Annotated in this window: 51 protein-coding genes; 30 read left to right on the forward strand and 21 right to left on the reverse strand. The window is 71.4% G+C overall.

Going from position 1 to position 55395, the window contains the following annotated elements; genetic code table 11:
- Positions 1 to 398 precede the first annotated feature (398 nt).
- Entirely contained in the window at positions 399 to 980 is a 582-nt protein-coding gene (locus ACWD5Q_RS02115; RefSeq protein ID WP_451425062.1) for an SMI1/KNR4 family protein, read from the forward strand.
- A 40-nt stretch (positions 981 to 1020) separates the two neighbouring features.
- Here the strand turns inward: ACWD5Q_RS02115 and ACWD5Q_RS02120 are convergent, their stop codons facing one another.
- The gene (locus ACWD5Q_RS02120) at positions 1021 to 2865 is read right to left on the reverse strand and encodes a TPM domain-containing protein (protein WP_451425063.1); all 1845 of its coding nucleotides are present in this window, start codon (positions 2863 to 2865) and stop codon (positions 1021 to 1023) included.
- Between the two features lie 120 nt (positions 2866 to 2985).
- Between ACWD5Q_RS02120 and ACWD5Q_RS02125 the strand changes: the two genes are divergently transcribed.
- Positions 2986 to 3288, forward strand: coding sequence for a hypothetical protein (locus ACWD5Q_RS02125; protein WP_451425064.1), 303 nt, complete (start codon positions 2986 to 2988; stop codon positions 3286 to 3288).
- Between the two features lie 36 nt (positions 3289 to 3324).
- On the opposite strand, the gene ACWD5Q_RS02130 is transcribed toward ACWD5Q_RS02125, so the two are convergent.
- Genes ACWD5Q_RS02130 through ACWD5Q_RS02145 form a run of 4 tightly spaced genes read right to left on the reverse strand, consistent with a single transcriptional unit; the run spans position 3325 to position 7241 of the window.
- Complete coding sequence (locus ACWD5Q_RS02130; protein WP_451425065.1) at positions 3325 to 4110, reverse strand: succinate dehydrogenase/fumarate reductase iron-sulfur subunit; 786 nt, start codon at positions 4108 to 4110, stop codon at positions 3325 to 3327.
- Positions 4107 to 6047 carry a fumarate reductase/succinate dehydrogenase flavoprotein subunit gene (locus ACWD5Q_RS02135; protein WP_451425066.1) on the reverse strand — a complete coding sequence of 647 codons (1941 nt, stop codon included), beginning with the start codon at positions 6045 to 6047 and terminating at the stop codon, positions 4107 to 4109. The genes ACWD5Q_RS02130 and ACWD5Q_RS02135 overlap by 4 nt, the downstream gene beginning before the upstream one ends.
- 16 nt (positions 6048 to 6063) lie before the next feature.
- Positions 6064 to 6900, reverse strand: a complete 837-nt coding sequence (locus ACWD5Q_RS02140) for a hypothetical protein (protein WP_451425067.1) — start codon at positions 6898 to 6900, stop codon at positions 6064 to 6066.
- A gap of 50 nt (positions 6901 to 6950) precedes the next feature.
- Positions 6951 to 7241: a hypothetical protein gene (locus ACWD5Q_RS02145; RefSeq protein WP_451425068.1), complete on the reverse strand. Its 291-nt coding sequence runs from the start codon at positions 7239 to 7241 to the stop codon at positions 6951 to 6953.
- A 362-nt stretch (positions 7242 to 7603) separates the two neighbouring features.
- On the opposite strand from ACWD5Q_RS02145, the gene ACWD5Q_RS02150 reads away from it, so the two are divergent.
- On the forward strand, positions 7604 to 9727 hold the full coding sequence (locus ACWD5Q_RS02150; RefSeq protein WP_451425069.1) for an ABC transporter family substrate-binding protein: 2124 nt from the start codon (positions 7604 to 7606) through the stop codon (positions 9725 to 9727).
- Between the two features lie 115 nt (positions 9728 to 9842).
- On the opposite strand, the gene typA is transcribed toward ACWD5Q_RS02150, so the two are convergent.
- Complete coding sequence (typA, locus tag ACWD5Q_RS02155; RefSeq protein ID WP_451425070.1) at positions 9843 to 11750, reverse strand: translational GTPase TypA; 1908 nt, start codon at positions 11748 to 11750, stop codon at positions 9843 to 9845.
- Between the two features lie 964 nt (positions 11751 to 12714).
- On the opposite strand from typA, the gene ACWD5Q_RS02160 reads away from it, so the two are divergent.
- The 5 genes from ACWD5Q_RS02160 (at position 12715) to ACWD5Q_RS02180 (ending at position 18561) form a co-directional block, all read left to right on the forward strand.
- Positions 12715 to 14337 carry a peptide ABC transporter substrate-binding protein gene (locus tag ACWD5Q_RS02160; protein WP_451425071.1) on the forward strand — a complete coding sequence of 541 codons (1623 nt, stop codon included), beginning with the start codon at positions 12715 to 12717 and terminating at the stop codon, positions 14335 to 14337.
- Positions 14338 to 14501: 164 nt separating this feature from the next.
- A complete protein-coding gene (locus tag ACWD5Q_RS02165) occupies positions 14502 to 15425 on the forward strand; it encodes an ABC transporter permease (protein ID WP_451425072.1) in 924 nt (307 codons plus the stop codon).
- Positions 15418 to 16353, forward strand: coding sequence for an ABC transporter permease (locus ACWD5Q_RS02170; protein WP_451425073.1), 936 nt, complete (start codon positions 15418 to 15420; stop codon positions 16351 to 16353). Before ACWD5Q_RS02165 ends, ACWD5Q_RS02170 begins: the two co-directional genes overlap by 8 nt.
- A 14-nt stretch (positions 16354 to 16367) precedes the next feature.
- The gene (locus ACWD5Q_RS02175) at positions 16368 to 17420 is read left to right on the forward strand and encodes an ABC transporter ATP-binding protein (RefSeq protein ID WP_451425074.1); all 1053 of its coding nucleotides are present in this window, start codon (positions 16368 to 16370) and stop codon (positions 17418 to 17420) included.
- Entirely contained in the window at positions 17413 to 18561 is a 1149-nt protein-coding gene (locus ACWD5Q_RS02180) for an ABC transporter ATP-binding protein (protein ID WP_451425075.1), read from the forward strand. The genes ACWD5Q_RS02175 and ACWD5Q_RS02180 overlap by 8 nt, the downstream gene beginning before the upstream one ends.
- Positions 18562 to 18650: 89 nt before the next feature.
- Here the strand turns inward: ACWD5Q_RS02180 and ACWD5Q_RS02185 are convergent, their stop codons facing one another.
- Genes ACWD5Q_RS02185 through ACWD5Q_RS02205 form a run of 5 tightly spaced genes read right to left on the reverse strand, consistent with a single transcriptional unit; the run spans position 18651 to position 24517 of the window.
- Positions 18651 to 19640 carry an oligopeptide/dipeptide ABC transporter ATP-binding protein gene (locus ACWD5Q_RS02185; RefSeq protein ID WP_451425076.1) on the reverse strand — a complete coding sequence of 330 codons (990 nt, stop codon included), beginning with the start codon at positions 19638 to 19640 and terminating at the stop codon, positions 18651 to 18653.
- Entirely contained in the window at positions 19637 to 20644 is a 1008-nt protein-coding gene (locus ACWD5Q_RS02190; RefSeq protein WP_451425077.1) for an ABC transporter ATP-binding protein, read from the reverse strand. The genes ACWD5Q_RS02185 and ACWD5Q_RS02190 overlap by 4 nt, the downstream gene beginning before the upstream one ends.
- Complete coding sequence (locus tag ACWD5Q_RS02195; RefSeq protein WP_451425078.1) at positions 20641 to 21564, reverse strand: ABC transporter permease; 924 nt, start codon at positions 21562 to 21564, stop codon at positions 20641 to 20643. The genes ACWD5Q_RS02190 and ACWD5Q_RS02195 overlap by 4 nt, the downstream gene beginning before the upstream one ends.
- Positions 21561 to 22622: an ABC transporter permease gene (locus ACWD5Q_RS02200; protein ID WP_451425079.1), complete on the reverse strand. Its 1062-nt coding sequence runs from the start codon at positions 22620 to 22622 to the stop codon at positions 21561 to 21563. Before ACWD5Q_RS02200 ends, ACWD5Q_RS02195 begins: the two co-directional genes overlap by 4 nt.
- A 47-nt stretch (positions 22623 to 22669) precedes the next feature.
- Complete coding sequence (locus tag ACWD5Q_RS02205) at positions 22670 to 24517, reverse strand: ABC transporter substrate-binding protein (protein ID WP_451425080.1); 1848 nt, start codon at positions 24515 to 24517, stop codon at positions 22670 to 22672.
- A gap of 408 nt (positions 24518 to 24925) precedes the next feature.
- Between ACWD5Q_RS02205 and ACWD5Q_RS02210 the strand changes: the two genes are divergently transcribed.
- Genes ACWD5Q_RS02210 through ACWD5Q_RS02230 form a run of 5 tightly spaced genes read left to right on the forward strand, consistent with a single transcriptional unit; the run spans position 24926 to position 30558 of the window.
- A complete protein-coding gene (locus ACWD5Q_RS02210; RefSeq protein WP_451425081.1) occupies positions 24926 to 26545 on the forward strand; it encodes a peptide ABC transporter substrate-binding protein in 1620 nt (539 codons plus the stop codon).
- Positions 26546 to 26578: 33 nt separating this feature from the next.
- Positions 26579 to 27502, forward strand: coding sequence for an ABC transporter permease (locus tag ACWD5Q_RS02215; RefSeq protein WP_451425082.1), 924 nt, complete (start codon positions 26579 to 26581; stop codon positions 27500 to 27502).
- Positions 27495 to 28478, forward strand: coding sequence for an ABC transporter permease (locus tag ACWD5Q_RS02220; protein ID WP_451425083.1), 984 nt, complete (start codon positions 27495 to 27497; stop codon positions 28476 to 28478). Before ACWD5Q_RS02215 ends, ACWD5Q_RS02220 begins: the two co-directional genes overlap by 8 nt.
- A 9-nt stretch (positions 28479 to 28487) precedes the next feature.
- Positions 28488 to 29468: an ABC transporter ATP-binding protein gene (locus tag ACWD5Q_RS02225; protein WP_451425084.1), complete on the forward strand. Its 981-nt coding sequence runs from the start codon at positions 28488 to 28490 to the stop codon at positions 29466 to 29468.
- Positions 29455 to 30558, forward strand: coding sequence for an ABC transporter ATP-binding protein (locus ACWD5Q_RS02230; RefSeq protein ID WP_451425085.1), 1104 nt, complete (start codon positions 29455 to 29457; stop codon positions 30556 to 30558). The genes ACWD5Q_RS02225 and ACWD5Q_RS02230 overlap by 14 nt, the downstream gene beginning before the upstream one ends.
- Before the next feature lie 172 nt (positions 30559 to 30730).
- Here ACWD5Q_RS02230 and ACWD5Q_RS02235 read toward each other — a convergent pair whose 3' ends face one another.
- Positions 30731 to 32851: a prolyl oligopeptidase family serine peptidase gene (locus ACWD5Q_RS02235; RefSeq protein WP_451425086.1), complete on the reverse strand. Its 2121-nt coding sequence runs from the start codon at positions 32849 to 32851 to the stop codon at positions 30731 to 30733.
- A gap of 209 nt (positions 32852 to 33060) precedes the next feature.
- Between ACWD5Q_RS02235 and ACWD5Q_RS02240 the strand changes: the two genes are divergently transcribed.
- Entirely contained in the window at positions 33061 to 33255 is a 195-nt protein-coding gene (locus ACWD5Q_RS02240; protein ID WP_451425087.1) for a hypothetical protein, read from the forward strand.
- A gap of 61 nt (positions 33256 to 33316) precedes the next feature.
- Here ACWD5Q_RS02240 and ACWD5Q_RS02245 read toward each other — a convergent pair whose 3' ends face one another.
- Genes ACWD5Q_RS02245 through ACWD5Q_RS02255 form a run of 3 tightly spaced genes read right to left on the reverse strand, consistent with a single transcriptional unit; the run spans position 33317 to position 34609 of the window.
- Complete coding sequence (locus tag ACWD5Q_RS02245) at positions 33317 to 33523, reverse strand: DUF397 domain-containing protein (protein ID WP_451425088.1); 207 nt, start codon at positions 33521 to 33523, stop codon at positions 33317 to 33319.
- A 4-nt stretch (positions 33524 to 33527) separates the two neighbouring features.
- Positions 33528 to 33737: a DUF397 domain-containing protein gene (locus tag ACWD5Q_RS02250; RefSeq protein ID WP_451425089.1), complete on the reverse strand. Its 210-nt coding sequence runs from the start codon at positions 33735 to 33737 to the stop codon at positions 33528 to 33530.
- A complete protein-coding gene (locus ACWD5Q_RS02255) occupies positions 33734 to 34609 on the reverse strand; it encodes a helix-turn-helix domain-containing protein (protein WP_451425090.1) in 876 nt (291 codons plus the stop codon). Before ACWD5Q_RS02255 ends, ACWD5Q_RS02250 begins: the two co-directional genes overlap by 4 nt.
- Positions 34610 to 34768: 159 nt before the next feature.
- Between ACWD5Q_RS02255 and ACWD5Q_RS02260 the strand changes: the two genes are divergently transcribed.
- The 10 genes from ACWD5Q_RS02260 (at position 34769) to ACWD5Q_RS02305 (ending at position 44622) form a co-directional block, all read left to right on the forward strand.
- On the forward strand, positions 34769 to 35212 hold the full coding sequence (locus tag ACWD5Q_RS02260; RefSeq protein WP_451425091.1) for an ATP-binding protein: 444 nt from the start codon (positions 34769 to 34771) through the stop codon (positions 35210 to 35212).
- A 422-nt stretch (positions 35213 to 35634) separates the two neighbouring features.
- Positions 35635 to 36522, forward strand: coding sequence for a helix-turn-helix domain-containing protein (locus tag ACWD5Q_RS02265; RefSeq protein WP_451425092.1), 888 nt, complete (start codon positions 35635 to 35637; stop codon positions 36520 to 36522).
- The gene (locus ACWD5Q_RS02270; protein ID WP_451425093.1) at positions 36519 to 37124 is read left to right on the forward strand and encodes a Uma2 family endonuclease; all 606 of its coding nucleotides are present in this window, start codon (positions 36519 to 36521) and stop codon (positions 37122 to 37124) included. Before ACWD5Q_RS02265 ends, ACWD5Q_RS02270 begins: the two co-directional genes overlap by 4 nt.
- Before the next feature lie 59 nt (positions 37125 to 37183).
- Positions 37184 to 38068 (forward strand): N-acetyl-1-D-myo-inositol-2-amino-2-deoxy-alpha-D-glucopyranoside deacetylase, encoded by an 885-nt coding sequence (mshB, locus tag ACWD5Q_RS02275; RefSeq protein ID WP_451425094.1) that lies wholly within the window; start codon positions 37184 to 37186, stop codon positions 38066 to 38068.
- Complete coding sequence (locus tag ACWD5Q_RS02280; protein ID WP_451425095.1) at positions 38065 to 38484, forward strand: DUF6113 family protein; 420 nt, start codon at positions 38065 to 38067, stop codon at positions 38482 to 38484. The genes mshB and ACWD5Q_RS02280 overlap by 4 nt, the downstream gene beginning before the upstream one ends.
- Before the next feature lie 224 nt (positions 38485 to 38708).
- Positions 38709 to 40997: a hypothetical protein gene (locus tag ACWD5Q_RS02285; RefSeq protein ID WP_451425096.1), complete on the forward strand. Its 2289-nt coding sequence runs from the start codon at positions 38709 to 38711 to the stop codon at positions 40995 to 40997.
- 148 nt (positions 40998 to 41145) lie between these two features.
- Positions 41146 to 42069, forward strand: coding sequence for an ABC transporter ATP-binding protein (locus ACWD5Q_RS02290; RefSeq protein WP_451425097.1), 924 nt, complete (start codon positions 41146 to 41148; stop codon positions 42067 to 42069).
- Positions 42066 to 42809, forward strand: a complete 744-nt coding sequence (locus tag ACWD5Q_RS02295) for an ABC transporter permease (RefSeq protein ID WP_451425098.1) — start codon at positions 42066 to 42068, stop codon at positions 42807 to 42809. Before ACWD5Q_RS02290 ends, ACWD5Q_RS02295 begins: the two co-directional genes overlap by 4 nt.
- Positions 42810 to 42814: 5 nt before the next feature.
- Entirely contained in the window at positions 42815 to 44011 is a 1197-nt protein-coding gene (locus ACWD5Q_RS02300) for a sensor histidine kinase (protein ID WP_451425186.1), read from the forward strand.
- A complete protein-coding gene (locus tag ACWD5Q_RS02305; RefSeq protein ID WP_451425099.1) occupies positions 44008 to 44622 on the forward strand; it encodes a response regulator in 615 nt (204 codons plus the stop codon). Before ACWD5Q_RS02300 ends, ACWD5Q_RS02305 begins: the two co-directional genes overlap by 4 nt.
- Positions 44623 to 44637: 15 nt before the next feature.
- Here the strand turns inward: ACWD5Q_RS02305 and ACWD5Q_RS02310 are convergent, their stop codons facing one another.
- Both ACWD5Q_RS02310 and ACWD5Q_RS02315 read right to left on the reverse strand, forming a co-directional pair.
- On the reverse strand, positions 44638 to 45489 hold the full coding sequence (locus ACWD5Q_RS02310) for a transglutaminase family protein (RefSeq protein WP_451425100.1): 852 nt from the start codon (positions 45487 to 45489) through the stop codon (positions 44638 to 44640).
- A 17-nt stretch (positions 45490 to 45506) separates the two neighbouring features.
- The gene (locus ACWD5Q_RS02315; protein ID WP_451425101.1) at positions 45507 to 46556 is read right to left on the reverse strand and encodes a GNAT family N-acetyltransferase; all 1050 of its coding nucleotides are present in this window, start codon (positions 46554 to 46556) and stop codon (positions 45507 to 45509) included.
- A 140-nt stretch (positions 46557 to 46696) separates the two neighbouring features.
- On the opposite strand from ACWD5Q_RS02315, the gene fdxA reads away from it, so the two are divergent.
- Both fdxA and ACWD5Q_RS02325 read left to right on the forward strand, forming a co-directional pair.
- A complete protein-coding gene (gene fdxA, locus ACWD5Q_RS02320) occupies positions 46697 to 47017 on the forward strand; it encodes a ferredoxin (protein WP_043443616.1) in 321 nt (106 codons plus the stop codon).
- A 136-nt stretch (positions 47018 to 47153) separates the two neighbouring features.
- Positions 47154 to 48284 (forward strand): bifunctional succinyldiaminopimelate transaminase/glutamate-prephenate aminotransferase, encoded by a 1131-nt coding sequence (locus tag ACWD5Q_RS02325; protein ID WP_451425187.1) that lies wholly within the window; start codon positions 47154 to 47156, stop codon positions 48282 to 48284.
- A gap of 136 nt (positions 48285 to 48420) precedes the next feature.
- Here the strand turns inward: ACWD5Q_RS02325 and ACWD5Q_RS02330 are convergent, their stop codons facing one another.
- Together ACWD5Q_RS02330 and ACWD5Q_RS02335 are read right to left on the reverse strand one after the other, a co-directional pair.
- On the reverse strand, positions 48421 to 48888 hold the full coding sequence (locus tag ACWD5Q_RS02330) for an ATP-binding protein (RefSeq protein WP_451425102.1): 468 nt from the start codon (positions 48886 to 48888) through the stop codon (positions 48421 to 48423).
- Positions 48889 to 49211: 323 nt separating this feature from the next.
- A complete protein-coding gene (locus tag ACWD5Q_RS02335; protein ID WP_451425103.1) occupies positions 49212 to 50201 on the reverse strand; it encodes a heavy metal transporter in 990 nt (329 codons plus the stop codon).
- A 96-nt stretch (positions 50202 to 50297) separates the two neighbouring features.
- Here ACWD5Q_RS02335 and dapE point away from each other — a divergent pair, with 96 nt between their 5' ends.
- Both dapE and ACWD5Q_RS02345 read left to right on the forward strand, forming a co-directional pair.
- The gene (gene dapE / locus ACWD5Q_RS02340; protein ID WP_451425104.1) at positions 50298 to 51377 is read left to right on the forward strand and encodes a succinyl-diaminopimelate desuccinylase; all 1080 of its coding nucleotides are present in this window, start codon (positions 50298 to 50300) and stop codon (positions 51375 to 51377) included.
- A 187-nt stretch (positions 51378 to 51564) separates the two neighbouring features.
- Positions 51565 to 52323 carry an LOG family protein gene (locus ACWD5Q_RS02345; protein ID WP_451425105.1) on the forward strand — a complete coding sequence of 253 codons (759 nt, stop codon included), beginning with the start codon at positions 51565 to 51567 and terminating at the stop codon, positions 52321 to 52323.
- 112 nt (positions 52324 to 52435) lie between these two features.
- On the opposite strand, the gene folP is transcribed toward ACWD5Q_RS02345, so the two are convergent.
- Entirely contained in the window at positions 52436 to 53296 is an 861-nt protein-coding gene (gene folP, locus ACWD5Q_RS02350; protein ID WP_451425106.1) for a dihydropteroate synthase, read from the reverse strand.
- Between the two features lie 151 nt (positions 53297 to 53447).
- Between folP and ACWD5Q_RS02355 the strand changes: the two genes are divergently transcribed.
- Both ACWD5Q_RS02355 and ACWD5Q_RS02360 read left to right on the forward strand, forming a co-directional pair.
- Positions 53448 to 53789, forward strand: coding sequence for a DivIVA domain-containing protein (locus tag ACWD5Q_RS02355; protein ID WP_451425107.1), 342 nt, complete (start codon positions 53448 to 53450; stop codon positions 53787 to 53789).
- Positions 53786 to 54367, forward strand: a complete 582-nt coding sequence (locus ACWD5Q_RS02360) for a DNA-3-methyladenine glycosylase I (RefSeq protein WP_451425108.1) — start codon at positions 53786 to 53788, stop codon at positions 54365 to 54367. Before ACWD5Q_RS02355 ends, ACWD5Q_RS02360 begins: the two co-directional genes overlap by 4 nt.
- 159 nt (positions 54368 to 54526) lie before the next feature.
- Here the strand turns inward: ACWD5Q_RS02360 and chcB are convergent, their stop codons facing one another.
- The gene (gene chcB, locus ACWD5Q_RS02365) at positions 54527 to 55330 is read right to left on the reverse strand and encodes a 2-cyclohexenylcarbonyl CoA isomerase (RefSeq protein WP_451425109.1); all 804 of its coding nucleotides are present in this window, start codon (positions 55328 to 55330) and stop codon (positions 54527 to 54529) included.
- Between the last annotated feature and the right edge of the window lie 65 nt (positions 55331 to 55395).

The raw sequence follows: 55395 nt of genomic DNA on the forward strand, positions 1-55395 counted from the left end.
GCCGGAAAAGCCTTTCGGAAGCCGTGGCGGGCGTCGGCCTGCGGAGAACTCCCCTGGCGAAGCGGTGCGTGTGGTGGCCGCACCTTCGACTTGCTCACCGGCTCGAAGAGGGCGCCTCACTGTACCGCCGCCCGCGCATCTCACCGAACAAACTTTTGGTTATGTTGCACCAGTGCACTCAAGTCCCGGGGGACTGGCCGCGGTTGCGTTCAAGCCCGGGGAGGAGGCCCGTCCGGTGGCACTGCGGGAATACGCGACGCGTACCTTCTTGGCCGTAGCCGCGAGCGATCAACGTCGTGAGATGACTCGGTGGCGGTGGCTGCCGATCCCGCTTGATCCCCGCAGTCGCGTCTGCCTAGGTTTGCCGCCGACAACCGACGATCAAGCTGGTGGGGCGTATGGCGGGTTTGGACGACCTGGTGCAACTGTTCGGCCCGACACCGGTCCGAGACTCATCCCCCGACGACTGGGCCGAGGTCGAGGACTATGTCGGCTCGGCGCTGCCGGGCGACTTCAAGGCGTTCCTTGACGCCTATGGCACGGGCGCGATCTGCGGAGAGCTCGTGGTCTTCCATCCTCGAGGGTCCAGCCCGCTGCTGGATCGGATGCGGAGGATCCACGAATTGTTCGGCCAGTCGTGGCGACATGACTCGGACGAGTACCCATTCCGGTTCCACCCCGCCTCGGGCGGCCTTATCTCCTGGGGATACGACCACTCCGGTGACGAGCACTTCTTCTGGCCATGCGACGCGGACCCGGACCTCTGGAAGATCGTCACGAACACCAACGGAACGGATCCCGAGGTCTTCGACGGATCGTTCACCGACTTCTTGCTTGCGTTCGTCGAGAGCCTGTGCGACGTGGACCCGCACTATGGGATCGACCCAGATGCCTTGGAGTTCCTTGAGCCGGAAGACCTGAACGAACTGGCAGAGCGCGGCGAGATCGGTCCGGTCGAACCGGGCTTCAAACCGTTCTGATCCGGCTGCTTTCAGAACACCTAGCGCCCCGGCGGTGCCGCTACGGGGAGCCCGGCGGGGCCGGTGCCTCACCTTCGGCCGGGGGTGGGGAGGGGCCGTCGCCTTGCTCCTGTGCGGGCCGCCGCCGTGGGCGTTCCGGCCGGAACAGCGTCCCGCCGTTCTCGCGTGCCCGCGTGCCCGGCCCGCCGTAGCCCGCGGGACCGCCGTCGCCCGGGTGGCCCGCCGGGGCGCCGGGACGGCGCGGGGCGTCGAGCAGGATGCCGCCGAGTACGGCGCCGCCCGTCCACAGGCCTTCGCCGTACGGCGTCCCGTACGCGCGCACGTCCCGCTCCGCGAGCTGCCGGGCCTGCCGCCCGAGCGCGTCCGCCTCCCGAGCGTCGGTGAGGGCGGCGGCGGCGGGGGCCGGGGCGGCGGTGGAGGCGGACTGCGGGGCCTGGCCCGGGGCAGTGGCGGGGACGGGGGCGCCCGCGTGCTCCGCCGCGTGCAGCCGCCGCCGCGCCTCCGCGAGCCGGGTGCGGGCTTCGCAGCCGACGGCTCCGCGGCGCGTGGTCACGTAGTCCGACGCGGCATCGACGCTGCCGCGGGCGACGAGCAGGGCACGTTCCAGCCGGTCGAGGGCCCGCGCTCCCTCCGGCCGTCGGCGCAATGCCCGGTCCAGTCCGGCGGCCACCTCCTCGACCCGCCGCAGCGCCCCGGCCGGATCGAGCACCCTCCGGCCGTCCGGCCCGCTCCCCGTCCCCGGTCCGCCGTTCTCCGCTCCCTGCCCTGTGCGGCCTCCGCTCGCCGCCTCGTCGGCGGATGCGCCCTCCCCCGCGGCCGGGCTTCCGGCGGAGGCCGCGGCCTGGCCCCGCCCGCCCAGTTCCCGCCGGAGTCCGGCCACCACTGCCTCCCCGTGGGCGATCCGCGCCCGCAGCTCCGGGCGGGCGGGTTCCGCGGCGGCCTCCGCGAGGTCTCTCTCCGTCGCCGTCAGGGCGGCGGGCAGGGCGTCCGCCGCCGTGGCCAGGGCCGAGGCCAGTCGTGTGACGCCGGCCGTCAGCAGGGCCGCCTGGTCGACGGCGGCCTCGGCCGCGCGCAGCAGGACCACCGCGTTCCCGGTCTCCCCCCGCGCCACGGCTCGGCGGCCCCGGCGGAGGCAGGCTCCGGCGAAGGCCAGCCGGTCCTTGGCCGCTTCCTGATGGCCCGCCACCGGCAAGGACGCGGACAGCGCGTACCGCCCGCGCAACCCGGCGAGCGTGCCGTCCGCCTCCGCGACCCGCGCCGCCGATTCCCCCCACCGCGCCCCGGCGCGCTCCAGCGCCTTCGGGGCGGTCTGCTCCAGTGCCCGCGTCCGGTCGAACTCCGGCGCCCGCGCGTCCAGCCGCCGCCCGGCCGCCCCGCACCGCGCGACGATCTCCTCCAGCAGCGCCCGCGCCCCGCCCTCACCGTCGTCGAGCCGCTGCCGTATCCGGAAGGCCGCCGCCAGGTCCGACGCGGCGGCCTCCAGAGCCTCGGCGTGTCCCCGTATCGCCTCGTCCCCGAGCTGCGCGGCGGCCCACCGCAGCTCCTCCCGGCTGGTGCGCACGCAGTCGTCGGTCTCGACGAGCAACCTCTGCGCCCGCCGGTCGAGTTCGTCCAGCGGTACGACGGTGGGCGCGCGTCCGCCGGGCGTCGTGCGCGTCCGCGTACGCCGTCTGCGCCGCACCGACGTGTACAGCGCCACGGCCACGGCGGCGACCGCGGCGATCAGCGGCAGCGCCAGATCAGCGGTGACGGCCGGATCGCGTCCGGTGCCGGCCACCGACCCCGCCGCGATCACCGCCACCGCCCCGAACGCGACGGGAATCCGCCGCACGGCCCGGAACACGGCGGCCCGGCACGGCCGGCGTCGACGGTGGGGCGGCGTCACATTCCGGAGCGTAAGGCCGATGATGCGGCGCCGCGAGCGGAGTGCGCCGGCTACAGGGGGAGGCTGGTCAGCTACCGGCGGCGGTGTCATGATCAGGACAACACACGCCGGAGGGGCCCGATGCTTCACGTCTTATCGCTGATCGCCTTTGCGCTGCTCGTCGTTCTCTACGGCGCCGCGGGCGGCATGGCCCTCACCACTGGCCGGATGCTCCTGCCGTGGCGGCGCGGGCATGTGCTGCGGCCCCGGCTGTGGGGCTCCGGAGCCCTGACCTTCGCCGCGGGGATCGCGATGGTCAGGTTCGCCGTCACCGTGAGCGGCACGATCGCCCCCGACGTCCTGGCCGCCGGTGGGTTCGTTCTGATGGTCGCCGGCGGGGTGCTGCAGTTCTTCGGCCAGCGCGTCGGCCGCGTGCAGGTCTGACGGAAGCCAGGGGCCCGTACGGCCCCGGGCGGACGCTCACCCCGCTGCCGGACGCCTCCTGATCTTCGACCCGAGCCACACCAGCGGGTCGTACTTGCGGTCGGCCGCCCGCTCCTTCAGCGGGATCAGCGCGTTGTCCGTGATCCGGATGCCCTCCGGGCACACCTCCGTGCAGCACTTGGTGATGTTGCAGTAGCCGAGGCCGTGCTCGTCCTGGGCCGTGCGCCTGCGGTCCAGGCCCGTCTCCGCTGCCGCGTCCAGGGGGTGCATGTCCAGCTCCGCCACCCGCATCAGAAAACGCGGGCCCGCGAACACCCGCTTGTTCTCCTCGTGGTCGCGGACCACATGACAGGTGTCCTGGCACAGGAAGCACTCGATGCACTTGCGGAACTCCTGCGGGCGCTCCACGTCCTCCTGCGTCATCCGGTACTCGCCCGGGCCGAGGTCCGGCGGCGGTACGAAGGACGGAATCTCGCGCGCCGTGCGGTAGTTGAAGCCCACGTCCGTCACGAGGTCGCGGATCACGGGGAAGGCGCGCAGCGGGGTCACCGTGACCGTCTCCTCCCGGCCGAACACCGACATCCGTGTCATGCACATCAGCCGGGGCCGCCCGTTGATCTCCGCCGAGCACGAACCGCACTTGCCCGCCTTGCAGTTCCAGCGCACGGCGAGGTCGGGCGCCTGGGTGGCCTGGAGGCGGTGGACGATGTCCAGCACCACCTCGCCGTCGTGGACCTCGACCGTGAAGTCCTTCAGGCCGCCGCCCTGTCGGTCGCCCCGCCACACCTTGAAGTGGGCCGCGTAGCCGCCGTGGTCGCTCATTCGTACAGCTCCTCTTCGGCCAGGTACTTGACCAGTTCGTCCTTCTCGAAGAGGGCGAGCAGATCCGGGCGGATGGGGTCGGTGGTCTCGCGGGACAGGGTGATCTGGCCGCGGGCCGGGTCCGCCGACGCCAGAGAGCCCGTGGGGTCGGCCGGCCGACACAGCAGATTGACGCGGCGCCACGCGCGGTCCATCGCCGGGAAGTCCTCCCGGGTGTGCCCGCCGCGCGACTCCGTCCGCTCCAGGGCGGCCCGTGCCACGCACTCGCTGACCAGCAGCATGTTCCGCAGATCCAGGGCGAGGTGCCAGCCCGGGTTGAACTGGCGGTGCCCCTCGACCCCCACCCGGCGCGCCCGCACCCGCAGCTCTCCCAGCTTCTGCAGCGCCTGCCGCATCTCCGCGTCCCGGCGGATGATCCCGACCAGGTCGTTCATGGTCTGCTGGAGTTCCTGGTGCAGGGTGTACGGGTTCTCCGGCGGGCCCCCGGCCTCCTCGCCGGGCGCCGGCTCCTGTGCCGAGAACGGGCGCAGGGCCTGAGCCGCGGCGGCGTCCACCTGGGCGTCGTCCACCGTGGGGCGCTCGGCGGTCTCGGCCGCGTACCGCGCCGCGTGCAGACCCGCCCGCCGTCCGAAGACCAGCAGATCGGAGAGCGAGTTGCCGCCCAGCCGGTTGGAGCCGTGCATCCCGCCGGCCACCTCTCCGGCCGCGTACAGCCCGGGGACCCCGCGGGCCGCCGCCGTGTCCGAGTCGACCGCGATGCCGCCCATCACATAGTGGCAGGTCGGTCCGACCTCCATCGCCTCGGCGGTGATGTCGACGTCCGCCAGCTCCTTGAACTGGTGGTACATGGACGGCAGCCGGCGCCGGATGACCTCGGCGGGCATCCGGGTGGAGACATCGAGGAAGACACCGCCGTGCGGGGAGCCGCGGCCTGCCTTCACCTCGGCGTTGATCGCGCGCGCGACCTCGTCGCGGGGGAGCAGTTCGGGCGGGCGCCGGTTGGTGTCCGGGTCCTCGTACCAGCGGTCGGCCTCGTCCTCCGTCTGCGCGTACTTCTCCTTGAAGACGTCCGGGATGTAGTCGAACATGAACCGCTTGCCGTCGGAGTTCCTGAGCACCCCGCCGTCGCCGCGCACCGACTCGGTGACGAGGATGCCCTTCACCGACGGCGGCCAGACCATGCCCGTCGGGTGGAACTGCACGAACTCCATGTTCAGCAGCGGCGCCCCGGCGAGCAGGGCCAGCGCGTGCCCGTCGCCCGTGTACTCCCACGAGTTCGACGTCACCTTGAAGGACTTGCCGATGCCGCCCGTCGCGATCACCACGGCGGGCGCCTGAAGGACGAAGAAGCGGCCGGACTCGCGCTCGTAGGCGAAGACACCCGACACCCGGTCCCCGGTCTTGAGGATCCGGGTGACCGTGCACTCCTGGAAGACCTTCAGCCGGGACTCGTAGTCGCCGGTCTCCTTCTTGTCCTCCTGCTGGAGCGCCACGATCTTCTGCTGGAGCGTGCGGATCAGCTCCAGGCCGGTGCGGTCGCCGACGTGCGCGAGGCGCGGGTACTCATGGCCGCCGAAGTTGCGCTGGGAGATGCGGCCGTCCTTCGTACGGTCGAACAGGGCGCCCCAGGTCTCCAGCTCCCAGACGCGGTCGGGGGCCTCGCGCGCGTGCAGCTCGGCCATCCGCCACTGGTTGAGGAACTTCCCGCCGCGCAGGGTGTCGCGGAAGTGCACCTGCCAGGTGTCGTGCGGGTTGGCGTTGCCCATCGCCGCCGCGATGCCGCCCTCCGCCATCACCGTGTGGGCCTTGCCGAACAGCGACTTGCAGATCACGGCCGTACGGGCGCCGCGCTCGCGGGCCTCGATGGCGGCCCTCAGGCCGGCCCCGCCGGCTCCGACCACGACGACGTCCCACTCCTGCCGGTCGACCACGGACATCACAAGGCCCCACTCACTAGAAGAAGCGCGGATCGTCGAAGGCGCCGGACGCCACCAGGTACACGTAGAAGTCGGCGAGTGCCACGCTGACCAGCGACGCCCAGGCCAGCAGCATGTGACGGGCGTTCAGCCGGCTCACGAAACCCCACATCCGGTAGCGCACGGGGTGCCGGGAGAAGTGCCTGAGCCTGCCGCCGACGATGTGCCGGCAGGAGTGGCAGGAGAGGGTGTACGCCCAGATCAGCACGATGTTCACCAGGAACACCACGGTGCCGAGCCCCATGTGCCCCCAGCGGTAGTGGCTGTCGCGGAAGGCGAGCACCGTGTCGTAGGTGAGGACGCCCGCCACCAGCAGGGCCGCGTAGAAGAAGTACCGGTGGACGTTCTGCAGGATCAGCGGGAAGCGGGTCTCACCCGTGTACGTCCGGTGCGGCTCCGCCACCGCGCAGGCCGGCGGCGACAGCCAGAAGCCGCGGTAGTAGGCCTTGCGGTAGTAGTAGCAGGTCAGGCGGAAGCCGAGCGGGAAGATCAGGATGATGATCGCCGGGGAGATCGCCCACCAGCTCCCGAAGAGATCGGCGTTGGGTCCCGCGTGCATGGTCTGGCAGCGCTGCGCCAGGCAGGGCGAGTAGAACGGCGACACATACGGCGCCGCGTAGTAGTCCGCGTCGGCGAAGGCCCGCCAGGTCGAGTACACGATGAACGCCAGCAGCCCGGCGGCGGTGGCCGCGGGCGCCAGCCACCAGCGGTCGGTGCGCAGGTGCGCGGCGGCGATCGCGGCCCGCGCGGGGCCGCGTACTCCGCCGCCCGCCGCCCGGGGTGCGGTGTCGGGGGGTTCCGTTCCGGTGGTCAAGGAAAGCGCACCTCTCTCGTGGGTCGGTCACCTCCGGGGCGCGCCGGGGGTCAGGGTGCGTGCCGGTCCCGGGCGCCGATGCCCTCGTCGTCCGAGTCCGTCCACAGGCTGCTGTCATACGGGACGTCGGAGATCGTCACCAGCTCGACACGCGGGGCCGCGCCGCGGGCGGCGGCCGCCTCGCGCAGGAGCGCCACGCTTTCACGCAGATGGTCGGCGTCGGTGCGGACCCGGCGTATGTCGAGCCCGCTGCCGCCCAGCTTCTGCTCCAGGCGCCCGACCGACCGGTACAGGTCGTCGAGGCACCGCTGGACCGATGTCAGTTCGTCGTACACGGACATGACGTGACCTCACTTCCAGGGCTTGGGGGCCCGAGGTGGTGACGTTCATGCGCCTGCGAGTGTCGCGCGTCACACCGGCCGGTGGGAAGGGACGTGCAGCGATCGGCGGGCGCATACGGGGGCGTGCGGGCCGGTTTTGAGCCTCCCGTCCTCGGGTGCCCCGGGGGCAGGGGCCCGGCGCCCGGGAACCGGGGCGTCGTTGCGCTGAACGGGTGGGATTCCCGGGCTCTGTCGCCGTGTCGCCGCATTCCGCCGAACCCTTTCCTTTTCAGTGGGCCCATCCATCTGATCAGCTCCAAATACCACCAAACCTGATCATAACGCCCGCTTATCCGTGAAGCGGCTCTCCGGAGGTAGACGTGATGTCCCACGACGGCGTCGGACGGAGCGCGGTGCTGCGCTCGGTCGCGTTCCTCACCGCGGGAGCCCTCGCGGTGACCGCGCTCGCGGCCTGTAGCTCCGACGACAAGAAGACGAGCACACCGGCCGCCGGGCAGGACATCGCCCCGGCCGGCCGCGCCCTCGTCAGCGACGGCGGCACCCTGCGCTGGGCGGTCGACGCCGTACCCGGCACCCTGAACGTCTTCCAGGCCGACGCCGACGCCGCGACCAGCCGGATCGCCGGGGCCGTGCTGCCCTCGATGTTCCGGCTCGATGTCAACGGACGGCCGCAGGTGAACCCCGCCTACCTGGAGTCCGCCAAGGTCGTCTCGACCGAGCCCAAGCAGGTCGTCGTCTACCGCCTCAACCAGCAGGCCGTCTGGAGCGACGGCCGGGAGATCGGCGCCGACGACTTCGCCGCCCAGTGGCGCGCCCTGTCCGGGAAGGACAAGGCGTACTGGACCGCCCGCAACGCCGGCTACGACCGCATCCAGAAGATCGAGCGCGGCGCCAACAACCTCGAGGTCAAGGTCACCTTCGCCAAGCCGTACGCCGACTGGAAATCGCTGTTCTCGCCGCTGTACCCGAAGGACGTCATGGGCACCCCGGACAGCTTCAACGACGGGGCGAGACGCGGCCTGAAGGTCACCGCCGGACCGTTCGGCCTCCAGTCGGTCGACCAGAAGAGCGGCACCGTCACCCTCAGCCGCAACCCTCGCTGGTGGGGCCGGCCCGCCAAGCTCTCCGAGATCGCCCTCGTGGCCGTCCCGCGCGACCAGCGCGCCGCCGCGCTCGCCGACGGGAAGCTCGACATGGCCGAGATCGACCCGGAGGAGGCCGACCGGATCAAGCTCGCCAAGGGCAGCAATCCCTTGCAGGGCTCCTCACCCAGCACGGAGCCGAGCGGGAGCGCCTCGCCGGGCGCGGAGCCGGACGGGAGCGCGTCACCGGGCACGGAGTCGAGCGGGAACGCCTCGCCGGGCACGGAGTCGAGCGGGAGCGCCTCGCCGGGCGCGGCGGGCCCGCAGACGCTGAACGGTTTCGTCCTCCGCAGGTCCCTGGAGCCCGCCTCCACCCAGCTCGCCCTGAACGGAAGCCGGGGCCCGCTCGCCGACGAGCGGGTGCGCCGTGCCGTGGCCCAGGCCCTCGACCGCACCCAGCTGGCCGGGCTCGTCCTGAAGCCGCTCGGGCTGCCCGCGGTCCCGGTCGGCAGCCATCTCGCGCTCGCGGGGCAGGACGCGTACGCCGACGGCAGCGGTGCGATCGGCAACCAGGACACCAAGCAGGCGCTGAAGCTGCTGGCCGAGGCGGGCTGGGCGACCGGCGCGGACAAGGAGCCGAAGAAGGCGGCCGGGCCCGAGGGCGACAAGGCGCGGGGCTCGGGGGACGCGGGGAAGACGGACGAGACGAAGCGGCACGACGGTTCGGGCGGGGACGACAAGGCCCTCCGGGAGCCCAACCAGCAGGGCGGACCCCCACCGGGGGCCTACGCGCCCAAGGGCACCGCGGCCCCGAGGGGCGTCGCGGCCGGGCTGCTCGCCAAGAACGGCAAGCCGCTGCAACTGAAGTTCGTGCTGCCGTCCGGACCCGGCTCCCGGTCCCTGCAGACCGTAGGGGACCGCATCGCGCGCATGCTGGACAAGATCGGCATCCGTACGGAGATCACCAAGGTCTCCGACGGCGACTTCTTCAAGGACCACGTCGCGTCCGGCGACTACGACCTGGCGCTGTACTCGTGGCCGGCGACCGCGTTCCCGGCGACCGACGCCCGGCCGATCTACGCCAAGCCGGTGCCGGCGTCGGACGGCTCGCTGAGCGTGGAGCAGAACTACACCCGGGTCGGCACCGACCAGGTGGACCAGCTCTTCGACCAGGCCATCGCCACGCTGGACGAGGGCGAGGAGCGCGACCTGGTGCGCAAGGCCGACGCCCACATCTGGGCCATCGCGGCCTCGATCCCCCTCTACCAGCGCCCCCAGCTCACGGTGACCCGTGCCGGGCTGGCCAACGCGGGCGCGTTCGGCTTCCAGACCCCGGTCTACGAGGACATGGGCTTCCTGAAGAAGGGGACGAAGCCGTCCGCGAGTCCGTCGAAGTCCGGTTAGAGCCCAGGGGCGACCGGACCGAGGAACCCCCGCGGTGTGCCCCGCTCCAACGGGGCACACCGGCGGAAAACCGCTGCGCGCGCCGTCCCGGCGCGCGCAGCGGTATGTGCGTGGATCAGCCGTGCTTGGCGCGGCTCGCGCTGCGGGCCCGCTCACGCTGGTCGAGGACGACCTTGCGGATGCGGACGGCCTCCGGCGTCACCTCGACGCACTCGTCGTCGCGGCAGAACTCCAGGGACTGCTCCAGCGACAGCTTGCGCGGCGGCACGATCGACTCGGCGATGTCCGAGGTGGCCGACCGGATGTTGGTGAGCTTCTTCTCCTTGGTGATGTTGACGTCCATGTCGTCGGCGCGGGAGTTCTCGCCGACGATCATGCCCTCGTACACCTCGGTGCCCGGCTCGATGAAGAGCACACCGCGCTCCTGGAGGTTCGTCATCGCGAACGCCGTGACGCTGCCGCTGCGGTCGGCCACCAGGGAGCCGTTGTTACGGGTCTGCAGCGGGCCGAACCAGGGCTCGTGGCCCTCGTGGATGGAGTGGGCGATACCCGTGCCGCGGGTGCCGGTCAGGAACTCCGTACGGAAGCCGATCAGACCGCGCGACGGTACGACGAACTCCATGCGGACCCAGCCGGAGCCGTGGTTGGACATGTTGTCCATCCGGCCCTTGCGGACGCCCATGAGCTGCGTGACGGCGCCCATGTGCTCCTCGGGCACGTCGATCGTCATGCGCTCGACCGGCTCGTGGACCTTGCCGTCGACCTCCTTGGTGACGACCTGCGGCTTGCCGACCGTCAGCTCGTAGCCCTCGCGGCGCATGGTCTCCACCAGGATGGCCAGCGCCAGCTCACCGCGGCCCTGCACCTCCCAGGCGTCGGGCCGCTCGGTGTCGAGGACCCGCAGCGAGACGTTACCGATCAGCTCGCGGTCGAGACGGTCCTTGACCTGGCGGGCGGTGACCTTGCGGTCCTTGACCGTGGCCTTGACGTTGGCGCCCTTGCCGGTGCCGCCCCTGCCGACCAGCGGCGAGGTGTTGGTACCGATGACCATGGAGATCGCGGGCTCGTCCACCGTGATCAGCGGCAGCGCGACCGGGTTCTCCGGGTCGGCCAGGGTCTCGCCGATCATGATCTCGGGGATACCGGCGACGGCGCAGATGTCACCCGGGCCGGCCTTCTCGGCGGGCTTGCGGGTGAGGGCCTCGGTCATCATCAGCTCGCTGATGCGCACATTGCCGACCGTGCCGTCGCGCTTGATCCAGGCGACGGTCTGGCCCTTGCGCAGCTCGCCCTGCTCGACCCGGAGCAGTGCGATACGGCCGAGGAAGTTGTCGGCGTCCAGGTTGGTGACGTGGGCCTGGAGCGGGGCGTCCTCGTCGTAGGTAGGGGCCGGGATGTGCTCCAGGATCGTGGAGAAGAAGGGCTCCAGGCTGGTGGAGTCGGCCGGGACCGTGCCGTTCTCCGGCTTGGTGAGGGAGGCGACGCCGTCGCGGCCGACGGCGTAGACGATCGGGAACTCGATCTGCTCCTCGTCGGCGTCGAGGTCGAGGAACAGGTCGTACGTCTCGTTCACGACCTCGTCGATACGGGCGTCGGGCCGGTCCGTCTTGTTGATGCAGAGGATGACGGGCAGCCGGGCCTGGAGCGCCTTGCGCAGCACGAACCGGGTCTGCGGCAGCGGGCCCTCGGACGCGTCGACGAGCAGCACGACACCGTCGACCATCGACAGACCGCGCTCGACCTCGCCGCCGAAGTCGGCGTGGCCGGGCGTGTCGATGATGTTGATGGTGATCGGGTCCCCGCCGTCCTTCGGGTGGTATTTCACCGCCGTGTTCTTGGCGAGGATCGTGATGCCCTTCTCACGCTCCAGGTCGTTGGAGTCCATGACGCGGTCGTCGACCTGCTCGAGCTGGTGGGCGGCGAAGGCACCGGCCTGCTTCAGCATGGCGTCGACGATGGTCGTCTTGCCGTGGTCGACGTGGGCGACGATGGCGACGTTGCGGATGTCGTGGCGCGTGGCCATAGTGCGGCATACTCCCGGAGTGGTGAGGGCGGCCTGCGCGTCCGTCTGTGTTACGCGGGCCCTGCCGGGCTGAACACGCCACGGCCTCACCCCATCGTACGGGGCTCGAGCGGAGACGGGTGGTTCGGGCCCGGCGCGGGACGGTTCCCGGCGGGCCGGGGCGGCGCGGCCGCCGGTCCGGCCATGATCACCCGGCGGTTCTCCCACGGTCCCGCCGGCCGCGGCGAGCCGGCGGCCGGAGCCGGTCCGGCGTCCCGAGGGGCTGTCTCCGCTCCGAGGGGCGTGACCTGCTCGCGGGGGGGCATCGGGCCGGGGGCCGGTCGTGCGGGAGAGGTCCGCATTCCGTTGCGGACTGGCGAGAAACAGGCGTGTATCACGCGACGGTCCTGGCGGAACCCGGCAGAGGCAGGCACAGACATAGGGAAAACCCTCCCTCCCCGGCCGTCCGGACCACAATCGGAAAGACGGGCACTAAGGTGTTCCTCTACCGCGCGTTCCCTGCCTGGCCAGGGCATTCCGGAAGGCGGTGGCCGGCCGGGCACCCGCTGTCCACCGGGGCCGGGAGTGCGCCGGACGGTCCGTTCCGGTGGGGTGAGCACACCCGCCGCACAGGACACATCGTGATCTCAAGAGGTTTTCTCCGGCCAGGCGTCCGGAATGCGGACACTTCTCGCCGATAGATGTGTAACAAGTCCGTTTCGCAGGGATCTTTCAGCAAACCCTTTGTCCGGATTTTGGAAGATGTACGCGGTAGGTGTGATCGAACCGAGACCTTAGGGGTGTGGTTCGATTCCTGCCTTTGGCAGATAGTTAGGCGCGTAGAGCTCGGAGGAACGGGTCATGCGCTGCAGCCAGGCGCCGACTCACGAGCGAGGGGGCACTTGACGATCTCAGGCACCGGTGACGGTGATGTGTCGGGTGCCCTCCCATGCGGTGAACCATTGGACTCATGAGGAGGAGCCCCATGCGTGGTGCCAAGAGCGCCAAGTGGGTTGGGATAGCTACGGTTGTGGCGCTGGGTGCGACGGCCTGTGGCGGTGGCGGGGACACGGGCAGCTCGGGCAGTGGCAAGGGCAACGGCGTCGTATCGGTGGAGATCGGTGAGCCGCAGAACCCCCTGGTTCCCACCAACACGTACGAGACCGAGGGTGGCCAGGTCATCCACGCCATGTTCGCCGGTCTCACCAAGATCGACCCGAACAACAAGATCGTCAACGACGAGGCCCAGTCCATCACCACGAAGGACAGCAAGGTCTGGACGATCAAGCTGAAGCCGGGCTACACCTTCCACAACGGCGAGCAGGTCACCGCGCAGTCCTACGTCGACGCATGGAACTACGGCGCGGACCAGACCAACGCGCAGCAGACCAACCCCCTCTTCAGTCACATCCAGGGCTACGCGGACCTCAACCCGGGCGCGAAGAAGACCGTCAAGACCCACACGCTGACCGGTCTGAAGGCGATCGACGCCAACACGCTCCAGGTCACGCTGACGGCCCCGTTCTCGGCGTTCCCCACCCAGCTGTCGTTCACCGGCTTCGTGCCGCTGCCGAAGGCGTTCTTCAAGGACCCCAAGGGCTTCGGCAAGAAGCCGATCGGCAACGGCCCGTACGAGGCGAAGAGCTCCTTCGTCGACAACGAGGGCATCAGCCTCGTCAAGTACGCCAAGTTCCCCGAGGCGGCCGACTACCAGGTCAAGGGCATCGACTTCAAGGTCTACTCGCAGCAGGACACCGCCTACAAGGACCTGGTCGCGGGCAACCTCGACGTCCTGCCGGTGATCCCCACCTCAGGTCTGGCCACCTACAAGAAGGACCTGCCGGGCCACACCATCGACGTCCCCGAGGGCGCGACCGGCTACATCGGCTTCCCGCTGAAGTACAACAAGGCTTTCCAGAACCCCAAGATCCGTGAAGCCATCTCCATGTCCATCGACCGGGAGGCCATCGCCCAGAAGGTGTTCCTGGGTGCCCGTATCCCGGCCGACGACTACGTGCCGCCGCTGATCGAGGGCTACCGCAAGGGCGCCTGCGGCGAGGCGTGCACCTACAACCCGACCAAGGCGAAGCAGCTCTTCAAGGAGGCCGGCGGCCTGCCCGGCAACTCTCTGGAGATCGGCTACAACGCGGACGGCGACCACAAGACGTGGGTCGAGGCCGTGGCCAACCAGATCCAGCAGAGCCTCGACATCAAGGTGACGCCCAAGCCGTTCGAGCAGTTCCAGACCATCCTGGACGCTCTGGACCAGAAGAAGTACCAGGGCGCCTTCCGCATGGGCTGGCAGATGGACTACCCGAACATGGAGGACTTCCTCCGTCCGATCTTCTCCAAGGACGCGATCCAGAACGGCTCGAACTACGCGGGCTACACCAACGAGCAGTTCGAGAAGCTGCTGAGCCAGGGCGACCAGGCCACCACGACGGCCGAAGCCATCAAGCAGTACCAGGCGGCGGACGACGTCCTGCTCAAGGAACTGCCGTACATCCCGGTGTACTTCTACCGTCTGAACTCGGGCTTCAGCGACAAGATCACCTCCATGCGGCTGATCGCTCACCAGATCGACTGGACGTCCGTCAAGCTCAGCTGAGCGAAGCAGAAAACCGTGTCCGCGACGTGAAGTAGCGGACAGCAGGGTGGGTTGGGGGACCGCCGGAGCAAACGGCTCCCCCTACCCACCCTCTTCGCCGTTGGGTCCGACCCGCGACCGCCTTCCACCGGCGCCGGATCGGGCCAGCATTCCTTGGAGAACCAATGGGCCGATTCGTCGTGCGCCGTGTGCTGCAGGCGATCCCTGTACTCATAGGCGTCACGTTCCTCATCTACTGCCTGGTCTTCCTGCTGCCGGGCGACCCGATCAGGGCTCTGATGGGTGAGAAGCAGGACCCCCACCTGGCTGAGGTACTACGCGCGCAGTACCACCTCGACGACCCACTGGTGGTGCAGTACTGGCACTACATCAGCGGCGTCTTCCGCGGCGACTTGGGCACCACCTACTCCGGCCGGTCGATCAGTGACATCGTCGCCCAGCGCTTCCCGGTGACACTGAAGCTGGCGCTGACGGCGTTCGGCTTCGAAGCGGTCATCGGCATCCTGGCCGGCATCCTCTCGGCACTGCGCCGCGGGAAGTTCGCGGACAACGTGGTCTTCATCGCCACGCTGATCCTGATCTCCCTCCCGGTGTTCGTGCTCGGTAACGTCCTTTCGCTCGAACTGGGCGTCAAGTGGAAGCTGACGCCGGTCGCGGGCATCGAGGACGGCTGGCCCGCCAGCTATGTGCTGCCCGGCCTGGTGCTGGCCGCGACGTCGATGGCGTACATCGCCCGGCTTACCCGGACCAGCATGATCGAGTCGATCCGCTCGGACTACGTCCGCACCGCCATCGCCAAGGGCCTGCCGCGCCGCCGCGTCATCGGCGTCCACGCGCTGCGCAACTCCCTCATCCCCGTCGTCACCTTCCTCGGCATGGACCTCGGTTCGCTGATGGGTGGCGCGATCATCACGGAGCGGGTCTTCAACCTCCCCGGCATCGGCGGCCAGTTGGCCCAGTCCGTCTCCCTGCGCGAAGGGCCTGTCGTCGTAGGCCTGGTCACCCTGCTCATCCTGATCTATCTGGTGGCCAACCTTGTCGTCGATGTCCTCTACGCCGTGCTTGACCCGAGGATCCGCTATGAGTGAAGAGATCGTTGAACGGCCCGTCCCCGTCGACAGCCCCGCGGCCAAGGCGCCGGATCCGGAGGGCAAGCCGGAGCGCGTCGCCAGCCTCTGGCGCGACGGCTGGCAAGACCTGCGCAAGCGGCCGATGTTCCTCATCTCGGCCTTCGTCATCCTGTGCCTGCTGGTGGTGGCCGTCGCGCCTGGCCTGTTCACCGCGCGGTCCCCGTTCACCAACGGCTTCTGCGACTTGTCGCACTCGATGGACGGTCCGGGCAGCGGCCACTGGTTCGGCTACGACGTCCAGGGCTGCGACATCTACACCCGTACGATGTGGGGCACCCGCAACTCGATCATCGTCGGCGTGGTCTCCACCATCCTCACCACGTCGCTCGGCGGGCTCATCGGCATGCTGGCCGGCCTGTGGGGCGGCTGGGCGGACTCGCTGATCTCCCGTGTCTCGGAGATCTTCTACGCGATGCCGATCCTCATCGGCGGTCTGCTGATCATGTCGATGGTGGGCAGCAGCAACGTCTGGACCGTCTCCATCGTGCTGTCGATCCTCGGCTGGCCGCAGGTCTTCCGGATCATGCGCGGTGAGGTCATCGGCAACAAGTACAACGACTACGTCGCCGCCGCCCGGGCGCTCGGCGCGGGCCCGATGCGGATCGCCTTCCGGCACATCCTGCCCAACACCCTCGCCCCGATCGTGGTCATCGCCACGATGAACCTGGGTGTGTACATCGCCACCGAGGCCGCGCTGTCCTACCTGGGCATCGGCGTCCAGTCCCCCAACATCTCCTGGGGTCTGATGATCAGTGACGCGCAGGACCGCTGGCTCACCTCGCCGCACGCCCTGCTGTTCCCGGCCGGCGCGCTCAGCATCACGGTGCTCGCGTTCATCATGCTCGGCGACGTGGTCCGCGACGCCTTCGACCCCAAGCTGCGCTGAGGAGGGCGTAATCCATGACCATTACCGAGGACGCAGTTCCCGCCGCCCGCCGCTCCGGCGACGAGGGCGCGCCGCTGCTCGAAGTGCGCGACCTGCACGTCGAGTTCCACACCCGGGACGGCGTGGCCAAGGCCGTCAACGGCGTCAACTACAGCGTGAGCGCGGGTGAGACGCTCGCCGTGCTCGGCGAGTCCGGCTCCGGCAAGTCCGTGACCGCCCAGGCGGTCATGGGCATTCTCGACATGCCGCCGGCGAAGATCCCCAAGGGGGAGATCCTCTTCCGCGGCCAGGACATGCTCAAGATGTCCTCCGAGGAGCGCCGCAAGATCCGCGGCCGCCGGATCGCCATGATCTTCCAGGACGCGCTCAGCTCCCTGAACCCGGTGCTGTCCGTCGGCTACCAGCTCGGCGAGATGTACCGCGTCCACCTCGGCCTGTCCAGGAAAGAGGCCAAGGCCAAGTCGATCGAGCTGATGGACCGGGTGAAGATCCCGGCCGCGGCGGCCCGTGTGAACGACTACCCGCACCAGTTCTCGGGCGGTATGCGTCAGCGTGTCATGATCGCCATGGCGATGGCCCTGGAGCCGGACCTGATCATCGCCGACGAGCCGACCACGGCTCTCGACGTGACGGTGCAGGCACAGGTCATGGACCTGCTCGCGGAGCTGCAGCGCGAGTACAACATGGGCCTGATCCTCATCACCCACGACCTCGGTGTCGTCGCCGACGTCGCCGACAAGATCGCGGTGATGTACGCGGGCCGGATCGTCGAGACGGCCCCGGTCCACGAGCTGTACAAGCGTCCCGCGCACCCCTACACCCGGGGTCTGCTGGACTCCATCCCGCGCCTGGACCAGAAGGGCCAGGAGCTGTACGCGATCAAGGGCCTGCCGCCCAACCTGATGCACATCCCGGCCGGCTGCGCCTTCAACCCGCGCTGCCCCATCGCCCAGGACATCTGCCGTACGGAGATCCCGGTGCTGCAGCAGGTCACCGAACCGGACGGCACCCCGCTGCCCGGCCGCGGTTCGGCGTGCCACTTCTGGAAGGAGACGATCCATGGCTGAGCCGATCGAGAAGAACACCCCGGCCGACGCCACGCCGAACGTCTCCGACGTGGACGTGGTGGACGCGCACTCCGTGGAGGAGGCGGTCGCCGCCATCGAGGCGCCGGTCGAGCGCGGGGAGCCGATCCTCCAGGTCCGGAACCTGGTCAAGCACTTCCCGCTGACCCAGGGAATCCTGTTCAAGAGGCAGATCGGCGCCGTCAAGGCCGTCGACGGTGTCTCCTTCGACCTGCACCAGGGCGAGACCCTGGGCATCGTGGGCGAGTCCGGCAGCGGCAAGTCGACGGTGGCCAAGGTCCTGATGCACCTGGAGCGGGCCACCGCGGGCGAGGTCTTCTACAAGGGCCAGGACATCACCAAGCTGTCCGGCCGCGCCCTCAAGGCCGTGCGCCGCAACATCCAGATGGTGTTCCAGGACCCGTACACCTCGCTCAACCCCCGGATGACGGTCGGCGACATCATCGGCGAGCCCTTCGACATCCACCCCGAGGTGGCTCCGAAGGGCGACCGGCGGCGCAAGGTCCAGGACCTGCTGGACGTCGTCGGCCTCAACCCCGAGTACATCAACCGCTACCCGCACCAGTTCTCCGGCGGTCAGCGCCAGCGCATCGGCATCGCCCGCGGCCTCGCGCTCAACCCGGAGGTCATCATCTGCGACGAGCCGGTCTCCGCGCTGGACGTGTCCGTCCAGGCGCAGGTCATCAACCTGATGGAGCGACTGCAGGACGAGTTCAACCTCTCCTACGTCTTCATCGCGCACGACCTGTCGATCGTCCGGCACATCTCGGACCGGGTGGGCGTCATGTACCTCGGCCGCATCGTCGAGATCGGCACGGACGAGCAGATCTACGAGCACCCGACGCACCCCTACACCCAGGCGCTGCTGTCGGCGGTCCCCGTACCGGACCCGGAGGCGCGCGAGCACCGCGAGCGCATCATCCTGTCCGGTGACGTGCCCTCCCCGGCCAACCCGCCGTCGGGCTGCGGCTTCCGCACCCGCTGCTGGAAGGCCCAGGAGAGGTGCTCCGTGGAGAGCCCGGTCCTGGCGATCCCCGAGCGGTTCAAGACCTCCGACACCCCGGCGGCCCACGAGTCGGCCTGCCACTTCGCCGAGGAGAAGGACATCGTGCACGCGGCCTGACGGCTCCCACGGTCCCGCCCGGTTCCCGGCACCTCGCGAGGTGCCGGGAACCGGCTTTTCGGGGCGTGTACGCCCCACGTGCCGAGGAATCAGCCGACCACGCGGGCCCCGGCCCAATGGCACGCCACCTGTTCCCCGCTGCCGCCGCCGAGCACCTCGAGGTCCTGGCTCCGGCACGCGTCGGCGACCCCCGCCCGCTCCGCCGCGCCGCTCGCCAGGACCTGGCAGCGGACGTGGAAGCGGCAGCCTGCGGGAATGCGGGAGGCGTCCGGGGGTTCGCCGGTCAGCACCACCGGTTCGCCCGGTGTCTCCGGCAGGACGGACAGCAGGGCCCGGGTGTACGGGTGCCGGGGCGCCGTCAGGACCTGTTCGACGTCCCCCGTCTCCACGATCCGGCCCAGGTACATCACCGCGACCCGGTCGGCGATGTTCCACGCCAGGCCCAGATCGTGGGTCACCACCAGTGCGGTCAGGCCGAACTCGGTCCGCAGCCGAAGCAGCAGCGCGAGGATCTCACCCCGCACGGAGGCGTCGAGCGAGGCCACGGGCTCGTCGGCGACGATGAGCTCCGGTTCCAGCACGAGCGCTCCCGCGATCACCACACGCTGACGCTGGCCTCCCGACAACTCGTGCGGATAGCGCAGGAAGAACCTCTCGGGCGGTCGGAGTCCCGCCTTGGCCAGGGCCTCGCCGACCGCCGCCCGTTCGTCCCCCGCGTACCCGTGGATCCGCAGTCCTTCGGCCACGGCGTCGTACACCGTGTGCCGCGGGTTCAGCGAGCCGCTCGGATCCTGGAGCACCAGTTGGGCACGCCTGCGGTAGGCCTTCAGATACCGCGAGGTGTACTCCAGCGGCTTCCCGCCGAAGCCGACCTGCCCCGCGGTCGGCCGGACCAGGCCCAGCAGCGCGCGGGCCAGGGTCGTCTTGCCGCAGCCCGACTCGCCGACGAGCGCCACGACCTCCCCGGCCCGGATGTCGAGGTCGACGCCGTCCACGGCCCGGCTCGGCGCAGCGCCGTGCCGTCCGGGAAAGGCCACGTGCAGCCCGCGGGCGCTGAGCAGGGGCGGTGGTGTCGTCATGCCGTGCTCCTCGTGTCCTCGGCCTCGGCGGCCGTGGCGGTCGTGCCGGAGTCCGCGCCCGCCACGAGCACACAGGCCGCTCGCCGCCCCTGTCCCAGGTCCCGCAGCGCCTGGTCCTGCGTGGCGCACAGGTCCAGCGCCACCGGACAGCGCGGGTGGAAGGCGCAGCCGGAGGGCAGGGCGGACGGGTCCGGGGGGTCGCCGGCCAGTCCACGCGGCGCGAACCGGGAGGCGGGGTCGCCGATGCGCGGGAAGGCGGCCGACAGGGCCTTGCCGTAGGGGTGGCGGGCGTCCTCGTGGACCGCCCTGGCGGCTCCCTCCTCGACCACGCGGCCCGCGTACATCACCGCGAGCCGGTCGCAGGTGTCGGCGAGCACGGCCAGATCGTGACTGATCATGATCAGGCCCAGGTCCTGCTCGGCGACGAGGTCCCCGATCAGCCGCAGGACCTGCGCCTGGACCATCACGTCCAGGGCCGTGGTCGGTTCGTCGGCGATGACCAGCCGGGGATCACAGGCCAGCGCCATGGCGATCATGACCCGTTGGCGCTGGCCGCCCGACAGCTCGTGCGGATACGCCGTCGCCCGCGCGGCCGGCAGGCCCACCTGCTCCAGCAGCTCCCCGGCCCGCTTCCGGGCCGCGGCGGCGGTCGCCCTGCGGTGCAGCAGGATCGGCTCGGCGATCTGGTCGCCGATACGGTGCACGGGATTGAGCGAGTGCATCGCGCCCTGGAAGACGATCGAGGCGCCCGCCCAGCGGACCGCCCGCACCCGTCCCCACCGCATCGTCAGCACGTCCTCGCCGTTCAGCAGGACGTCCCCGGAGATCCGGGTCCCGGCAGGCAGCAGCCGGAGCAGCGCGAGCGCCACCGTGGACTTGCCGCAGCCCGACTCGCCCGCGATGCCGAGTGTGCGGCCCGCGTCCAGCGACAGGTCCACACCCCGCACCGCCGCCACGCCGCCCGGGTAGGTCACGTCGAGGTTGTGGACCTCCAGCAGGCTCAACGGGCCACCCCCAGCCTGGGGTTGAGGACGGACTCCACCGCGCGGCCGCACAGGGTGAACGCCAGGGCGACCACGGCGATGGCGACGCCCGGCGGCACCAGGTACCACCAGTCCCCGGAGCTGACCGCGCCCGCCTCGCGTGCGTCCTGGAGCAGGCCGCCCCAGGACACGACCGTGGGATCGCCGAGGCCGAGGAAGGCGAGGGTGGCCTCGGAGAGGATCGACGAGGAGATCATCAGCGTCGTCTGCGCCAGCACCAGGGGCATGACGTTGGGCAGTACGTGCCGGACCATGACGTGCCGGTGCCCGCCGCCGAGGGCCCTGGCCCGCTCGATGTACGGCCGGGACTCCACCGCCAGTGTCTGCGCCCGCACCAGCCGGGCCGTGGTCGGCCAGGTGGTCACCCCGATCGCCAGGATCACGGTGCTGAGGGAGCGGGACATGACGGTGGCGAGCGCGATGGCGAGGACCAGGGTCGGCATCACCAGGAACCAGTCCGTGACGCGCATCAGCACGGTGGCGTAGAGGCCGCGGAAGTGTCCGGCCGTGACCCCGACCAGGGTGCCGATGGCCACGGACAGCACCGCCGCCAGCAAGCCGATCAGCAGCGACACCCGCGCCCCCCACACCAGCAGGCCCAACAGGTCGCGTCCGAACCGGTCGGCGCCGAGGAGGAGTTGGCCGCTCGGTCCCTGAAGGGGCCGGCCCGGCGCGGCGGTCACGCTCGACACGTCCGAGCCGACCGTCAGCGGCGCGGTCACCGCGACGAGGGCGAAGAGGACGAGGACGGCCAGGCCGAGAACTCCGGCGCGATGGGTGCGGTACTGCTGCCAGAACCGGGCGGCGGAATGACGGCGACGCTGCCAGGCGAGCGCCCGGGGACCCGCCGGAGCCGTCGGGGCAGGGGTGTCGGTCGTCATCGGCCCACCCGGGGGTCGAGCAGCGGATAGATGAGGTCGGCCAGTGTGTTCATCACGATCACCGCAGCGGCGAAGACGAAGAACAGCCCCTGCACCAGGGGCAGGTCGGGCACGCTCAGCGCCTGGTAGAAGAGCCCGCCGAGGCCCGGCCACGAGAACACGGTCTCGACGAGGATCACACCCGCGACGGTCCGGCCGAGGTTGACGAAGATCAGCGTGACGGTCGGGAGCAGCGCGTTGGGTACGGCGTGCCGGCGTCTGACCAGGTCGTCCCTGAGCCCCTTGGCGCGCGCGGTGGTCAGATAGTCGCTGCCCATCTCGTCGAGCAGTGCCGAGCGGGTGACCAGCAGCGTCTGCCCGTACTCCACCGCGACCAGCGTGATCACCGGCAGGACGAGGTGGTGCGCGACGTCGACGGCGTACGCGAGTCCTTCCTTGCCGCCCGATTCCATGCCCCCCGTGGGGAAGAGGCCGGGGAGGGGGCCCACGCCCACCGAGAACACGATGATGAGCAGCAGCCCCAGCCAGAACGACGGGACGGAGTAGAGCGTGAGCGCCAGTCCGGTGTTCACCCGGTCCCCGATGCGCCCGTGGCGCCACGCCGAGCGGGTGCCGAGGAGGATGCCGAGGGCGGTGTACAGGACGAACGCGGTACCGGTGAGCAGCAGGGTGTTCGGCAGCGCTTCGGCGATCTTGTCGATGACGGGCTCCCGGAACTGGTACGAGGTGCCGAGGTCCCCGGTGAGTGCCTTGCCGCAGTAGTCGGTGAACTGCTCCCACATGGGCAGATCGAGGCCGAACTCGCGACGGTAGGCGGCCAGTTGCCCCGCCGACACCGGCCGGCCGCCCGTCATGAACTTGACCGGGTCCCCGGGGATCAGCCGGAACAGGAAGAAGCTGGTGACGAGGACGGCCAGCAGGGAGACGAGGGCCCCGCCCGCCTTGCCCGCCGCATAGCGCAGATAGGCGGTCGCGCCCCGCGGGCCGCGGTCCGGCGGCCCGCCGGCGGGCGGGGCGTCCGGTGCCGCGGCCGGCGCGGACGCCGCGTCGGCGGTCATGAGGACCCTGCCCGGTCACGGGCCGGTGCGGTCGGTCGGTTCATGGGCTACTCGCGGTCCTCGGCGGTGGCCCGGCGGCGCAGCGTGAGGAGGACCCCGGCGCCGACGAGGAGCAGGACGCTCGCACCGATCCAGATCACCATGCCGGTCGAGCTGTTGTCGGGTGAGTCGCCGGGGCCGGCCGGAACCGCCGACCACCAGCTCCAGTAGCCGTCCTGGCCGTAGATGTTGCCGCTCTTCTCCGGCATGGTGGTGATCGACGCGATCTGGTCCGTGCGGTAGGCCTCCATCGCGTTCGGATACGCCATGACGTTCATGTACCCGAGGTCGTACAGCCGTGACTCCATCTGCTTGACGAGGTCCGCCCGTTTGACGGGGTCGTACTGCGCGAGCTGCTGTGCGTACAGCTCGTCGTATTTCTTGTCGCAGATGAAGTTGTCGGTCGCGCCGGTGTCCTTCGGGGTGGCGGGAAGCGCGGCGCAGGTGTGGATGGAGAGGACGAAGTCCGGGTCGGGGTTGACGGACCAGCCGTCGAAGGCGAGGTCGTACCGGCCGGCGAGCCAGGGGTCGGTCACGTTGTCCAGGCAGTCGAGCGTGACGCCGATGCCCAGCTTGCCCCACCATTCCTTGAGGTACTGGCCGGCCGCCTTGTCGTTCGGGTCGGTGGCGTGGCACAGAACGCGGTAGGTGATCGGCTTGCCGTCCTTGCCCGTTCGCCGGCCGTCGCCGTTCTTCCGGTAGCCCGCCTCGTCGAGGAGGCGGGCGGCCTGGGCCGGGTCGTAGGAGAGTTCCTGGGCCGCCGACGGTTTGAAGAAGTACGTCGAGAAGCGAGGCGGGATGTACCCCTCGCCCAGGACCGCGTGGCCTTGGAAGACCCGGTCGAGGAGTGTCTTGCGGTCGACCGCCATGAACAGGGCGTGCCGCACGCGCTCGTCCAGCAGTGAGGGGTCTCCGTCGCCGAACTTCTGGCCGTTTCCGGCCTGGGCCCCGGGGTTGGTGGCCAGCGCGTAGAAGCGCCGGCCGGGCGCTTCGTTCACCTTGATGTTCTGCTGTCCGCGCAGTGCGCCGGTCTGTGCGGGCGTCAGACCGCTGACGAAGGACACCTCGCCCTTCTGCAGGGCCGCGACCGCCGCGTCACCGTCCTTGTAGTACTTGAAGACCAGCTCGTCGAACTTCGGACTCCCGCGCCAGAAGGTCTTGTTGGGCTCAAGGCGCACATAGCTGTCGGGCTTGTAGCCGGTGAGGACGAAGGGCCCGTCGCCGACGACGGGGAAAGTTCCGTCGTTGGTGAACTTCGAGATGTCCTTGACCTTCTCCCAGATGTGCCGGGGCACGATCGGCACGTCGAGCGCGGTCATCGTGGCCTGGGGTTTCTTCAGTCGGATGACCAGTTCGGTGGGGCTCGGCGCGGTGACGTCCCTGAAGTTCGCGACGAAGCTGCCGTTGGCGGTGGCGGCCCCCTCGTCGGTCATCATCTTCCGGAACGTCCAGGCCGCGTCCTCGGCGGTGACCTGCTTGCCGTCCGACCACTTCGCGTCGGTGCGGATGGTGTACGTCCAGGTCAGCTTGTCCGGCGACGGCTTCCACGCGGTGGCCAGGCCCGGGACGGCATGGGCGTCCCGGGGGTCGTAGTCGGTCAGGTACTCGTACATCAGCCGGTTGATGCTGGTACTGACCAGGCGGGTCGCGAGGAACGGGTTCAGCGAGTCGACGCTCTGCGCGACCGCCACGGTGAGGACCCTCTTCTCCGTCGCCTCGGCCTGCTGGGGCGCGGGGGCGAGGGAGACCGCGAGAGGCGCGGCGAGCGTCAGGGTGCCGGCCAGGAGCCGGAGGGCGCGCAGTCGTGGTCGGTCCGGGCGAGGGTGCCCTCTGCCGTGCTGTTCTAGCGTGCTCATCGATCGACCTCGCGTCATGGCTCGTACAGGACGGCTTGCTGGACTGCTTGATCGGTATCGGCTGGCGCCGCGGAGTGAAGGTGTGTCTATCAGCGGCCGTCTGCGCGCGTCAACGGCGCGTGAACCCCATCTGGCCTGCGGAAAGGGCGAGTTGACGCACACCTGTGCAGTCATTGGTCCACACCGGTGAAGTCTTGCTGGTGGAGACCTGGCGCCCGTCTCGTGCCGTTCCGCCGGTCCCGGAGCCCTCAGCTGCGCGCGGATGCCGCCAGACGGGCGATGGGCGGTCCGGACGGGTAGGGGCACTGCGTGCCTTATCCGTTATGGGCTGATATTGGCCGATAGTGGGTCAGTGCTCCGACGCCGGCGGCACCGCGCCGGTCGGGAGCGTTCACGAGGAGGCACCCCATGCGTGGAGCCGGGCACGCCGGATGGGCGGTGGCCGCGGTGGCGGCGGCCCTCTCGACGGCAGCCTGCGGCGGGGGCGTGGAGGAGGGCGGCCCCGGGGTGCTCAGCGCCTCCTGGAGCGACCCGCCGAACCCGCTGGAGCCCGCCAACACCAACGAGGTGCAGGGCGGCAAGGTCCTCGACATGCTCTTCCGCGGGCTCAAGCGCTACAACCCGCGAACCGGCGCGGCCGAGAACATGCTCGCCGAGCGGATCGAGACCTCCGACTCGCAGAACTTCACGGTCACCGTGAAGGACGGCTGGACCTTCAGCGACGGCGAGCCCGTCACCGCCCGGTCCTTCGTCGACGCCTGGAACTACGGCGCGGGCCTCAGGAACAACCAGCGCAACGCGTACTTCTTCGGATACATCGACGGCTACGACAAGGTGCACCCGGAGACCGGCGCCCAGCGCGCCGACACCCTCTCCGGGCTCAGAGTGAGGGGCCCCCGCACCTTCACCGTCCGGCTCAGCCAGAAGTTCTCGACGTTCCCGGACACCCTCGGCTACGCGGCGTACGCCCCGCTGCCCCGGGCGTTCTTCGACCGCCACGCGGACTGGCTGAGGAAACCCGTCGGCAACGGGCCGTACCTGGTCAAGTCCTACGCCAGGGGCTTCATGATGTCCCTGCGGAAGTGGGAGGGCTATCCCGGCCCGGACCCGGCGCGGAACAACGGGGTGGACCTGAAGGTCTACACCGACGGCAACACCGCCTACACCGATCTGCTGTCCGGCAACCTCGACCTCGTCGACGACGTGCCCGCCGCCCAGCTCAAGAACGCCAAGGCGGACCTTCAGGGCCGGTACATCAACACCCCGGCCGGCATCATCCAGACCCTCGCCTTCCCGTTCTACGACCCGCGGTGGAACAGGCCCGGCACGGAGAAGGTCCGCACGGGCCTGTCCATGGCGATCAACCGCGCCCAGATCACCCGCACCATCTTCCGCGACACGCGCACCCCGGCGACCGACTGGACCTCCCCGGTGCTCGGCGTGGCCGGCGGTTTCCAGGCGGGGCTGTGCGGCAGCGCCTGCGCCTACGACCCGGGCCGGGCCAAGAGGCTGGTCCGGGAGGGCGGCGGACTGCCCGGCGGCCAGGTCCGGATCACGTACAACGCGGACGCCGGCTCCCACCGGGAGTGGGTGGACGCCGTGTGCCACTCCATCAACAACGCCCTCGGCGACGACAAGGCGTGCGTCGGCAACCCGGTCGGCACCTTCGCCGACTTCCGCAACCAGATCGGCCGGCGCAGGATGCCGGGTCCGTTCCGGGCCGGCTGGCAGATGGACTACCCGCTCATCCAGAACTTCCTCCAGCCGCTCTACTACACCGGCGCCTCCTCCAACGACGGCACCTGGTCCGACAAGGACTTCGACAAGCTCGTCGACCGGGCGAACGCGGAGTCGGACCGGGCAGGGGCCGTGAAGCTGTTCCAGAGGGCCGAGGCGGTCGTACGGGACCACATGGCCGCCATCCCGCTCTGGTACCAGAACGGCAGCGCCGGCTATGCGCAGCGCCTGTCCGACGTGGCGCTCAACCCGTTCAGCGTCCCCGTCTACAACGAGATCAAGGTCGGCTGAGCCCCACGGCCAGGCCCTACCCCCGGAGGCCCCATGGGACGCTACGTCATCCGGCGTCTGCTGCAGATGATCCCGGTCTTCCTCGGCGCCACCCTGCTGATCTTCCTGATGGTGAACGTGATGGGCGACCCCATCGCGGGCCTGTGCGGCGAGCGGCAGTGCGACCCGGCCACGGCGGCCCAGTTGCGCCGGGAGTTCGGCCTCGACAAGCCCGTATGGCAGCAGTACGCGACCTACATGGGCAACGTCTTCACCGGCGACTTCGGCACCGCCTTCAACGGACAGCCGGTCACCGAGCTGATGGGGACGGCCTTCCCGGTCACCATCCGGCTGACCGTGGTCGCGGTCCTCTTCGAGATCGTCATCGGGATCGCGCTCGGCGTGGTCACCGGCATGCGCCGCGGGCGGCCCGTCGACACCTCGGTCCTGCTGCTCACCCTCGTCGTGATCTCGGTGCCGACCTTCGTCACCGGTCTGCTGCTGCAACTGCTGCTCGGGGTCGAGTGGGGCTGGGTCAGGCCGTCGGTCTCCCCCCTGGCCCCCCTCGACGAGCTGATCGTGCCCGGTCTCGTCCTCGCCTCCGTCTCGCTCGCCTACGTCACCCGGCTGACCCGGACCTCCATCGCCGAGAACCGGCGCTCCGACTACGTCCGCACGGCCGTCGCCAAGGGGCTGCCGCGCCGCCGGGTGATCATCCGGCATCTGCTGCGCAACTCGCTCATCCCCGTGGTCACCTTCATCGGCACCGACATCGGCGCCCTCATGGGCGGCGCCATCGTCACCGAGCGGATCTTCAACATCCACGGCGTCGGCTACCAGCTCTACCAGGGGATCCTCCGGCACAACACCCAGACGGTCGTGGGCTTCGTGACCGTGCTGGTGCTGGTCTTCCTGGCCGCCAACCTGCTCGTCGACCTGCTGTACGCCGTACTCGACCCGAGGATCCGCTATGCCTGAGCAGCAGCCGTACGAGCCCGAGGGCGCCATCGCGGGAACCGGGATGGGCGGCGCCATGGACCTGGCGGCGAGCGAGGCGACCACGCTGGAGCGGACACCCGGCGGACCGCAGGGCACCGGCCCGGCGGGCAGGCCGCGCAGCCTGTGGTCCGACGCCTGGCGCGATCTGCGCCGCAACCCCGTCTTCCTCGTCTCCGCGCTCGTGATCCTCTTCCTCGTCCTGATCTCGCTCTGGCCGTCCCTGATCGCCCCCGGCGACCCCCTCCTGTGCGATCTGGCCAAGGCGCAGGAGGGCTCCCAGCCCGGGCATCCGTTCGGATTCGACGGGCAGGGCTGCGATGTGTACACCCGGACCGTGCACGGCGCCCGTACGTCGGTCACGGTCGGTGTCTGCGCCACCCTCGGCGTCGCGCTCCTCGGCTCGGTCCTCGGCGCTCTCGCCGGGTTCTTCGGCGGGGGCTGGGACGCGCTCCTCTCCCGCACCACCGACATCTTCTTCGCGATCCCGGTCGTGCTCGGCGGCCTGGTCCTGCTCTCGGTCGTGACCAGCAACACGGTCTGGCCGGTCGTCGGGTTCATGGTGCTGCTCGGCTGGCCGCAGATCTCCCGCATCGCCCGCGGCTCGGTCATCACCGCCCGGCAGAACGACTACGTCCAGGCCGCCCGCGCCCTCGGCGCCTCTCCCGCCCGCATCCTGCTGCGGCACATCGCGCCCAACGCCGTCGCCCCGGTGATCGTCGTGGCGACCATCGCGCTCGGCACCTACATCGCGCTGGAGGCGACCCTGTCCTACCTCGGGGTGGGGCTCAGGCCGCCGAGCGTGTCCTGGGGGATCGACATCTCCACCGCCTCCCCGTACGTCCGCAACGCCCCGCACGCGCTGCTGTGGCCCTCCGGCGCCCTCGCGATCACCGTGCTCGCGTTCATCATGCTCGGCGACGCGGTGCGCGACGCCCTCGACCCCAAGCTGAGGTGAGCCGTCGTCATGCTGCTCGAAGTGCGGGACCTGCACGTGGAGTTCCGGACCCGGGACGGCATCGCCCGCGCCGTGAACGGCGTCGGCTACGCCGTGGACGCGGGGGAGACCCTCGCGGTCCTCGGCGAGTCCGGCTCCGGGAAGTCCGTCACCGCGCAGGCCGTCATGGGCATCCTCGACGTGCCGCCCGGCCGGATCACCGGCGGCCAGGTCCTCTTCCGGGGACAGGACCTGCTCACCCTGAAGGAAGAGGAACGCAGAAGAATCCGCGGCGCCGCCATGGCCATGATCTTCCAGGACGCGCTGTCCGCGCTCAACCCCGTGCTCACCGTCGGCGACCAGCTCGCCGAGATGTTCGTGGTGCACCGCGGGATGTCGGGGAAGGCCGCCCGGGCCCGCGCCGTCGAACTGATGGACCGCGTCCGGATCCCGGCCGCCGCCCAGCGGGTGCGCGACTACCCGCACCAGTTCTCCGGCGGTATGCGCCAGCGCATCATGATCGCCATGGCGCTGGCGCTCGAACCGGCCCTGGTCATCGCCGACGAACCCACCACCGCCCTGGACGTCACCGTCCAGGCCCAGGTCATGGACCTGCTCGCGGAACTGCGACGCGAGTACCGCATGGGCCTCGTCCTCATCACCCACGACCTCGGCGTGGTCGCGGACGTCGCCGACCGCATCGCCGTCATGTACGCGGGCCGGATCGTCGAGTCCGCCCCCGTGCACGACCTCTACAAGGCGCCCGCCCACCCCTACACCCGGGGCCTGCTCGACTCCATCCCGCGGCTCGACCGCAAGGGCCGGGAGCTGTACGCGATCAAGGGCCTGCCGCCGAACCTGACGGCCGTCCCGCCGGGCTGCGCCTTCCACCCCCGCTGCCCGCTGGCCCGGGACGTGTGCCGCACAGATGTGCCGCCGCTGCAGGAGGTCTCCGCCACCCGCAGGAGCGCCTGCCACTTCTGGAGGGAGTGCCTGGATGGCCGGTCCTGAACCGATCCTGGAGGTGAGCGGGCTGGTCAAGCACTATCCGCTCACCCGGGGGATCCTCTTCAAGAAGCAGATCGGCGCGGTGCGGGCGGTCGACGGCGTCGACTTCACCCTCGGCCGGGGCGAGACCCTCGGCATCGTCGGCGAGTCCGGCTGCGGCAAGTCCACGCTCGCCAGGATGCTGGTCACCCTGGAGCGGCCGACCGCCGGGGCGATCCGGTACAAGGGCGAGGACATCACCCGGCTGTCCGGGCGCGCCCTGAAGGCGGTCCGGCGCAACATCCAGATGGTCTTCCAGGACCCGTACACCTCCCTCAACCCCCGGATGACCGTGGGCGACATCATCGGGGAGCCGTACGAGATCCATCCCGAGGCCGCGCCCAAGGGGGAGCGGCGCCGGCGGGTGCGGGAGCTGCTCGACGTGGTGGGGCTCGACCCCGAGTACGTCAACCGCTATCCGCACCAGTTCTCCGGCGGCCAGCGCCAGCGCATCGGCATCGCGCGGGCACTGGCGCTGCGCCCGGAGATCGTCGTCGCCGACGAGCCGGTCTCCGCGCTCGATGTGTCCGTCCAGGCGCAGGTGATCAACCTGCTGGCGCGGCTCCAGGGCGAGTTCGGCCTGTCGTACGTGTTCATCGCCCACGACCTGTCGGTGGTCCGGCACATCTCCGACCGGGTCGCGGTGATGTACCTCGGACGGATCGTGGAGACCGGCCGGGACGCGGAGATCTACGAGCATCCCACGCACCCCTACACCCAGGCCCTGCTGTCCGCCGTCCCGGTGCCCGACCCCGAGGCACGGGAGCGCCGGGAGCGGATCATCCTCAGCGGTGATGTGCCCTCCCCGGCGGACATCCCCTCCGGCTGCCGATTCCGCACCCGCTGCTGGAAGGCCAGGGAGCGGTGCGCCCTGGAGGTGCCGCCGCTCGCGGTCCCCGACCGGTTCCAGGCGACGGGAGGAGGGGCCGCGCACGACTCGGCCTGCCACTTCGCGGAGGAGAAGCGGGTGGTGCCGCCCGAGGAGGCGGCGCGCGACCGGACGTCCGACGAGCACCCGGTGCCGGGGGAGGAGCCGCACCAGGAGCCCGCATGACCGCATCATCGCGGAGGAAGTCCGTTAACACACAGGCAACTCGACCGAAGCGGTTCCGATATACGGACGCGGGAGAGTGAACAGCGTACGGCCGTGCGGGTGCCGTGAACGGGCCGGGATGCTCCATGTCATCCCGGCCCGTTGCCGTGCCCCGCGGCGGGGTCGCCGTGGATCAGCCGCGACGCAGGGCGCGCCGGAGGAAGTCCCGCTGGAGCAGCAGCAGGTTCTCCGCGACCGCTTCCTGCGGGGTCATGTGGGTCACCCCGGACAGCGGCAGCACCTCGTGGGGGCGGCCCGCGGCCAGCAGGGCGGAGGACAGCCGCAGCGAGTGGGCGACCACCACGTTGTCGTCCGCCAGTCCATGGATGATCATCATCGGACGGGCCGGATCGGCGGCGTCCACCAGGCCCGCGTCGTCGATCAGGGAGTTGCGGCGGTACACGTCGGGCTGCTCGCCCGGGTGTCCCAGATAGCGCTCCTGGTAGTGGGTGTCGTACAGCCGCAGATCGGTCACCGGGGCGCCGACCACCGCCGCGTGGAACACATCCGGGCGGCGCAGCACCGCGAGCGCCGCCAGATAGCCGCCGAAGGACCAGCCCCGGATCGCGACCCGGGACAGGTCGAGCGGGAAGTCCCCGGCCAGGGCGTGCAGCGCGTCGACCTGGTCCTGGAGCACGACGTCCGCGAGGTCGTCCTTGACCGCCTTCTCCCAGGCGGGGGAGCGGCCCGGGGTGCCCCGGCCGTCCGCGACGACCACCGCGAAGCCCTGGTCGGCGAACCACTGCGAGGTCAGATGCGGATGGTGCGCGGCCACCACTCGCTGCCCGTGCGGTCCCCCATAGGGGTCCAGGAGGACGGGGAGGGAGGTGTCACCGGAGTAGTCCGTAGGCATAAGCACGGCGCACGGGATTTTCCGTGCGCCCCCCTGGGTGAGCGTCACACGCGGGGACAAATCCGGAGGTTCGGCATGGGAGGTCACGGTCGCGATGCGCTTGCCGTCCCGCAGCACCTGAACCCGGGCACCCGGGCGCCCGAGCACCGAGGAGACGAGCACGGTCACGCCCCCGGCGCGTACCGCCGCGTGCACACCCGGCTCCTGCGACACACGCTCCACGCCCAGTTCATTGACCCGGTACACATGGATCTCGCCGATCTCCGGATCGCGGGCCGCCTCGCCGGCCGAGGCCGTCACCAGCACATCGTCGTCCGACACGTCCAGCACCGCCCGCAGATGCAACTGTGCCCCGGTCAGCGGCCGTTCCCCGACCGCGAGCACCCGCGCGCCGCCCTCGTCGGCGATCCTCACGAGCTGACCGGAGGGGCTCCAGCAGGGCACCCCGGCGAAAAGTTCCAGCCAATGTGGATCTTCCTCGGCGTGCACCATCCGCGTCGCCCCGGAGTCCGGGTCCACGGCCAGAAACAACTGGCCGCGCTGATCACGCGACTGTACGAGAATCAGCGGCGCACCCGCCGCTGACCAGTGCACTCGCGCCAGATACGGGTAGCCCGCCCGGTCCCAGGAGACCTCGGTACGCACCCCGTCGAGGCCGAGAACGAACAACCGGACGTCCGCGTTGTCGGTGCCCGCCGCCGGATACGCCACCCGCTGCGGCTCCCGCTCGGGCTGCGCCGGATCGGAGATCCACCAGCGGCGCACCGGCGTGTCGTCCACCCGCGCCACCAGCAGCCGGTCGGACTCCGGCGACCACCAGAAGCCCCGCGTACGGCTCATCTCCTCGGCCGCGATGAACTCGGCCAGCCCGTAGGTCACCTGCCCCGACTCCGGCTCGGCGAGCGCCCGGTCGTGCTCGCCCTCGGCTCCGACCACGCGCAGGGCGCCCTGGGCGACGTAGGCGATGTGCCGTCCGTCGGGGGCCGGGCGAGGGTCGATCACCGGCCCCGGTACGCGGAGTTCGCGCGCCGTGCCCGCGCGCAACTCCGCCGTGAAAAGCCGCCCTGACAAGGCGAAAGACGCCAGTTCCAGGGCCGTGTCGGTGGCGTAGCCGACGATGCCGGCACCGCCCTCGCGGCTGCGTTCCCGGCGGGCGCGCTCCTCGGGCGCCAACTGCTCGGCGGCGCCCCCCAGCAGCGCGCCGGGGTCGGCCGCCAGGCGCTCGGTGCCGTCCGCCAGATCGAGGACCCACAACTGGTGTGCGCGGTCCGTGCCCGAGGCGGACCGCAGAAACGTGACCCGGGAACCGTCGGGCGCGACGCTGAAAGCACGCGGCGCGCCGAGCGTGAACCGCTGGGTCCGCGCGTGCCGTCGGGGGAAGGAAGCAGGCTCGGTCGTCATGCCCTGACCATATTGGCCATGCGCCCCCTTGTGCGGCCGTGCGCCGACCGATGCGCACGCACGGATAGTTATGATCACTAGCGCACAGTGGGTATGAACCCGCTGTCATCGATGTGGATCTATCTGTTCCTGATGGGTCCGCATCGATACATTGCCCCCATAGTCCGACCCCCCGCCGCGTCCCTGTGGATCTTTGGAGGTGAGCCGCCGTGGCACTCTCGATTTCGGCGGTGGTGCTGCTGGCCATCATCGTCGTCCTGTTGATCAGGAAGTCGGGATTGAAGGCCGGGCACGCCATCGTGTGCATGCTTCTCGGTTTCTACCTTGCCTCGTCGACCATCGCCCCCACCCTCCACGACCTGACGACGAACATCGCCGGGATGATCGGAAGCATCAAGTTCTGACGCCGCGGCGGACGGCGGGCCAGGGGCAGCGTATGCCCCCGGGCCCGCCGTCGGCTGTCGGTTACGCGCCCACGTACGGGACGAAGACCGACCAAGTGGCGGACGCGAAGGCCAGGCTCGGGCCGCCGGGGTTCTTGGAGTCGCGGACGTGCACGGTGGTGGGTTCGGTGGCGATCTCGACGCAGGATTCGCCATCGGTGCCGCCGCTGTAGCTGCTCTTGAACCAGGCCAGGTCAGTGGCGTCCTCGGCCGAGGGGTTGCGGATCATACTGTCAGCCCTTGGACACGTAGGGGACGAAGGCGGACCAGGTGGTGGGGGAGAAGGCCAGGCGCGGGCCGGTGATGTTCTTGGAGTCGCGGATGTGCACCGTGTCGGGTGCGGTGGCGATCTCGACGCAGGAGTCGCCTTCGCTGCTGCTGCTGTAGCTGCTCTTGAACCAGGCCAGGTCAGTGGCGTCCCCGGCCGAGGTGTTGCGGATCATGTCTCCCCCAGCAGTTGCTCGATGAAGGCCATTGACTCACGCGGAGTGAGAGCCTGAGCCCGGATGATGCCATACCGCAGTTCCAGGATACGGAGCTGCCTCGGTTCGGAGACCGGTCGGCCGTTGGCTACCGCTGGGGAACGGCCTACCGCTGACCCATCGTCGAACTTCAGCACCTCGATCCCCCCGGCCAGTCCGGCGTGCTCCTCCCGGTCCATCGGCATTACTTGAAGCTCGACGTTCCGGAACTGGGCTGCCTCCATCAGATGCTCAAGCTGGCGGCGCAGCACCGCCTTCCCGCCGAGCGGGCGTCGCAGCGTCCACTCCTCCTGGACGAAGCTGATCTCAGGCGCCGGGCCCCGTTCGAAGACGGCCTTGCGAGCCACGCGTGCGGCGATGAACTGCTCCACCTCCGCCTCCGTGTACGCCGGCCGCCGCATCAGGAGCAGCGCACGTGCGTACTCCGGCGTCTGCAACAGCCCGTGGATGTTCAGCGGATCGTAGAGTTGAAGCTCGACCGCCCTGGCCTCCATCTGTGCCAAGTCCCGAACCTTCTTCGGGTACCGGACCTTGGCCACATCCTCCTTCATCGCCGAGAGCAACCCGCCCGCATCCAAAACCTGGTCCGCCTTGTCCAGGTACTCGGGCCGGGGGATCCGCTTGCCGCTCTCGATCTTGTACACCATGTCCTCGCCGTACCCGACCGCCTCCCCGAACTCGGCGGCCCGCATCCCCACGGCCTCCCGCCGCAGCCTCAGTTGCCGCCCCACGGTCGCGACGACCGCCACTCCCCAGTCGTCGTCCGGGTCCACCTCCCAACCCGGCTCATCCGCCTCGCTCTTGAGCCGGACCGCCTCGCCGTCCACGTGCATCGCCGTACCGCCCCTCCGCCGTACCGTCGTGCTTCCACGACTCCAACGCGCACGACCGCTCCGGACCGGCTGGACACGCCCGGACAACGTCCGGACAGTCACCGTACGCATGGGCGTCGTCACTGTTCACGGTAGGCGCACGCCGCCACGCTGAGTGACGTGAATCAAGGAACTGCCTCCCCGGAATCCCAACTCGGCCAGCCGATCCGCAACTTCGTCGTGCTGCTGTCGCCGACCCCGCGCGGCGCCCGCCTGGCCCGGCTGCTCGCCACCGAACAGCTTCGGAGCTGGGGCCTGCCCACGGACCGGGCGGAGCACGTCGTCGCCGAGCTGGCCGCCAACGCGGCCACCCACGGACGCGTCTGCGGGCGCGACTTCCGGCTCCTGCTTTACGTGGTCGGCGCCACCCTCCGGATCGAGGTCGTCGACACCCGGGGTGACCGTCTTCCGAGCGTCCGGCAGCCGGCCGCCGACGCCGAGTCCGGCCGGGGTCTCGTTCTCGTCGAGGCACTCGCCGACCGCTGGGGTGTGTCCTCCGGGCCGCGCCCGCGCAAGACGGTGTGGGCGGAACTCGACTTCGCGTCTCGCCTGCACCCCGGGTGACGGGGCGAGTGCCGGGCGGCCCCTGCGCTGGGTCGGAGATGGGGGTGGGCCACAGGACGGGTCAGGACCCCGGTGTTTCTCCCCCATGGCTGGCCCAAACCCTCCCATCGCCGAATGCGGGGGGCTTTCGCAGGGCGTAAGGGCTTCCGACCCGGCCCACCGGAACCCGGTCGTTCGGGCTTCGGAGGCAGGGGTGCTCTCTCCCAAGGAACGAAAGGGTGAAAGGACCCGGCCAAGCCCCACCCCTCCCGCCCGCGGGCCGCGATCACTCGGGTGGGTGAACATCGTTGACTCGGCTGGATTCGGGGGCCGTTGGCTGTCCTACGCTCGGCGATACAACCGTAGACATGCGACGGCCCCCGCCGGGACGGGCAATCCCAGTGCGAGGGCCTGACCACCGAGGAAGAAAACAGGTCTTCCTGATGGATACGCAGCACCCTAGCGTGCCCCCGCACGCCCAGTCCCGTATTGCCGGCAACGGGCACCCGAATCGGCGCCCCCACTCCGGCGGACTCGTCCACGACAACACCCGCCACACCAGCCGCTTCACGGTGATCGGCAACCACCTCGCCCAGCACGCCCAGTTGTCGCTCCTCGCGATCGGGCTCGGGGTCCACCTCCAGTCGCTGCCGAAGGGCGCCCGCGTCGACATCAAGAGCCTCGCCGCGCGCTTCCCGGAGGGATCGGCCCGGATCGCCGCCGCCCTGCGGGAGCTGGAGGCCCACGGCTACCTCCGGCGCGTCCGCGAACGCGTTCCCGGCGGCCGTATCGTCACCCGCACGATCTTCTGCAACCAGCCGTCGGCCCGGCGCCGCGCGGACGAGCCCGTCTGTGCCGCGCCCGCCCGGCCGGCGGCGGCCGAGAAGAAGCACGCACCGCGCAAGCCGCTCCCGGCGGTACCCGCCCCCGCCCGTCCCGCACCGGCCCTGATCCAGGCCGCGACCGACCTCCTCGCGGACCTCCGCCGCCATGACCCGCGCCTGCTGCTGTCCGCGTGCGACACGGCCCATCTGGCGCCCGGTGTCGCCGCCTGGCTGGAGCGGGACGTCAGTCCGGAGGCCGTACGGCACGCGCTGGCCGACGACCTGCCCTCGGAAGGGCTGCGGCGCCCGGCAGCCCTCCTGGCCCACCGCCTCACCGCCCGGCTGCCACCCCCGCCCCCGTTCCGCGCACCGGCCGGCCCGCCGCCCGTACGGCACCCGCTCCAGACCTGCGACGCCTGCGACCGCGCCTTCCGCGCCCCCGGACCCGGCCGCTGCCGCGACTGCCGAACCGATCTCCCGGGCACGGACGGAGAGCGAGCGTCATGACCGTCGCACCCGACAGCGCGCGCCGGGGCGGCTCCCCCGTCTACCGGGCCATGCGGGAGGCCGTGCGGTCCCTGGACGACACCACCCCCGGCAGGTTCGAGATCACGAAGAAGGGGATCGTCCACGACCTGTCGGCGCCCAACGGGCCGCATGAGCTGACCGTCCTGCACCTGCGCAAACGCCTTGAGAAGGTGATGCCGGACGAGATCGTGGCTCACACGGGTGAGCCCGACGTGGAGGACGAACCCGAGGGCATCATGCGCCGCCCCGACGTGATGGTGATCGCCGAGGCGGAGATGGAGGGAGAGGGTTCCTTCGAGCCCCGGTCGCTCCTCGCCGCCGTAGAGGTCATCTCCCGCTCCAACCCGGACAACGACTGGGTCTCCAAGATGCGCGACTACCCCCTGATGGGCGTCCCCGTCTACGCCGTCTTCGACCCCCGCACCGGGACCGGCGCCGTCCTCTCCGACATCCACCTCACCCCGGACGGTCCCCGCTACGCCACCCGCAAGGACTTCGTCTACGGGGAGGACGTGACCATCGGCGACTGGACGATCCCGACCGACGGCCTGCCGCGCTACCGGGACGCGCCCGAGGCCTGAACGCGGGCGTCCGGCAGCCGCGCCCGGGCGCCGGGCGGGGGCTCTCGTAGGGTGGTGCCATGACGGATCTGCCGGACCGGCGTCTGCTCCTGGTGCACGCGCACCCCGACGACGAGTCCATCAACAACGGCGCGACCATGGCCAGGTACGCGGCCGAGGGCGCCCTGGTGACGCTGGTGACCTGCACCCTCGGCGAGGAGGGCGAGGTCATCCCGCCCGCGCTGGCGCATCTCGCGCCGGACCGCGACGACACGCTGGGGCCGTACCGGGCCGGCGAACTGGCTGCCGCCATGAAGGAACTGGGCGTCACCGACCACCGCTTCCTCGGCGGCCCCGGCCGCTACCGGGACTCCGGGATGATGGGCGCCCCGCAGAACCACCGCCCGGGCGCCTTCTGGTCCGCCGACCTCGACGAGGCGGCCGGCCATCTGGTGGCGGTCGTCCGGGAGGTCCGTCCCCAGGTCCTCGTCGCCTACGACACGAACGGCGGCTACGGCCACCCGGACCACATCCAGGCCCACCGCGTGGCCGTGCGCGCCGCCGACCTGGCCGCCGACCCCGGCTTCCGGCCGGACCTCGGCGCGCCCTGGGGGATCCCCAAGGTCTACTGGAACCGGATGCCGCGCTCGGTCGCCGAGTCCGCCTTCGCCCGGCTCGGCGAGGCGCTCGGCACCACGCCCTTCGCCCGTGCGGCGGCCGTCGACGACTTCCCCGGCGTGGTCGACGACGCGGTGGTCACCACGGAGATCGACGGCACCGCCTTCGCTGCCGCGAAGGCCGCGGCGATGCGGGCGCACGCCACTCAGATCGAGGTCGCGGAACCCTGGTTCGCGCTCTCCAACGCACTGGCGCAGCCGCTCTTCACCACGGAGTACTACGAGTTGGCGCGCGGCGAGCGGGGCGGCGACCGCGAGACGGACCTGTTCGAAGGAGTGGCCCCATGACACCCACGGGCAAGCAGCAAAGTGCGCTCGCACAGCCGCTCACGCTGCCCTCGGCCAAGCGGGCCGCCGCCTACGCCGGTCTCCTCGTGCTGGGCGCGGCGACCGGGGTGGCGGGCGCGCTCGTCCAGGGCGGCCTGTTCCCCGGCGGGCTGCTGCTCGCGCTCGCCGGTGCGGCCGGGCTGTTCCTCGGGGGCGCGCGGGCCACGGGGGCGAGGGCGGGGGCCATCGCGCCCGCCGCCGGCTGGATGATCGCCGTGGTCCTGCTCACCACCAGCCGCCCGGAAGGGGACTTCGTGTTCGGCGCGGGCGTCGGCTCGTATCTGTTCCTGATCGGCGGAATGGCCCTCGCTGTGATCTGCGCCACCCTCGCTCCGGGGCGGCACACCGGCGACGTCGACGCCCGACTTGGCGAGTGACGTACCACTTCGCCACCCGGGTCACGGGATGTCCTCCGGGAAATCGGGGCGCGTCCGTGAGGGTCCCGTGGGGCTTTCCCTCATGGGCGAGGTTTGCGGGCCCCGAGTGGCCAGTATGGTGGTGCGCGCCGCCGTGCCTCCCGCGTGCCGTCGGCTTCGTTCGAGCAGGGAGGCCCACCTGTTGAGGTCGAAACAGGCGGTGGAGCCAACCGGGAGAACCTGCCTTGAGTCGTGAAACTGACAGTTCGTCCGCCGGACCCAATGGACGCGGTGGATCCGCGTACCCGTCCGGGACGCCGCCGTACGGGACCCCCATGGCTTCCTCGGACGGCGCGGACGGGAACCGTCCGGGCATGCAGCCGGACGATCGCAAGACCGAGACCACGCTGACGACCCGGGTCCGGATCAACATCCCCGGATCGCGGCCCATTCCGCCGGTCGTCGTGCGGAAGCCCGTCGGGGACGCCGAGACCGCCGACACCGCGGCCGACGAGGGAACCGACGCCGAGGCCACGGGCACCGTGCGCGCGCTCGGCACCCTGCAGAGCCCTCCGGAACCCCCCGCCCCGGCCGAGGAGAAGCCGGCGAGCGACTGGTTCGCGCCCCGTAAGCCCGCGGCGGCCACCGGCCCGCAGGGCGGCGGCGCGACCGGCGGCACGGGTCTGCCCGGGGCCTCCGGCATACAGGGCCCGCCCAGTGCGCCCGGCGCGGGCGCGCGGGGTGCGAACGGCGCCTCGGGTGCGCCGACCGCCCCCGGCATGGGCGGTGCACGGCCGGGTGCTCCCGGCGCGAACGGCATCGGCGGTGCGCGCCCCGATGCTTCCGGTGCGCCGGGCGCCCCCGGCGCGCGGCCCGGAGGCGGTCCGCGAGGCGCGAGCGCGTTCGGCGCGCGCCCCGGCGCGACGAACGGCAACGGGCTCCCGGGGGCCGCCGGCGCGGGCCCCGTCGCACCGGGACACGGCGGCGGCACCGGCTCCTTCGACGTGTCGGACGCGGTGGCGGCCACCACGGCCTCGTTCCCGGTCATCGGCGACGACATCGCCGACGAGCCCCGCCGCGACGACCTGCCGTACTTCTCCGAGCCGGGCCGTCCCGGCCCCTTCGGCCCCACCGGCGGCCCGGTCACGGGCGACGGACCGGTCATCCCGCCCGGCCTCTCCGGCCCGACGCCCGGCGGCCCCGGCCTCACCGGCCCCGGCGGACCGGGCCTGCTGGCCCCCGGCATGCCGGGCACGCCCGGTGGCGCCCCCGGCGGGCCGTTCGGCCCCGGCGTGCCCGGCGCCGCCGCGGGCCAGGGCCGTCCCGGCGGCGGGTTCAGCGACGACACCGCGATCCTCACCCCGCAGAAGCAGGCCCCGGAACCGGGCCACCCCGGCTTCGGCGGCCCCGGCGACAACATCTCCGGACACACCGTCTCCAGCGGCATCCCGGTGGTTCCGCCGGGCGCCCAGATCGGCGCGTTCGACGCGAGCACCCCCGCCGACGGATCGGTGTCGCACACGCCCCCGAAGCTGCCCGACCCGCCCACGGCGCAGAACACCGCCGCGGCGAAGCCGGCCAAGAAGAAGGGCCGCAGCAAGCTGGTGCTGCTGGCCGGCGGTCTGGTCGTCATCGCCGGTGGCGTCTACGGCGCCGGGCTGCTGATGAACCGCTCCGACGTGCCCAAGGGCACCACCGTGCTCGGCGTCGACATCGGCGGCGGCACCCGCGACGAGGCGATCCAGAAGCTGGACGCCACGCTGGGCAGCCGTACGGCCAAGCCGTTGCAGTTGTCGGTCGACGGCAAGACGGTCGCCCTCAGGCCCGACCAGGCGGGCCTCCAGCTCGACAGCAAGGCCACCGTCGCCGCCGCCGCGGGCAGCGACTACAACCCGGTGTCGGTGATCGGCTCGCTCTTCGGGCAGCAGCGCGTCGTCCAACCCGTGATGCCCGTCGACGAGGAGAAGCTTCAGGCCGCGCTGGAGCGCGCCGCGGGCGGCGCCGGTTCGATGACCGAGGGTTCGATCACGTTCGAGTCCGGCAAGGCCGTCGCCGTGTACGGCAAGGCGGGCAAGGGCATCGACGTCGCCGGTTCGGCCCGGGCCGTGGAGGAGGCCTACCGCACCGAGGTGGAGACCGGCGCGAGCACGCCCGTGCGGGTGGCCACGACCACCCGGCAGCCGACGATCCCCAACGCCGAGGTCGACCGCATGATGAAGGCGTTCGCCGAGCCGGCGATGTCCGCCAACATCGTGGTGCGCGCGGACGCGACCCACGTCGTGGCGTTCAGCCCGAAGAACTCCCTGTGGAAGTTCCTCCAGGTCAAGGCCATCGACGGCAAGCTCGTCGAGTCGTACGACAAGGCGGCCCTGCAGAACCTGTACGGCCACATCTTCGACGGCGTCCTCGTCACCCGGGGCACCGGCAAGAAGACGCCGGTCACCGTGGAGGACGTGATCAGCGCACTGCGGCCGGCGCTGCTCGGCACGACCACGGCGACGCGCGTCGCGACGATCGACACGAACCCGAGCTGACCGGCGGCCACAGGCAGCCGCAGAAGAGGGGGCGCCCGGTACCGACCGGGCGCCCCCTCTCGTCTCGCGCTGGGCATGACATCTGTCATGCCGGACCGACGACACCCGGCACTGCCCGGCGCCACCCCCGCACCGCCACGATGAACGCATGACGACGACAGTGGCGGCCACCGCACCGGTGGCCGGGTTCGACCAGGTGACCAAGGCCTACGGGGAGGTCCGGGCCGTGGACGGGCTGACGCTCCGGCTGCACCCGGGGGAGACGGTGGCCCTGCTCGGGCCGAACGGCGCGGGCAAGTCCACCACCCTGGACCTGCTGCTCGGGCTCAAGCACCCGGACAGCGGCTCGGTGCGGGTGTTCGGGACCAGCCCCCGCGAGGCCATCGTGGCCGGGCGGGTGGGCGCCATGCTGCAGAGCGGCGGACTGATGGACGAGGTCACCGTCGCCGAACTGGTCAAGCTCGCCTGCGCGCTGCACCCGAAGCCGTACCAGGTCACCGACGTGCTCGCCCGCGCGGGCATCGCGCAGATCGCCGACCGCAAGGTCGACAAGCTCTCCGGCGGCCAGGCCCAACGCGTCCGCTTCGCCCTCGCCACCGCCGGGGCCAACGACCTGATCGTGCTCGACGAGCCCACCACCGGCATGGACGTCTCCGCCCGGCAGGCCTTCTGGGCCACCATGCGCGAGCAGGCCGCCCAGGGCCGTGCGGTCCTGTTCGCCACCCACTACCTGGAAGAGGCCGACGCGATCGCGGACCGGGTGCTCGTGCTGCACCGCGGACGGCTCCTCGCCGACGGCACCGCCGCCGAGATCAAGGCGAAGGCCGGCGCCCGCCGGGTCTCCTTCGACCTGGAGGGCCCGATCGACGAAGTCCCGCTGCGCGCCCTGCCCTTCCTCACCTCGATAGACGTGTCCGGTCAGACCGTCCGTATCCAGTCCTCCGACGCGGATGCGACCGTCCACGCCCTGTACGGCCTCGGCCTCTACCCCCGCAACCTCGAAGTCGCCGGGCTCGGACTCGAGCAGGCGTTCGTCGCCATCACCGAGGCCGAGGAGGCCAGGCAGTCGTGAACTCCCTGATCAAACTGGAACTCACCCGCGCGCTGCGCAACCGCAAGTTCCTCTTCTTCTCGGTGATCTACCCTTCGGCCCTGTTCCTGCTCATCTCGAGCACCTCCGGCGGCTCCGGCAGCAAGGTCCCCGGCACCGGACTGACCGTGGCGACGTACATGATGGTCTCCATGGCCTCCTTCGGCGCCCTGACCGCCGTGCTCATGGGCAACAGCGAGCGCATCGCCAAGGAGCGCGAGAGCGGATGGGTGCGGCAGCTCAGACTGACCACCCTGCCGGGACGCGGTTATGTGCTGGCCAAGACCGCCAGCGCCGCCGTCGTCAGCCTGCCGTCCATCGTCGTCGTCTTCGCGGTCGCCGCCGCCCTCAAGCACGTCCGCCTCGACGCCTGGCAGTGGCTCGCCCTCACCGGCGCGATCTGGGCCGGCAGCCTGGTCTTCGCCGCGCTCGGCGTCGCCATCGGCTACCTCGCCACCGGGGACGCGGTCCGCCCGATCACCATGATCACCTACTTCGGCCTGTCGATCCTGGGCGGCCTGTGGTGGCCGTCGGCGGTGTTCCCGGCCTGGTTGCAGGACATCGCCGAGTGGCTGCCCACCCACGCGTACGCTGCCCTGGGGCAGGCCATCGAACAGAGCCAGGCCCCGCACACCAAGGACATCGCCATCCTCGTCGCCTTCTTCGCCCTGTTCGCGGGCGGCGCGGCCTGGCTGTACCGGAAGGACACGCTGAAGGCGTGAGCACGATGACGCGGGGCCCGAGGGCCGAGACCGGCCGTGCGGAGCGGACGGCGCCGTGGGGCCGGCCGCGCCGCGGCAGGCGCGAGCTGTTCCTGCGCAAGGCGCTGTGGATCGGCGTCTGGCTCGTCTTCCTCAGCTCGCCCATCCAGGACCTGCTCTCCGGAAGCCACACCACCGCGGGCACCGTGGGCGGCTGGCTGGGCCTGACGGTCTTCGTCGGGACCTATCTGACGCTGGTCTACCGGAACATGGGCACGCCGCCGCCCCGCCGGCTCGTGATCGTCCTGCTCGTCTTCCTCGGGCTGCTCGCGACCCTGCTGTGCCTCACGCTCGGCCCGTTCTGGCTCGGCCTCTACTGCTACGTCTCCGTGGCCTGCGGAGCGACCCTCCCGCCGAGGGCGGCCTCCTGGGCGATCCCGGGGACGGCCGCCGTGATGCTCCTCGTCGGGCTGCACGCCGGCGAGCGGGGCGCCCTGGACCTGGTGATCCTGGTGCTGCTCATCGGCTTCGCGATGAGCGGCGTCGGCCAACTGATCCGTACGACCATCGAGTTGCGCAAGGCCCGGGCCACCGTCGCCCAGCTCGCGGCCAACGAGGAGCGGCTGCGGCTGGCCCGGGACCTGCACGACCTGCTCGGCCACTCCCTCTCCCTGATCACCCTGAAGAGCGAGCTGGCCGGCCGTATGCTCCCCGGTCATCCCGACCAGGCGGCCCAGCAGGTCGCCGACATCGAGCAGGTCAGCCGGCAGGCCCTCGTCGACGTGCGCGAGGCGGTCACCGGCTACCGCCGCCCCCGCCTCGCCGCCGAACTCGCCGGCGCCCAGGTCGCCCTCACAGCGGCCTCGGTCATCGCGGACATCCCCGCGGACGCCGACCTCACCGGCGTCCCCGAGGAGAGCGAGTCCGCCCTGGCCTGGGCCCTGCGCGAGGCGGTCACCAATGTCGTCCGGCACAGCGGCGCCTCCCGCTGCACGGTGGAGCTGCTCCGGCGGCAGACCCTGGACGGGCCGATGCTGGAACTCTCCGTCGAGGACAACGGCTCGGGCGGCCCCGGCAAGGGCCCGGGCAACGGTCTGACGGGCCTGACCGAGCGGCTGGAGAACGCCGGCGGGACGCTTCAGGCGGGCCGCGTGAAGCACGGGTTCCGGCTGGCGGCACGCGTGCCGGCGGGCGCCGCGGCGGACGTAGGATCCGGGGCATGAGCCGCACGATCAAGGTCCTGCTCGCCGAGGACCAGTCGATGGTCCGCGAGGCGCTGGCCGCCCTGCTCGGCCTGGAGGAGGACATGGAGGTCGTCGTCCAGGTCGCCCGCGGCGACGAGGTGGCCGCGGCGGCCCGCGCCCACGAGGTGGACGTGGCGCTGCTGGACATCGAGATGCCCGGCGCCACCGGGATCGAGGCGGCGGCGGTGCTGCGGCGGGAACAGCCGGACCTCAAGGTGGTCGTCCTGACCACCTTCGGGCGCCCCGGCTATCTGCGGTCCGCGATGGAGGCGGGCGCCGACGCCTTCCTGGTGAAGGACGCCCCCGCGGCCCAACTCGCCGAGGCGGTGCGCAAGGTGCTCGCGGGGGAGCGCGTCATCGACCCCACACTGGCGGCGGCCGCCCTGGCCGACGGCGCCAACCCGCTGACCGACCGCGAGCGCGAGGTCCTGCGCGCGGCGGCGGACGGCTCGACCAACGCGGAACTCGCCGCGGCCCTGCACCTGTCCCAGGGCACGGTCCGCAACTACCTCTCCACGGCGATACAGAAACTGGCGGTCCGCAACCGGGCGGAGGCCGTCCGGATCGCCCGGGAGAAGGGCTGGCTGTAGCGAGGGCGGAAACCCTCAGTTGAGCAGGGCCCGCGCCGCCCGCGCCTGCCCCCGCACCTGCTCGGCGGCCGTATCGTCCACGCCGGCCACGACATCGGCGTACGCCTCCAGCTCCGCGGCTCCCCGCAGAAAGTCCCCGCGCTGGACGAGGAGCTGAGCCCGCTCGTAGCGCAGCCGCGCCGGATGCGACGGCAGCAGCAGGGACAGCTCCACCGCCCACAGGGCGACATCCGTCCGCTCCGGCCGGGCGGCGGCCCACGCGCGGATGTTGTTCAGCACCCGCAGCACGACGTCGAGCGGATCCGCGGGCGTCAGCATCGAGGGATCCAGCGACGCCCCGGTCGCGCCGGCCACCAGCAGCCCGGCGTCGGCCTCGCTCAGCAGCCGCCCCCCGTCGAAGGGATCGGCGAGCACCTGGTGCTCCCGCGGCCCGAACCCCACGACGAAGTGCCCCGGCAGCGCGACCCCGTACACCGGCGCCCCGGCCCTGCGGGCCACCTCCATCCACACCACCGACAGCAGGATGGGCAGCCCCCGCCGCCGTCGCAGCACCTCGTGCAGCAGGGAGGACTCCAGCCGCTCGTAGTCGGCGGCCGAGCCGTGGAACCCGCAGCGCCCGCCGAGGACGTCCGCCAGGGCCAGCGCCCAGGCCCGGGGCCCGCCCGGCGCGAACGGCATCTGTCCGGCGAGCCGGTCCAGCTCGATCTGCGCCGCGTCCAGCCCCGCCTCGTCCAGGGTCCCGTCGGCCGCCGCGCCCACGAGCAGACACAGGGCCGCGAGATCGGGCCGCGCGGAGCGCGCCTCGGCGCCGAACCGCCGTCGCACCTCGGCGGCCCGCTCCGGCTCCGGGGGACAGGGGCCATGCATGGCAGCCTCGAAACCTCTCATGCCACCGGGCCGTCTCCGGCGCCCGACGGGCCGCCCGCGCCCGGACCAGGGGAGCCCTCCGGCTCCCGGTAGTGGTGATACGCATGATGCGCCGAGAAGCCCAGTCGTGCGTACAGCGCCCGCGCCTGCGCGTTGTCCGCCTCCACCTGGAGCCAGGCCGCCGAGGCGCCCTCGTCGAGGGCCTGCCGGGCCAGCGCCGCCATCACGGCCGTGGCCAGACCCCGGCGGCGCTGCTCAGGGTCGACCTCGACCGCCGCGAAACCGGCCCAACGGCCGTCCACCACACACCGCCCGATGGCCGCCGGGGGAGCGCCCTGCTCGCCCGGCACCGTCGCGAACCACACCGAGGGCCCGCCGCCGAGCACCTTCAGCGCCACGTCGCTCACGCCCTTGCGCTGGTAGCGGGCGAGCCAGGCCTCGTCGGCCGCCCGGGACAGCTCGACCCCGGCCGTCCCACGGTCCGCGACCGGCGCCAGCGCCCCGGTCCACAGCTCGGCGGTCACCTCCCGCGTCCAGCCGCGCGCCTCCAGCTCCGCGCAGAGCGGCTCCTGGGCTCCCTCGGCCCCGGTCGCGAGCTGGGCGTAGGCGGGCAGGCCCCGGGTCGCGTACCAGCGCCGTACGGTCGCCAGCGCCGTGTCCAGCGGCAGCCCGGGGTCGCCCAGTGGCAGCACCGAGTTGGCGCGGCGCGTGAACCCGGCCGCGGCGCGCAGCTCCCACTCCCCGAGCCGTTCCCGCTCCACCGGCTGCCAGGCGCGGGCGGAGACCCGCGCCAGCTCCTCCCAGGACGCCGCGGGGCCCCCGCGACGGGCCGGGGCCGGGGGCGCCACCTTGGCCGCGACCAGCGAGGATTCCTCGATCCGGACCCGCTCGCCGTCGCGTCGTGTGATCAGCAGCACGCCGTTGTCCCATGATGTGAGAACTCCGACCGTGTCGGTGAACCTCTCACCCTTGGCGGCATGTTCGCTCCACCGCCGTACCGAGACGCGTTTTCCCACGTCAGCAGCGGTGATTCGGACCTTCAGCCAGCCGCCCGCAGAGATTTCCACAGGTCAGTTCACCCCTCCTGTTCGGATCATGCCCAGAAACGGAGATACTAGGGGCGGGCATCGACGACGCCGCGCTCGCGCGCGCCAGGCGGCGGAGCCTGCGGAGGCCCGCCAGCGCCCTACCGAGGAGGAACGACAGCGTGACCTACGTCATCGCAGAGCCTTGTGTCGACGTCAAGGACAAGGCGTGCATCGAGGAGTGTCCGGTCGACTGCATCTACGAGGGCCAGCGGTCCTTGTACATCCACCCGGACGAATGCGTCGACTGCGGAGCCTGCGAGCCGGTCTGCCCGGTCGAGGCCATCTTCTACGAGGATGACACTCCCGAGGAGTGGAAGGACTACTACAAGGCGAACGTCGAGTTCTTCGACGAGCTCGGCTCGCCCGGTGGCGCCAGCAAGCTGGGGCTGATCGAGCGCGACCACCCCTTCATCGCGGCGCTGCCCCCGATGAACCAGTAAGCGACAGCACAACCGTGCCGTCTCGGTCCCGTACAGCGCTGACCGGCGCCGCACGGGACCGAGGCGTTTGGTGCCCCTACGCTCGAAGAGGGCGCCTGTCGTCCCAGAAAGTGAGCCGATTCCGTTGTCCGCAGTCATCGACCCCCCTCCCGTCGCCCGCCACCACCCTTCCAAGGAGTCGCTGCGCGACCGCCTTCCGGTCTTCCCCTGGGACAAGCTGGAGCCGTACAAGAAGACGGCCGCCGCGCACCCGGGCGGAATCGTCGACCTGTCCGTCGGCACCCCCGTCGACCCGGTCCCCGAGCTGATCCAGAAAGCACTCGTCGCGGCGGCGGACTCCCCGGGCTATCCGACCGTGTGGGGCACACCCGAGCTGCGCGACGCGATCACCGGCTGGGTGGAGCGCCGGCTCGGCGCCCGTGCGGTGACCCACCGGCACGTGCTGCCCATCGTCGGCTCCAAGGAACTGGTCGCCTGGCTCCCGACCCAGCTCGGCCTCGGCCCCGGCGACACGGTCGCCTATCCGCGCCTGGCCTACCCGACCTACGAGGTCGGCGCTCGCCTGGCCCGCGCGGACCACGTGGTCTACGACGACCCGACCGAGCTGGACCCGGCGAACCTGAAGCTCCTGTGGCTCAACTCCCCCTCCAACCCCACGGGCAGGGTGCTGGGCAAGGAGGAGCTGACCCGGATCGTCGCCTGGGCGCGGGAACACGGCGTCCTGGTCTTCTCCGACGAGTGCTATCTGGAGCTGGGCTGGGAGGCCGACCCCGTCTCGGTGCTCCACCCGGATGTGTGCGGCGGCTCGTACGAGGGCATCGTCGCCGTCCACTCGCTGTCGAAGCGGTCGAACCTGGCGGGCTACCGGGCGGCCTTCCTCGCGGGCGACCCGGCGGTCCTCGGCCCGCTCCTGGAGATCCGCAAGCACGGCGGCATGATGACGTCCGCGCCGACGCAGGCGGCGGTGGTGGCGGCGCTGGGCGACGACGCGCACGTCCGCGAGCAGCGCGAGCGCTACGCGGCCCGGCGCACGGCCCTGCGCGAGGCGCTTGTCGGGCACGGCTTCCGGATCGAGCACAGCGAGGCGAGCCTGTATCTGTGGGCGACCCGGGACGAGTCCTGCTGGGAGACGGTCTCCCACCTGGCCGGGCTGGGCATCCTGGTCGCGCCGGGCGACTTCTACGGCCCCGCGGGCGAGAAGTTCGTGCGGGTCGCCCTGACGGCGACGGACGAACGGGTCGAGGCGGCGGTACGGCGGCTTGCGTGAGGCCCGCGCGGTGTCCTGCGTGAGGGCCGGGCGGCGTCCGGGGTGACCGCCGTGGCGGGCCCGTTCGGCGTGACAGCACGCACGGAGAGGTCCGGGGAGCAGCTCCCCGGACCCCTCCGGCGTACGCGGCCGGGGCTCAGCCGTGCAGCGGCAGCCCCTGCACCGGGAGCTGCTGCACCGGGAGCTGCTGCCCGGACAGCCCGCTCCTGGCGGTCTCGCCGAGCAGCCCGCCGGCCTGCCCGGCCGCGTCCCCGGCGACGTTCTGCGCGAGCGGTGCGGCCTTCCGGCCGGCCGCCGCCACGGTCCCGGCCGCCGTCGGGACCGCCTTCTTGACCGCCTGGCCGCCGGTCTTGACCACCTGGCCGCCGGCGTCATCCGCGAGCCCGGTCACTTTCTGGGCCGCACCGTCGACCTTCTGGGCCGCACCGCCGACGGTGGGGCCGACCTGCGCGTGGTCCAGGGCGGTCAGCCCACCGAGGTCGGAGGTGGCCGGCAGGCCGGCCGTCGCCGCGCCGGCGGAGCCGGCCGCACCGACCACGGGCGCCGCTCCCGCTGCGATGAGCAGCGCGGCACGGGCGATCCGGCGGGTCAGGGGGAGGGACATGATGCTCCTTAGACGGGAGAGAACGGTGAAGTGTCCGACCACGCCCGGAAGTTGATCGTTCCGGGCGCGGACGCAGTGACTACCGCTTGAAATCCCCGAAGGTTGCGGTGCCCCGGCGTAAAGAGTTGGTAATGCGTCGCATTATCGGGTGGGGAGGAAATCGGGCAATCGGTAACCGGGTCGGAAGTCTGCCGAATCCTTACAGCACTGTGTTTCCAGGGAGTTCGGCACGGCGGTCGGGGCGGAGCGAAGGAAGGCGCGCCCCGTCGACGAGGCGCGCCGTGTATGACCCTGAGGGGTGAGGACTCGTACGGTCGGCCGGTCTACTCGCCGGTGACGATGCGGACTTGGCCGGCCGACACCTGTGCGCCGGAGCCACCGCTGGTCGTACGCCACTCGTTCGCGAAGCCACCGCGCGACCACTCCCGGCCCGCGAAGGAGACGTGCGCGATGTGCAGCGCCGACGAGTTGGCCACCGCCCAGTGCGCCAGTTCCCAGCCGCGCTGCCGGGCGGTGCCCGAGGCGGTGGTCTTCCGGGGCACCGGGATCGTCAGTGTGTGGGCGGTCGGCTTGGTCGTGGTCGTGACGACGGTCGTGGGGGACGTGGACAGGGCCAGGGACGAGGTCGAGGCCGAGGTGTCCACCTCCGCGCCGGCGGTCTGGAGCACATCACGCCCGAAGTCCCGTACCAGCGCGGCCCGAACCGCGTCCGGGCCGCCGGTGGACGCCGGGGCCGGACGCCCCTGGCAGGTCAGCGTGGCCGCCGACCGCCCGGTCAGCGCGTCGGCGAGCAGCGCGGCGTCCGGCTCGTGCTTCGCGTACGCCTCCGGATAGCCGCTGCGCTGCACACGCTGCGCGGCGACGGTCAGCGGCAGCCCGGTGTAGTCCGGAACCTTGGCCAGGTGGTCGTAGAACACCGTCGCGGCGTACGTCGGGTCCATGATCTGCTTCTGGGTGCCCCAGCCCTGCGACGGGCGCTGCTGGAACAGGCCGAGCGAATCCCGGTCGCCGTGCTCGATGTTGCGCAGGCCCGACTCCTGGAGCGCGGTCGCGAGCGCGATGGTCACCGCGCGCTCCGGCAGGCCGCGCGTGGTGCCGACGGCGGAGATCGTCGCCGCGTTGACCGCTTGCTCGGGGGTGAACTCGTACGACGCCCCGTCCTCCTTCCCGGAGACCACCCGGCAGCCCGGTGCTGACGGGCCCGTGAGGTACTGGACGGCGAGATAGCCCGCGACGGAGAGCAGGACCACGAGGGCCGCTCCGAAACGGAGAAGACGGCCACGGCGCTGGGAGTTGGGGGACGGCTCTGACACGCGTACACGGTACTGGAGGTGTACAAGAGCCCTGCCCGGGGCTGTGGACAACCGGGGTTGCGGGGATGCCCGGCACGGCGCGCTAGGGTCGATGACATGGCCGATACCCCGCTTGACCTCACGCTGGACGCCGCGCGGCTCACCGCGCGGCTCGTCGACTTCCCCTCCGTGAGCGGAACCGAGAAGCCCCTCGCGGACGCGATCGAGACGGCACTGCGCTCCCTGCCGCATCTGACGGTCGACCGGTACGGCAACAACGTGGTGGCCCGGACGCGCCTGGGGCGCCCGGAGCGCGTCGTCCTGGCGGGTCACATCGACACGGTCCCCATCGCCGACAACGTGCCCTCCCGCCTGGACGAGAACGGGGTGCTGTGGGGCTGCGGCACCTGCGACATGAAGTCGGGCGTCGCGGTCCAGCTCCGCATCGCGGCGACCGTCCCCGAGCCCAACCGGGACCTCACGTTCGTCTTCTACGACAACGAAGAGGTCGAGGCACACCTGAACGGTCTGAAGCATGTGGCCGAGGCCCATCCGGAGTGGCTGGAGGGCGACTTCGCGGTGCTGCTGGAGCCCTCCGACGGCCAGGTCGAGGGCGGCTGCCAGGGCACGCTGCGGGTCCAGCTGAAGACCAAGGGCGAGCGCGCGCACTCGGCGCGCGGCTGGCTGGGCTCCAACGCGATCCACGCGGCGGCCCCGATCCTGGCCCGGCTGGCCGCGTACGAGCCGCGGTACCCGGTGATCGACGGCCTGGAGTACCGCGAGGGCCTGAACGCGGTGGGCGTCTCGGGCGGCGTGGCCGGGAACGTCATCCCGGACGAGTGCGTGGTCACGGTCAACTTCCGCTATGCGCCGGACCGGACCGAGGAAGAGGCGATCGCGCACGTCCGCGAGGTGTTCGCGGACAGCGGAGTGACGGAGTTCGTCGTGACCGACCACAGCGGCGGCGCGCTCCCCGGTCTCTCCCACCCGGCAGCGGCGGCGTTCATCGAGGCGGTCGGCGGCACCCCCCAGCCCAAGTACGGCTGGACGGACGTCTCCCGTTTCAGCGCGCTCGGCATTCCGGCCGTCAACTACGGCCCCGGCAACCCGCACTTGGCGCACAAGCGGGACGAACGCGTCGAGACGGCGAAGATCCTCGCCGGGGAGGAACGGCTGCGGGCCTGGCTGACCTCCTGACCGCCGACGGCCGTGCGGCACCACGGCTCGCGGCGGACACGCACAGGTCCCCCCTCCGTAACCCGCGTGGATCTACGCTGGGGTGGAACGACCTTCCCCGGCCTCTCGGCTCCCCCCGGCTCCCGGCCCCGTCCGCGCCGGGGGGACCCCGGTGAGCGGGGAAGGCCCCGGAGCGGAGGGAGCGCAGATGCCTACCGGCAACCCCCAGGGCAAGAAGGTGCCGCCGGACGAGCAGCGGCTCGGTCCCGTGCTGCGCAGGCGGGACCAGGTCACGAAGAGCACCACGGACCAGCGGCTGCTGGACGCGGGCGGCCCCTCGGACTGGGTCCACACGGACCCGTGGCGTGTGCTGCGCATCCAGTCGGAGTTCATCGAAGGGTTCGGCACACTGGCCGAACTCCCTCCCGCCATCAGCGTGTTCGGCTCCTCGCGCACCCCGGTGGACTCGCCGGAGTACGAGGCGGGCGTGCGGCTCGGACGCGGCCTGGCGCGGGCGGGCTGGGCGGTGATCACGGGCGGCGGCCCGGGCGCGATGGAGGCCGCGAACAAGGGCGCGTGCGAGGCGAAGGGGATCTCGGTCGGCCTCGGCATCGAGCTGCCGTTCGAGCAGGGGCTGAACCCGTACGTCGACATCGGCCTGAACTTCCGCTACTTCTTCGTCCGGAAGATGATGTTCGTGAAGTACGCGCAGGGCTTCGTGGTCCTTCCCGGCGGCCTCGGCACGCTGGACGAGTTCTTCGAGGCCCTGACCCTGGTCCAGACCCAGAAGGTGACCCGCTTCCCGATCGTCCTGTACGGCACGTCGTACTGGGGCGGCCTGGTGGAGTGGCTGAAGAACACCCTGGTCGCCCAGGGCAAGGCCGCCGAGAAGGATCTGCTCCTGTTCCATCTGACGGACGACGTGGAGGAGGCGGTCGCGCTGGTGTCCAAGGAGGCGGGCCGTTAGGCGCCGGCTCTCGGCCGACACGGGGCCCGGCGCCGGCGCCAGGCCCCTGCGTGGTGCTGCGGTGCTTGATGCCGGGCGCCGGTCCTGTGCGGTGCGGTGCGGCCCGGGGCGGCTAGGCCAGCCCGCGCCGGGCCACCGCCGGCGGCCGGTGCCCGGCGATCGACGCCACCATGTCCAGCACCTGCCGGGTCTCCGCCACCTCGTGCGCCCGGTACACCTGCGCACCCAGCCACGCCGACACCGCCGTGGTCGCCAGGGTGCCGAGGAGTCGTTCCTTCACCGGCCTGTCCAGCGTCTCGCCCACGAAGTCCTTGTTGGACAGCGACACCAGCACCGGCCAGCCCGTGGCGACCATCTCGTCCAGCCGGCGCGTCGCCTCCAGGCTGTGCCGTGTGTTCTTCCCGAAGTCGTGCCCCGGATCGATCAGCACCGACTCACGGGGCACCCCCAGGGACACCGCCCGCTCGGCCAGCCCCAGCGTCACCTTCAGGATGTCCGCCATGACGTCGTCGTACGTCACCCGGTGCGGACGGGTCCGCGGCTGTGCGCCTCCCGCGTGCGTGCACACCAGCCCCACCCGGTAGCGCGCCGCGACCTCCGCGAGCCGGGGGTCCACCCCGCCCCAGGCGTCGTTCAGCAGATCCGCGCCCGCCTCGCACACCGCCTCGCCGACCTCGTGCCGCCAGGTGTCCACGCTGATCACCACATCGGGGAAGCGGCGCCGCACCTCGGCGACGAAGCCGACCGTGCGCCGGGCCTCCTCCTCGGCCGTGACCTCCTCCCCCGGCCCGGCCTTGACCCCGCCGATGTCGATGATCGCGGCACCCTCCGCCACGGCCCGTTCCACGCGCGCGAGGGCGGCCTCGTCGTGGAACGTGGCCCCCTGGTCGTAGAAGGAGTCCGGGGTCCGGTTCACGATCGCCATGATCACCGGCTCGTGCGCGCCGAATTCCCGCCTGCCCAGCCTGAGCATCCGCTGTGACCTCTCCAGTACGTCCCGTTCCTTGGCCGCCTGCGACCTTAGTTGTCAGCGTCGCATGGCACGATCGGAGCCGGACACATTCGACAGCTGCACTTCCGAGCCGACGCGCTCCGCGCCGGCACCGAGCGTGGGGACCTCAGAGATGCTCATGTTCTTGTTCCTGGTCGTCGCGCTCGCCGTCGTGGTCGCCGCGGTGACACTCGCCGTGGTGGGCGGCGGCGAGAGCGCCCCCCTGCCCGAGGCGGCGCCCGAGCGGTTCGACGACCCGCTGCCGCCGGACCGCCCGGTGAGCCGCGCGGACGTGGACGCCCTGCGCTTCCCGCTCGCCGTCCGCGGCTACCGCATGGCGGACGTGGACGACGCGCTCGGCCGGCTCGGCGCCGAGATCGCCGAGCGGGACTCCCGCATCGCCGACCTGGAGTCCGCGCTCGCCGGGGCCCGCTCGGCCGGCCACGGCCGGCCGGCCGAGGGAGACCCGCAGTGACCCGCGCGGCCGTGCCGGGGCCCGACGGCGTGCTGCGCTGCCCCTGGGCCCTGTCCGCCGAGGACTACGTGGCCTACCACGACGAGGAGTGGGGCCGCCCGGTCCACGGCGACGACGCGCTGTACGAGCGGCTGAGCCTCGAAGCCTTCCAGTCGGGCCTGTCGTGGATCACGATCCTGCGGCGCCGGGAGGGCTTCCGGGCCGCCTTCGCCGACTTCAGGATCGTCAAGGTGGCCGCCTTCACCGACGCCGACCAGGAGCGCCTGCTCGCCGATCCGGGCATCATCCGCAACCGCGCCAAGATCGAGGCGACGCTCGCCAACGCGCGCGTGCTCGAAGAGTGGGCTCCCGGCGAGCTGGACGGCCTGATCTGGTCGTACGCCCCCGACCGGGCGTCCCGCCCCGCCCCCAGGACCCTCGCCGACGTCCCGGCGGTCACCGCCGAGTCGACGGCCCTGTCCAAGGCGTTGAAGAAGCGCGGCATCCGCTTCGTCGGCCCGACGACGGCGTACGCGCTGATGCAGGCGTGCGGCCTGGTCGACGACCATCTGGCGGACTGCGCCGCCCGGAGCGGCTGATCCCGGCCGGCGTACGGGACCGCCTGCCGACGGCGGACGACGCGCGGACGGCCGCAGCTCGCGGGCCGGGTGCCTGCGCTTGCGCCCGCCGGCCGCGGGGGCGGGCAGGCACCCGCCGATCGTGGCGGGCGCCCCGGACGCCGCCGCGCCCGGGTGGCCTCAGCGCCCCAGATAGACGGGCTTCTCCTTGTTCACGAACGCCTGCACCGCGATCCTGTGGTCCTGCGAGGCCCCCGCGCGGGTCTGGAGCTCGTCCTCCTTCTCCAGGGACTCGTCCAGGGAGTGGGAGAGACCGTAGGCGAGCGACTCCTTCAGCGCGGCGTACGCCAGCGTCGGCCCCTCGGCCAGCGCGCGGGCGGTCTTCTCGGCCTCGGCGCGCAGCTCGGCCTGCGGGACCAGCCGGTTCGCGATGCCCCACTCGAACGCCTGCTGGGCGCTGATGCTGCGCGGGAAGAGCAGCAGGTCCGCGGCGCGGGAGGCGCCGACGATTCGCGGCAGGGTCCAGGAGATCCCCGAGTCCGCGGTCAGCGCGACGTCCGCGAAGGAGGTGGTGAAGGCCGCCGTGTCCGCGACGATGCGGTAGTCCGCGGCGAGCGCGAAACCGAAGCCGGCGCCGGCCGCGACCCCGTTCACGGCCGCGACCACCGGCTTCGCCGCTCCCGTGAGCGCCCGCACGATGGGGTTGTAGTGCTCCCGGACGGTGCTCATCACCCCGGCGTCCGACCCCGCGTCCCGCGCCTGGAGCAGCCCGATGTGTTCCTTGAGGTCCTGGCCCACGCAGAACGCCCGCTCCCCGGCCGCGGTGAGCAGGATCGCCCGTACGGCACCGTCGTCCGCCGCCTCCTGCGCCGCGTCCCGCAGGGCGACCTTGGCGGCGATGTTCATCGCGTTCATCGCCTCGGGGCGGTTCAGCGTGATCGTCGCGAGTCCGTCGCTCACCTCGTAGAGCACGGTGTCGGCCATGGTGGTCCTCCGGTGTCACGGCTCCGTCGTACCGGTCGGTACGTCCTGTGTCCGAGGGACAGCAT

The organism is Streptomyces sp. NPDC002513, assembly GCF_053595355.1.

Excerpts from the sequence above, each read along its gene's own strand:
- ACWD5Q_RS02115 (WP_451425062.1), top strand. The coding sequence starts at position 399 with ATGGCGGGTTTGGACGACCTGGTGCAACTGTTCGGCCCGACACCGGTC.
- ACWD5Q_RS02125 (WP_451425064.1), top strand. The coding sequence starts at position 2,986 with ATGCTTCACGTCTTATCGCTGATCGCCTTTGCGCTGCTCGTCGTTCTC.
- ACWD5Q_RS02130 (WP_451425065.1), bottom strand. The coding sequence starts at position 4,110 with ATGAGCGACCACGGCGGCTACGCGGCCCACTTCAAGGTGTGGCGGGGC.
- ACWD5Q_RS02135 (WP_451425066.1), bottom strand. The coding sequence starts at position 6,047 with ATGTCCGTGGTCGACCGGCAGGAGTGGGACGTCGTCGTGGTCGGAGCC.
- ACWD5Q_RS02145 (WP_451425068.1), bottom strand. The coding sequence starts at position 7,241 with ATGTCCGTGTACGACGAACTGACATCGGTCCAGCGGTGCCTCGACGAC.
- ACWD5Q_RS02150 (WP_451425069.1), top strand. The coding sequence starts at position 7,604 with ATGTCCCACGACGGCGTCGGACGGAGCGCGGTGCTGCGCTCGGTCGCG.
- typA (WP_451425070.1), bottom strand. The coding sequence starts at position 11,750 with ATGGCCACGCGCCACGACATCCGCAACGTCGCCATCGTCGCCCACGTC.
- ACWD5Q_RS02160 (WP_451425071.1), top strand. The coding sequence starts at position 12,715 with ATGCGTGGTGCCAAGAGCGCCAAGTGGGTTGGGATAGCTACGGTTGTG.
- ACWD5Q_RS02165 (WP_451425072.1), top strand. The coding sequence starts at position 14,502 with ATGGGCCGATTCGTCGTGCGCCGTGTGCTGCAGGCGATCCCTGTACTC.
- ACWD5Q_RS02170 (WP_451425073.1), top strand. The coding sequence starts at position 15,418 with ATGAGTGAAGAGATCGTTGAACGGCCCGTCCCCGTCGACAGCCCCGCG.
- ACWD5Q_RS02175 (WP_451425074.1), top strand. The coding sequence starts at position 16,368 with ATGACCATTACCGAGGACGCAGTTCCCGCCGCCCGCCGCTCCGGCGAC.
- ACWD5Q_RS02180 (WP_451425075.1), top strand. The coding sequence starts at position 17,413 with ATGGCTGAGCCGATCGAGAAGAACACCCCGGCCGACGCCACGCCGAAC.
- ACWD5Q_RS02185 (WP_451425076.1), bottom strand. The coding sequence starts at position 19,640 with ATGACGACACCACCGCCCCTGCTCAGCGCCCGCGGGCTGCACGTGGCC.
- ACWD5Q_RS02195 (WP_451425078.1), bottom strand. The coding sequence starts at position 21,564 with ATGACGACCGACACCCCTGCCCCGACGGCTCCGGCGGGTCCCCGGGCG.
- ACWD5Q_RS02200 (WP_451425079.1), bottom strand. The coding sequence starts at position 22,622 with ATGACCGCCGACGCGGCGTCCGCGCCGGCCGCGGCACCGGACGCCCCG.
- ACWD5Q_RS02205 (WP_451425080.1), bottom strand. The coding sequence starts at position 24,517 with ATGAGCACGCTAGAACAGCACGGCAGAGGGCACCCTCGCCCGGACCGA.
- ACWD5Q_RS02210 (WP_451425081.1), top strand. The coding sequence starts at position 24,926 with ATGCGTGGAGCCGGGCACGCCGGATGGGCGGTGGCCGCGGTGGCGGCG.
- ACWD5Q_RS02215 (WP_451425082.1), top strand. The coding sequence starts at position 26,579 with ATGGGACGCTACGTCATCCGGCGTCTGCTGCAGATGATCCCGGTCTTC.
- ACWD5Q_RS02220 (WP_451425083.1), top strand. The coding sequence starts at position 27,495 with ATGCCTGAGCAGCAGCCGTACGAGCCCGAGGGCGCCATCGCGGGAACC.
- ACWD5Q_RS02225 (WP_451425084.1), top strand. The coding sequence starts at position 28,488 with ATGCTGCTCGAAGTGCGGGACCTGCACGTGGAGTTCCGGACCCGGGAC.
- ACWD5Q_RS02230 (WP_451425085.1), top strand. The coding sequence starts at position 29,455 with ATGGCCGGTCCTGAACCGATCCTGGAGGTGAGCGGGCTGGTCAAGCAC.
- ACWD5Q_RS02235 (WP_451425086.1), bottom strand. The coding sequence starts at position 32,851 with ATGACGACCGAGCCTGCTTCCTTCCCCCGACGGCACGCGCGGACCCAG.
- ACWD5Q_RS02245 (WP_451425088.1), bottom strand. The coding sequence starts at position 33,523 with ATGATCCGCAACCCCTCGGCCGAGGACGCCACTGACCTGGCCTGGTTC.
- ACWD5Q_RS02250 (WP_451425089.1), bottom strand. The coding sequence starts at position 33,737 with ATGATCCGCAACACCTCGGCCGGGGACGCCACTGACCTGGCCTGGTTC.
- ACWD5Q_RS02255 (WP_451425090.1), bottom strand. The coding sequence starts at position 34,609 with ATGCACGTGGACGGCGAGGCGGTCCGGCTCAAGAGCGAGGCGGATGAG.
- ACWD5Q_RS02265 (WP_451425092.1), top strand. The coding sequence starts at position 35,635 with ATGGATACGCAGCACCCTAGCGTGCCCCCGCACGCCCAGTCCCGTATT.
- ACWD5Q_RS02270 (WP_451425093.1), top strand. The coding sequence starts at position 36,519 with ATGACCGTCGCACCCGACAGCGCGCGCCGGGGCGGCTCCCCCGTCTAC.
- mshB (WP_451425094.1), top strand. The coding sequence starts at position 37,184 with ATGACGGATCTGCCGGACCGGCGTCTGCTCCTGGTGCACGCGCACCCC.
- ACWD5Q_RS02280 (WP_451425095.1), top strand. The coding sequence starts at position 38,065 with ATGACACCCACGGGCAAGCAGCAAAGTGCGCTCGCACAGCCGCTCACG.
- ACWD5Q_RS02290 (WP_451425097.1), top strand. The coding sequence starts at position 41,146 with ATGACGACGACAGTGGCGGCCACCGCACCGGTGGCCGGGTTCGACCAG.
- ACWD5Q_RS02300 (WP_451425186.1), top strand. The coding sequence starts at position 42,815 with ATGACGCGGGGCCCGAGGGCCGAGACCGGCCGTGCGGAGCGGACGGCG.
- ACWD5Q_RS02305 (WP_451425099.1), top strand. The coding sequence starts at position 44,008 with ATGAGCCGCACGATCAAGGTCCTGCTCGCCGAGGACCAGTCGATGGTC.
- ACWD5Q_RS02310 (WP_451425100.1), bottom strand. The coding sequence starts at position 45,489 with ATGCATGGCCCCTGTCCCCCGGAGCCGGAGCGGGCCGCCGAGGTGCGA.
- ACWD5Q_RS02330 (WP_451425102.1), bottom strand. The coding sequence starts at position 48,888 with ATGTCCCTCCCCCTGACCCGCCGGATCGCCCGTGCCGCGCTGCTCATC.
- dapE (WP_451425104.1), top strand. The coding sequence starts at position 50,298 with ATGGCCGATACCCCGCTTGACCTCACGCTGGACGCCGCGCGGCTCACC.
- ACWD5Q_RS02345 (WP_451425105.1), top strand. The coding sequence starts at position 51,565 with ATGCCTACCGGCAACCCCCAGGGCAAGAAGGTGCCGCCGGACGAGCAG.
- folP (WP_451425106.1), bottom strand. The coding sequence starts at position 53,296 with ATGCTCAGGCTGGGCAGGCGGGAATTCGGCGCGCACGAGCCGGTGATC.
- ACWD5Q_RS02355 (WP_451425107.1), top strand. The coding sequence starts at position 53,448 with ATGCTCATGTTCTTGTTCCTGGTCGTCGCGCTCGCCGTCGTGGTCGCC.
- chcB (WP_451425109.1), bottom strand. The coding sequence starts at position 55,330 with ATGGCCGACACCGTGCTCTACGAGGTGAGCGACGGACTCGCGACGATC.